Here is a 56,542-nt window from a genome sequence, read left to right on the forward strand (position 1 = left end):
GCCCGGGGCGCCGGGCGCGGGGCGCCGGGCGCGGGGCGCCGGGCGCCGGGCGCACGGCCCGTCCGATGACGGGGGCGGATTCATCAGTGGGGTCCGCGTCGTTGGCGAAGTCTGCCTCGTCGCCACAACTGATTCGTTTGTGACATCAGCTCCAAAGGCGTTCTGTGGCAGGTGCCGGGGCCGCACGGGCACCACTCCACGGGCCGTACGGACGCCTCGCGACGGGTCGGCCGGATGCACAGGGTCGGCCGGCTACCCACGGGTCGACCCGACGTCGACAGGCCGGCCGGGCGGGGGCATCACCGGCACTAGCCTGGGTGGCGACGGGCTTCAACGACCACGAAGGACCGAGGGGACGCATGGCGTACGTGCTGCTGGGGATCGCCATCCTCGCCGAGGTGGTGGCGACCAGCCTGATCAAGAGCACCGTCGGGTTCAGTCGGCTCTGGCCGACGGTGGCGTGCCTCGGCGGCTACGCGCTGGCGTTCCTTCTGCTGGCCCAGGCCGTCAAGGAGATCCCGGTGGGGGTGGCGTACGCCCTCTGGTCGGGTCTGGGCACCGCGGCCATCGTGGCGATCGGGGCGGTGTTCCTGGGTGAGTCGGTGGGGCTCGCCAAGCTCACCGGCATCGCACTGATCATCGCCGGGGTGGTCATCGTGAACCTGGCCGGGGAGCACTGACCAGGACGGTTTCCGGTGGCTGGGTCCGGCGCGGACCCGGCCACCGGTCCGACGGTCAGCTAGCCGTGCAGCTCACCACCGGCGGGCTGTTGGCGTCGGTCCAACTACCGAGGAAGCCGAAGCTGGCGCTGGCCCCGGCGGCCAGTCGTCCGTTGTAGTCCGTGTTGCGGGCGGTCACTGTGGTTCCGGTGCTGGTGAGGGCCACATTCCAGGACTGGGTGACGCGCTGGCCGTTGGCGAAGGTCCAGCTGGCGGTCCAGCCGGTGATCGCCCTCGCGCCGGCGGTCACCCGTATCTCACCCTGGAAGCCGCCCTGCCACTGGTTGGTCACCGTGTACGTCGCCGTGCAGCCACCGCTCGGCGGAGGCGTCGTCGGTGGCGGCGTGGTCGGCGGAGGCGTCGTCGGCGGAGGCGTGGTCGGCGGTGGGGTGCCGCCGAAGACGCTGGCCTCGCGGGCGGTCTGCCGGATGCCGTTGACCCCGTTGAAGAGGCGCTGTCCCCAGTCGGTCAGGCTCGCCGGATTGAAGTTGGTGGCCAGGTCGAGATACTCGACGCCGCCGCCGTTGCCGCTCCACGACCAGCCCAGCCAGCCGATCCCGTTGGCCTGGCTGTACGCGAGGATGGCGTCCTCGTCCGGGTTGCCGTCGGAGTGGTTGAAGCCGAACTCACCGACCACGATGGGCAGCCCGGCAGCGCGGAACCGGCCCAGGTAATCGCTGATCTCCGCGGCGGTGTCGAACACCCCGTACATGTGGATGGAGAACACGATGTTGCGGGCCGGGTCGGCGGCGAAGACCGACGCGGCGTTGTCGCGCATGGTGAACGACCAGTCCTGCCCCCAGTTCGGCGCGTCCACCATGATCGTGTGGGTCAACCCGCCGGCCCGCAGGCGCTTGATCGCATTGGCGTTGTCAGTGGCCCACGACGCGTAGTTCTGGTTGCCGTACGGCTCGTTGCCGATGTTGACGATGACGTACCTCTCCTGGCCGGCGAGGACGTCGGCGAGGCTGAGCCAGTAGTCGACGGCGCGGTCGAGGGTGATCGCGCCGCTCTGCTCGCCGTACCCTGTGGTGTCGTGCACCTCCAGCACGCAGATCAGCCGGTTGGCCTTGCAGAGCGAGATGACGTTGGCGACGTCGGAGTTGGTGTTGCGGGTCCACCGGTCGCCGCTGGAGAGCACCACCCGCACGGTGTTCGCGCCGAGCGCCTTCACGTCGGCGAACGAGCTGGTCTGCTGCGGGTACCAGGTGTGCGCGTGGTTGACGCCGCGCATGATGAATTCGGCGCCGTTGGCGTCGTACAACTTGCCGCTCGCGACGGAGAAACCAGCCGCGGCGTGCGCCGGCTGGCCGAACGCCAGCACTGTGACGAGCAACGCGAGCAGAGTCGCGCCGGCGGCGGAGAGTCGAGTCTTCATGGCCTTCCTCAGGGAGGACCCCCGGTGCCCGACAGGGGTGGGGACGTACAGGGGAAGGCGGCTGCAGCCCGGCAGCCGCGCCCGGCTCCCGGCGCAGGCATCAGCGTAGGACGATGGATTGGTCCGCGCAACCGGTTCAGTTGACGGGCCCGCAGCCCGGACAGCCGCAACGGCCCACGCGGACGCGGGCCGTCACGGGGCGGTCATCCCCACCACAGGATGTGCGCCATACCCGGCTCTTAACCGGTTAAGAGCGACGGTAGGCAGGAGGCTGGCATCCGTCAAGCACCACGGCAGCCGAACCGGACGGGAGGGTTGACCGCCGTGCACCGGGGTATCCCGGGAACGATCCGTCAGCGAGAGGGGAAACCAGGATGGTCAGCGTCGGCTACACCCTGATGAGCGAGCAGGCCGGGCCCAAGCAACTGGTGGACCATGCGGTACGCGCCGAGGCGGCTGGTTTCGACCAACTGGTGATGTCCGACCACTACTACCCCTGGCTGGACTCCCAGGGTCACTCCCCGTACGCCTGGTCGGTGCTCGGCGCGGTCGCCCACGCCACCTCCCGCGCGGAGCTGATGTCCTTCGTGACCTGCCCGATCCGGCGCTACCACCCGGCAGTGGTCGCGCAGAAGGCCAGCACCATCGGCGCGCTCTCGGACGGCCGTTTCACCCTCGGCCTGGGCGCCGGGGAGAACCTGAACGAGCACGTGGTCGGCGGCTGGCCGCACGTCCAGCAGCGGCACGAGATGTTCGAGGAGGCGTTGCAGATCATCCGGCCGTTGCTCAACGGGGAGACGCTGACCTTCTCCGGAAACCACTTCGACGTGCCCGACGCCTACGTCTGGGACCGCCCCGAACGGCCGGTGCCGATGGCCATCGCCGCGTCCGGTCGACAGTCCGCGACGCTGGCCGCCGAGTACGGCAACGGCCTCATCTCCACCGAACCCGACCGGCACATCATCGAGATGTACGACGACGCCGGGGGCGCCGGCCAGCCCCGCTACGGCCAGGTGGCCATCTGCTACGGCCCCGACGAGGCGGAGTGCCGCAAGATCGTGCACGACCAGTTCCGCTGGTTCGGAATGGGCTGGAAGGTCAACGCCGACCTGCCCGGCCCGGAGTCCTTCGCCGCCGCCACCCAGTTCGTCCGCGAGGAGGACGTCGCCGAAGGCATCTCCTGCGGTCCGGACGTGGACGCGCACGTCGAGGCGTTCCGCAAGTTCGTCGACGCCGGCTTCACCCACGTGGCGATCATCCAGGTGGGCGGAGAGAGCCAGCCGATGTTCCTGGACTGGGCGCAGGAGCAACTGCTGCCCCGACTGCGCGAGCTGTGAACGCGGAGAGGTGAACGTCATGCGCTTCGGCAACACGGAGATCCGCCCGCTCGGCGGGGGCCTCGGCTGCCTCCTGATGATCCTCTTCTCGATCGTGGCGTCGGTGGTCCTGACCGTCCTGCTGAATCTGGTGCTCTGAGCCCCGCACGTCTCAACGGCGCAGGCCCAGGGCCTTGAGCACCTCCCGGACGGCCAGCCGGGCCGGGTCGAGCATCGAACGGCGGGCCCAGCGGGCAGCGGGCGCGACGGTGGCCCGCCACACCGCCCTGAGGCCCCGCGCCACCGGCAGGACAGTTACCGACCAGACCCATCGGACTCCGGACAGCAGCGGGCGTACGGTGTGCCGCCACAGCCAGCGCATGCCTCGCCCGAGCGGGCGCAGCAGCAGTCGGTGGAGCAGTCGCAGCACCCGGCCGGCCGTCCGCCACGCGCCGACCACCGCGGCGACGACCAGCCGACCGACGGGCGTGAGCACCCTCCCCAACCAGTACAGCGGCCACAGGACCAGGTACGTGACCAGCCAGACCAGCACGCGCCCCAGGACCACGAGGGCCGGACGCAGCCCATGACGGGTCATCCAGACCAGCGCGGGCCAGATCACCGTGCGGGCGACCCACACCAGCGGCAGCCACAGCACATGCCGCACGCACCAGACCAGCGGAAGCCAGACCAGTCGGTGCAGCAGCCAGGTCAGTGGGGCCAACAGCCAGCGGCGCAGGAACCCGCCCGCCGGGCGGAGCAGATACCGGTGCAGCAGCCGGCCGGCAGCCACGATCAGCTCCCAGAGCAGGCGTACCGGCAGCACCACTACCAGCGCCACACCACGCGCGACGGCCGCGACGAGCGGAGGCGCGACGGCGGCCGGCTGCGCCGTGTCCGAGACCGGCGGGTCGGCGGCCGAGCGAGCCCTCGCGGGCGCGGCCCGGTGATCGTTCGGCGGACCGGGCAGCGGCGAGTGGAGGGTACGGCGGTCGGTCACTGTGGCACGGTAATCGGCCCGCGCCACGCCCTGGGTGGCACCGGCAGCGCGAGCCGACGGTGGCGTCAGCCGGGAGACAACTCCAGTGTGACGAGCAGCGGATAGTGGTCGGAGGCGGTGGCCGCCGCGCCGTCGCGGATCACGCGACAGTCGTGCGCCCGCTGCGCCACCGCCGGGCTGCCGAGCAGGTAGTCGAGCCGCATGCCGGCGAACTCGGCCCCGCCGAGCCGGGTGGGCACGGTGTGGCCGGCGGCCTCCGGTGCGTCGACGTTGCCCGTCGGCCAGAGGTCGACGAGGCCGGCGGCGAGCAGCCGGGCGATCGCGCGGGTGTCCACGGCGCCACCGGAGCGACGCAGGTGCCGCCGCTGGTAGAGGGTGGGCATGCCGGCCAGCCGGGCGGTGTGGTCGACGGTCGGGTCGAGCGAGTTGAGGTCACCGGTGACCAGTGTCAGCGGCCCCTGGTCGCGGCGCATCGCGGCGACCAGCCAGTCGACCTCCATTCGCCGCCGGCCCCCGGAGTACGGGTAGAGGTGGGTGCCCAGCACTGTGAACGGGCCGGCGGACGTGGCCACCACGACGCGGGCGGCGGCGTGGTGGAACGGGCGGCGCACCGACCCCGCGTCGACGACCCGGTACGGGGGCCGGACCAGCACCGCTACCGGCTGCCCGAAGCAGGACCGGGCCAGGTGGGGAATCATCCCCACCCGGCCCGCCACGCTGGCCATCAGCCCGTCCCGGTCGAAGCCGCGCAACTCCTGCAGGGCCAGCACGTCCGGTGCCTGCTCGTCGACTACCTGAACCACCTGATCCAGCCGGTCGAGGCCGCCGCGATCCCGTCCGCCGGTGCGGATGTTCCAGGTCATCACCCGCAGCACGACGGCGGCGTCTAGTCGGCTCGGCCGGCCCGCGCCAGCTCGTCGTCGAGGGTGTCCACGTCCTCCGACTCGATGGCCGGTCGGTTGCCTTCCTTCAGGTCCTCGTTGGGGCGGATCACCAGGTAGAGCAAGCCGATCCAGAGCGCGGAGAGCAGGATCGCGCCCATGAAGTCGGTCGGGTGGTGCATCCCCCGGTACATCCGGGAGGTGGCCACCCCGACCGGCATGAGCACTGCCAGCGCCACGAAGATCCAACGCCACCACCGGTCGGTACGCGGGAAGACGACGAGGGTGATCGCCAGCCAGACGCAGATCGTGGCCGCGATGTGCCCGGACGGGAACGACGAGGTGGGCATCTGCCCGTCCAGGTTCTCCACCAGCGGACGCGGCCGGTCGACAGCACGGGCCGACGCCAGGAAGAGCGTCAACTCCCCCACCATCGCCAGCACCACGAAGAGCACCGGGCGCCAGCGCCGCCACACCGCCAGCACCAGCGGGCAGAACACCAGCGAGATCAGCAGGATGGCATGGGTGTCGCCGAACTTGCTCCACCACCAGCTGACGTCGGTCATCACCTCGGTGTGCCGCTCCGCGAACCACTGCGGCACCTGAGTGTCGAGGGTGTCGAAGAAGGTGCCCTTGGCGTGGTAGCTGACGTACGTGCCGAAGCCGTACAGCGCGCCGAACACGATCACCCAGCCGACCAGCAGCTCGGCCACCGCCGAGCGGGGATGGGCCAGCACGTGTTCCTCGGCCGGGGCGGGGGCGATGTCGTGCCCCGCCTCCGGCTCCAGGCCCTCGGTCAGCGACGCCACCGGCCGCCCCCGCTCCCGCCGCCACAGTCGGAAGGCGTACGCCGTGACGCCCAGCCAGGCGGCCCCGAGCAGCCAGGCGGCCAGCACGTCGGAGACGAAGTGCACGCCCAGCGCGATCCGGGTCAGCCCGACCAGTGCCACCAGCACACCGACGCCGACGATGGCCGGCTTGCGCCAGCGGGGCGCCATCGCCGGCAGGAACACCAGCAGCAGCGCTCCGTACGCGACGAACGAGCCGAGCGCGTGCCCGCTCGGGAAGCTGTTGCCGGGCGCGCTGGCGATCGGCACGTCCACGACCGGACGGAGCCGGCCGACGAGCGTCTTCAGTGATGGGTCGAGGATCAGGCCACCGACCCCCGTGATGATCAGGTAGACGGCGAGTCGGGGCTGCCGCCGGATCAGCAGCCCGACCACGGCGATCGTGACCAGCCAGATGAGGATCGGCCGGCCGCCCAGGTCCGTGACCGCCTGGAGCACTGTGACCAGCGCGTGGTGCGGGGCGACGAGCCCGTTGAACCACTCGGCGAGCCCGTGGTCGACATCCTGCAACGGGCTCCACCGCACCCGGACGAGCAACAACAGCAGCCCGAAGGCCACCCCGGCACCGGTGACGGCCACCAGACCGGCAATGCTCCGTTCGGCGAAATGACCGATCGGACGGTGCGCCACCTCTTTGACCGCGGTCACCCCGCACCTCCCTTGTCGCCTCTGGCGAGGCGCTTTACCCGATCCGCGTCCGTCGTACACGCCGGTGCCGCTAGAGCGCCGACATGTCACCGGTGTCGTACAGCTCGGCGCGGTCCGGGTCGGGCTCCCACAGATCCGGTTGGGCGGGCTCCCGCGCACCGATGCGCAGCGCCTCCAGTTGGGCGGCGAAGGACAGCCCGCCGAAGAGCGCCATCCCGGTCAGATTGGCCCAGAGCAGCAGCGCCATCATGCCGGTCAGGGCACCGTAGGTCTGCCCGAAGCCGTCGCTGAACCGCACGTACGCGGCGAGCAGCAGGCTGGCCAGCCACCACAGCGCCGTGGCGATGCCGGCGCCGAACAGCAGCCAGGACAGGCCGGGCTGGTTGCGGCGCGGCGCGTGCCGGAACAGCACGGCGACGGCGACGACGGTCAGCACGAGACTCAGCGGAAAGCGGATCACGTCCCAGATGCCGTTGGCGACAGCGCCCCACTCGTAGTGTTCGCGGACCGAGTCGCCCATCGCGCCGCCGCCGACCAGGATCAGGAAGCCGGCGAGCGCGGGCAGGCCGGCGGTGACGGCCAGCACGGCGGCCCGTAGGTACTTGCGCAGTGCCGGGCGGTCCCGCTCGACGCCGTAGATGCGGTTGGCGCCCCGCTCGATCTGGGCCATCGTGGTGGTGAGCGCGAACAGGCCGGTGAGCAGACCGAGGGTGAGCGCCAGCTCCCCGGCGTCCTCGACGCGTTCGCCCTCGCCGAGCAGCTCGCCGACCATCTGCGCGCTCTGGCCGGGGGTGAGCGCAAGGACGGTGTCGGCCACGACCTGGCCGCCCTCCTCGACGCCCAGCTCGCTGATCAGGCCGGTGAGGGCGATCAGGAACGGCACCACGGCGAGGCAGAGTTGCAGCGCGAATGCCCGGGAGTGGCTGAACCCGTCGCCGTAGCGGAACCGGATGAACGCGTCCCGCAGCAGGTGCCAGCCGCCCTGCCCGCGCAGTGTGTGCCAGGCGTCGTCGGCGGACAGCTCCTCGTCGGCCATCAGCCGGGTCTCCGGCACGATCCGGGTACTACTCACGGCGGGCTTCCTCGATCAGCTGCTCGCCCCGCTCCCCGGCACCTTGCGCGTCGACGGCCAGGTCGGGAGCGTCCTCGGGCTGGGGCACACAGAGCCAGAGCGCCTGCGGTCGGACCTCGGCCCGCAACTGGCGGCCCGGGGAGATCAGGTCGCCGTCCAACTCCCGGGGCTGCGCCCGGTTGCTGGTGACCACCACCCGCCGGCCCCGGAAAATCTCCAGCTGCGGCACCTGGCCGCTGCGGCGGATCACCGCCCAGCCGAGCGCGAGCCAGTGCCGCAGGTTGCGCGGGGTGAGCACGGCGACGTCCAGCCAGCCGTCGTCCGGCTCGGCCTCGGTCAGCAGGGTCACGCCGCCCTGCAGCCGGCCGACGTTGGCGATCAGGACCGAACGGGCCCGGCGGCGCAGCGGCGGCCTGTCGTCGATGCGGATCTGCACCCGCATCGGCCGGTCCCGGAGGTGGCGGGCAGCACCCACCACGTACGCGGGCCAGCCGATGCGGGCCTTTGTGGTCTCGTTCGTGGCTTCGAGCATCTGGGCGTCGAAACCCATGCCTGCCATCACCGTGAAGTACTTGTCCTCGACGGCGCCGACGTCGAGCAGCCGTCGGCCGCGTTCGACGGCGACCTGCAACCCGGCGGCCAGGTCGGTGGAGAGCCCCAGGTTGGCGGCGAGCAGGTTGCCGGTGCCCTGCGGCAGCACGGCGAGGGCCACATCGGTGCCGACCAACCCGCTGACGCAGGACATCACGGTGCCGTCGCCCCCGCAGGCGAAGACCAGGTCGACGCCGTCCTTGACGGCCTGCTCGGTCTGGCCGCGACCCGGGTCGTCGACTGTCGTCTCGTACCACTGCGGCGCGGGCCAGCCGGCCGCGGTCAGGGCGTCGTCGACGGTCCGGCGCAACTCGTCGAGATCGTCGACCTTGACCGGGTTGACCACGACAGCGGAGCGCAACCCGCCGTCGCCGCCCGAGGGCCGCCTGTCCTGTCCAGCATCCACGGCGCCAGTGTGCAGCACCCGGACGGCTTCAGCGACCCGGCGACCGACGCGCGTCGGAAGTGCCACAGACAGGTTTCAACCCGGCCCCACCCGTCAGGCCGCCGCCCGCAGTGCGAGCTCCACCCGCCGGCGCAGATCGTCGAGGTCGACCCCGGACTCGGTGAGCACCAAGGCGCCGAGCCCGTTGCCCTCCCGGAGCACCCCGAGCAGGATGTGCTCGGTGCCGATGTGGCGGTGGCGCAGGCGCAGGGCCTCCCGCAGGGACAGCTCCAGCGCCTTCTTCGAGCGGGGCGAGAACGGCCCGCCGAGGTACCGCTTCCGCCCCCAGCGGCGGCGTGGCGCCGGCACCGCCTCCCGTAGCGCGTCCGGGCCGAAGGACTGCTCGATGCGGGCCACGATCGCGGCCAGGTCGATGCCGATCTCCCGCAGCGCCGCGGCGTCCGCGTCGCCGAGGCCCGCGCCGCCGGTGACGGTGTGCCGGCGTACGCGTTCGCGCAGGTCGTCGGCGCGTACGCCAGCGTCGGCGAGCACCCGGCTGGCCAGCCCGGCGTCGTCGGCGAGCAGGGCGAGCAGGAGGTGCTCGGTGCCGACCGGCCGCTGGCCCTCGACCCGCGCCTCCTCCAGTGCCCGTTTCACCACGTCGCGCGCCCGGTCGGTGAACCGTTCGAACATCACGCCTCCCAGGATGAGTTGACCGCCGGTCGCCCGGCGTGCTTCTTGTGCACTGCCTGCCGGCTGACCTCGAGCGTGTCGGCGATCTCCTGCCAGGACCAGCCCTGTCGTCGGGCGTTGTCGACCTGGACCACCTCGAGCCGCTCAAGGAGCCGGCGTAGCGCGCGGACGGCACGCAACCCGACCCGGGGGTCGGTGCTGCCGGCTGCCGCCGCGAGTTCTGTCGCCTGACTCATGTCGTCAACATACGTTGACAACTGGTGGCTTGTCAACCCTGGTTGACGAGCGCCGGACGCGGCGGATCGGACCCGCCACCGGGCACATCCGACTACCCTCGGTCAGGGACAGCTTGGTCGTGCCGGGCGCGACGCCCGGGAGGTGATATCGGATGGCCGCACCCGCCGACGCAGCGGTGCTGGTCGGCCTCGGGTCGGAACTCGACCTCCCGGTCGTCGAACAGGCCGCTCAGGAGGCCGCCGGACACGGCCGGCCACTGCACCTGCTGCACACCTTCGACTGGCGCGCGGCCTTCGCCGCGGACACCGTCGCCGCACCCCGGGACCAGGCCGAAAAACTGATCACCCGCGCCGCACAACTCGCCCACCAGACCGAGCCGGGGCTGACCGTACGCGGGGAGATCGTCGAGAGCGCGATGCTGCCCACCCTCATCCGCCGCTCGGAGGGCACCTTCCTGCTGGCCGTCGGCGACAGCGGCATGGCGGGCAGCGGCCAGTGCGTTCCGGCCGAGACGACCGCCGTGCAGTTGGCCGCACGCGCCGGCTGCCCCCTGTTGGTGGTCCGACGTGAACCGCCGCCGCAGGGCCCGGTGTTGGTGGGCGTGGACGGCTCGCCCAGCTCACACCTCGCCCTGCAATGGGCCGTGCGGTGCGCGGCCCGCCGGGGCGCCCGACTGCTGGCGCTGCGGGTCGTGGAGTACGACGAGGACACCGACGCGGTCGCCGAGCAGCTCACCGAAGCACTGGACCGGCACACCGGCCGCGACAACACGGTGCCGACCGAGTGCCGGGTGGTACGCGGTGACCCCGCCGACGTGCTGATCGACACGTCCCGCAACGCGCAGGTGGCGCTGGTCGCCGCCCGCGGCGACGAACCGGGCCGGGCCATGCTGGGGGCGGTCGCCCAGTCCCTGCTCTACCACTCCCCGGCCCCGGTGGTCGTCGTCCGCGGCCTGGCCGAGGCGCCGCTGACCGCGCCCGACGCCCGCCCGGAGCGGGACAAACAGCCCTGACCCGGGGCGTCCGCAGTGGCCAGGCTGGACGCCCCACTCCTACCCGCGAGAGGCAGCATGATGGAGACCGCTCTCGACGTGCACCACGCCCTCACCGACGACGAGCTGCGCCGGCTGGACGCCTACTGGCGCGCCGCGAACTACCTCACCGTCGGGCAGATCTACCTGCTGGACAATCCGCTGCTGCGCGAGCCGCTGACCCCCGACGACATCAAACCCCGGCTGCTCGGGCACTGGGGCACCAGTCCCGGTCTCAACCTGATCTACGCCCACCTCAACCGGGTGATCGTGGCGCGCGACCTCAACGCCATGCTGGTCACCGGCCCCGGTCACGGCGGACCGGCCATCGTGGCCAACACCTGGTTGGAGGGCACCTGGTCGGAGCGCTACCACGACGTGGCCCGCGACGAGGCCGGGATGTCCCGGCTCTTCCGCCAGTTCTCCTTCCCGGGCGGCATCCCCAGCCATGTCGCGGCGGACGTGCCGGGTTCGATCCACGAGGGCGGCGAACTCGGGTACGCGTTGAGCCACGCCTACGGCGCCGCGTTCGACCACCCGGACCTGCTGGTGGCCTGCGTGATCGGCGACGGCGAGGCGGAGACCGGGCCGCTGGCCGGCAGTTGGCTCTCCGACGTGTTCCTCAACCCGGCGCGCGACGGCGCGGTGCTGCCCATCCTGCACCTCAACGGCTACAAGATCGCCAACCCGACAGTGCTGTCCCGGATTCCCGAGGCCGACCTGCTCGACCTCATGCGCGGCTCGGGCTACCAGCCGTACGTGGTGGCCGGTGACGAGCCCGCCCGGGTGCACCGGGCCCTCGCCGCGACGCTGGACCGTGTGCTGGGCGAGATAGCCGAGATCCAGCGGCGGGCCCGCTCCGGAGGCGTCGTCGAACGTCCCCGCTGGCCGATGATCATTCTGCGGACGCCGAAGGGCTGGACCGGCCCGCGTGAGGTCGACGGCACCCAGGTGGAGGGCACCTACCGCGCCCACCAGGTGCCCCTGTCGGGCGTACGCGACAACCCGGCGCACCGAGCCGAGCTGGAGCGCTGGCTGCGCAGCTACCGGCCGGAGGAACTGTTCGACGCGACCGGCGCGCCGGTGGAGGAGCTGCTGACGCTTCCGCCGCGCGGTGACCGGCGGATGAGCGCCAACCCGGTCACCAACGGCGGCGTGGTGCTGCGCGACCTGACCCTGCCGGACTTTCGCGACTACGGCGTGGAGGTTCCCGAACCGGGTACGCCGATCGCCGGCGCGACAGGGGTGCTCGGCCCCTGGATCCGCGACGTCATCAGCGCCAACCCCCAGACGTTCCGGCTGTTCGGCCCGGACGAGGTCGCGTCCAACCGACTGGGTGCGGCGTTCGAGGTGACCGACCGGGCCTGGGTGGCCGCCACGGTGCCCGGCGACGACCACCTTTCCCCCGACGGGCGGGTCATGGAGGTGCTCTCCGAGCACCTGTGCCAGGGCTGGCTGGAGGGTTACCTGCTGACCGGTCGGCACGGCGTGTTCACCAGTTACGAGGCGTTCATCCACATCGTCGACTCGATGCTCAACCAGCACGCCAAGTGGCTGAAGGTGACCCGGGCCATCCCCTGGCGGCAGCCGATCGCCTCGCTGAACTACCTGCTCTCCAGCCACGTCTGGCGGCAGGACCACAACGGCTTCTCCCACCAGGACCCGGGCTTCATCGACCACGTCGTCAACAAGAAGGCCGAGGTGGTGCGGGTCTATCTGCCGCCGGACGCCAACACGCTGCTCGCCACGATGGACCACTGCCTGCGCAGCCGGCACTACATCAACGTGGTGGTGGCCGGTAAGCAGGCCGCCCCGAACTGGCTGACGATGACCGAGGCGATCCAGCACACCCGGCGTGGCCTGGGCATCTGGGAATGGGCCAGCAACGACGGCGGCACCGAACCGGACGTGGTGCTCGCCTGCTGCGGAGACGTGCCCACCCTGGAGACGCTGGCAGCCGTCGAGCTGCTGCGCCAGAACCTGCCGACGTTGAAGGTGCGCCTGGTCAACGTGGTCGACCTGATGCGGCTCCAGCCGGACACCGAGCACCCACACGGCCTGACCGACAACGAGTTCGACACCATCTTCACCGAGGACCGGCCGGTCATCTTCGCGTACCACGGTTATCCGTGGCTGATCCACCGACTCACCTACCGCCGCAGCAACCACGACAACCTGCACGTGCGCGGCTACAAGGAGGAGGGCACCACCACCACTCCGTTCGACATGGTGATGCTCAACGACCTGGACCGCTTCCACCTGGTCATCGACGTCATCGACCGGGTGCCCGGGCTGGCCGCCAGCGCCGCGCACCTGCGCCAACGGATGGTCGACGCCCGCCAGGCGGCCCGCGACTACACCCGCCAGTACGGCGAGGACGACCCCCAGGTCGCCGAATGGCGCTGGGTCCGCGAAACCGACCCGACCACCCCCTGAAGGAGAACGACGTGCGCGACGCGGAAATCCTGGTCGGCTACGACGGCTCCACCGACGCCTCGGTGGCCCTGAACTGGGCAGTGGAGGAGGCGCGGCACAGCGGCCAGCCGGTGCGGCTGGCGTACGTCTTCGAATGGCTGACAGTGGCCAGTTGGGTCGGCCCGGGCGTGGCCCCCGGCGTGTGGCCGGACGACACCGCCCGCCGGCAGGTCGAGGACCTGGTCCGCCGGGCCGCGGCGGACGCCACCGCGGCGAACCCCGGGCTGCGGATCACCGGCGAGGTGTACGACGGGCCGCCCGCGCTGGTGTTGCAGGAACGCTCGGCGGAGGCCGGGATGCTGGTGCTGGGCAGCCGGGGTCACGGCGGCTTCGGCGGCCTGCTGGCCGGGTCGACGGCGGTCTCGGTCGCCGCGCACGCCCACTGCCCGGTCGTGGTGGTCCGGGACGGGGCCGACAGCGCCGTGACCGACACGTCGGGCCGCCAGGTGGCGGTCGGGGTGGACGGCTCGGAACCGTCGCTGGTGGCGCTCGGCTTCGCTGCCGAACGGGCCGCGCAGCGGCAACTGCCGCTGCGCGTCCTGCACGCCTGGACACCGGGCCCCGGCGGGGCGGCCGGGGTGCCCGACGAGCGGGCCGCCGTGGAGCAGGCGCTGGAGCCGTGGCGGCGGACGTTCCCCGAGCTGGCGGTGACCGTCGACCTGGCGTCGACCAACCCGGCCGCGATGCTGATCGAGGCGAGCCGGGACGCGCGGCTGGTGGTGGTCGGCAGCCGCGGCCGGGGTGGGCTCGCGGGGATGCTGCTCGGCTCGGTCAGTCAGCAACTCATCCAGCACGCCCACTGCCCGGTCGCTGTGGTCCGCGAACGCTGATCACGACGTGCCCCTTCGGCCGACGGCGGCGTCGGTCAGGCGGCGAGCACGGCGGCCTCCACTGTCGGGTCCAGCCCGATCGAGCTGCGCTGCGGTCGTCCGGCGCGCGGGGGAACCGCACCGACCTCGCGCAGCCAGCGCCAGGTGTCGCCGACGGTCTCGGTCACCGGCCGGCAGGTCAACCCGGCGGCCAGTGCCCGGGTCACGTCCTGCTCCAACAACCCCCGGTACGGGTGCCCGCGCGGCAGCCAGATCGGCAGGTCGCTCCACGGCTGCACCCCGGCGGCGAGGATCGACGCCGGATCGGTCCACCGCAGCCGGGCGTCCGAGCCGGTGGCGACCACGCACGCGTCGAGCAGCTCGCCCATCGTGGTCTGCGCCGGAGGACCGACGGCGTTGAACGTGCCGCCCACCCGCCGGGCGCCCGCGTCGAGCATCCACCCCGCCAGGTCGCGGACGTCGACGTACTGCACCGGCAGGTCGGCCGGCGCGGGGGCGAGCACGTCCCCGCCCCGCTCGATGCGCCGTAGCCACCAGGGCAGCCGGCCGATGTCCTCGCCCGGGCCCAGGATCAGGCCGGCCCGGGCGACCAGCGCACGGCGACCGAACACCTCCCGCACGGCGCGCTCGGCACCGGCCTTGAGCTGCGGGTAGTCGCCGTCGACGGCACCCGGGTCGGCGTCCACCACCGGGGAGTCCTCATGCAACCCCGCCTCGGCATGGTCGGTGTAGACCGAGCCGCTGGACACGTACACGTAGTGGCCGACCGCGTCGACGAGGGCGCGGGCGGCGTCGCCGGCGGCCCGCGGCGCACCGTCCCAGGTGTCCACAGCGACGTCCCACTCGCCGCCGGCCAGCGCGGCCAGGCCGTCCGGCGCGGTGCGGTCACCCCGCAACCGGTGCACGCCGGACGGCACCGTGCCGTGGAGCCCTCGGTTGAACACCGTCACCGACCAGCCGCGGCGCACGGCCTCGGCGACAGCGGCCCCGCCCACGAAGCCCGTACCGCCCAGCACCAGCAGTCTCATGCGCCCCACAGTGCCGGCGTCGACCGGCGAAGGGCACCCCTGTTCACCGGCAGCGGATCTGCTCGTGGCAGAACCTCACGATCGTGCCGCCGTTCACCTGTTGCCCGTCGCCGGTCCGGCCAGCACGCTCCTGCGGCGCAGCAGCGCCGCTCGCGCCCGACGGGCCGCCCGCAGGTTCAGGGCCGCCACCGCGCCGAGCAGGAGCACAACGCCCAGCAGCGCCGGCTCCAGTTCGTGTCGCAGCAGGCTGATGATCAGCGCGCCACCGCTGAATGCCAGCCAGGCCGCGACGCCGAGCCAGCCGGCGACCACCCGGTCCCGGGCGAACAACGGAGTCCGTCGAGTCACGGCCCAACCACCGAACACCGCCCAGCACAAGCCGATCACCACCAGGACGGCGAAGGCCACGTTGGTACGCGTCGGCAACCCGGGCTCGGTCGCCCAGAGCAGCCCGATCAGGGCGCTCGCGGTGAGACCGGTGAAGGCCAGTGCCAGATAGCCGACCCGCCTGCGCAGCGACAACGGCGCGTCCAGTCGCGCCAGCACCTCTTCCGGAGTCATGCCTCGTACCCCTTCCGCACCAGCTCGTGGCGCAACAACCTGCGGGCCCGGTTGAGCCGCGACTTGACAGTGCCGACGGGTATGCCGCAGATCTGCGCGCAGGCGTCCAGCGGCTGATCCTCCAGGTGGAACAGCAGCAGCACCTCCCGTTCCCGGGCGGGAAGCGCCGCCAACGCCCCGGCCAGCGTCTCCCGATTGACGACCTCCTCCGCCTCGTCGGCGCCCGGCAGGTCGTCGATCGGTTCGGGCTCCGGGTGGGCGTACGCGTCCCGCAACCGGTTCATCACCGCCCGACGGGCGATGATGAACAGCCACGGGGTGAACCGGTCCGGCTGACGCAACTTAGGCAGCCCCTTGAAGACCGCCAACCAGATCTCCTGCACCACATCGTCGTCGGACCCACCGAGCATCCGCCCGACGTACCGCTCGACCGCCGGATGCCAGCCCTGCACCAACTCGGCGAACGCCTCCCGTTCACCCAACTGGCAGCGGACCACCAGCAACTCATCGCTCATCGGCCCTCCTTCGCCTGTTCAGTCGGCGTCAGAGCCCGGCAGGTTCACGACCCGCCACAGCGAAAACCGGCCCCCGGCGGGTGGAGATCGCGGCGGTAGACCCTCGTCCAGAATGCAGGAAAGCCACCCCGGGCATGGTCAACGGAGGCGCCGATTGCGAAACTGCTTCAATCTGCATCAGCACAACCCGGACGGAGCAGGGAATGCCCAGCACACCGCTCTCCCTGCCGCAGCCATCCGCGCGGGCACCCGAGTTCGGCCGGGACGCGCTGATCGTCTGCGAGAACCTGGTGCGGATCTACCAGACCGGTTCGATCGAGGTGCAGGCACTTCAGGGACTCGACCTGGCCGTGGAGAGCGGTGAGCTGGTCGCCGTCGTCGGTGCCTCCGGATCGGGCAAGTCGACACTGCTCTCCATCCTGGCCGGTATCGACGCCCCCACCGCCGGACGAGTCCGGGTCGACCGGTGGAATCTGCTGGCGATGTCCCGCGCGGACCGGGTGGACTACCGGCGGCACACCGTCGGATTCGTACGGCAGCAGACGGCGAGCAACCTGATCCCTTACCTGACCGCACGGGAGATGGTGGACCTGCCCATGACGGCTGCCCGTACCGCGAAGCGGGAGCGCCGGGAGCGCGCGGCCGAGCTGCTGGACAGCCTCGGTGTCGCCGACTGCGCCGATCGTCGCCCCGGGCAACTCTCCGGAGGGCAGCAGATGCGGGTCGCGATCGCCGTGGCGCTGGCCAACCAGCCGCGGGTCCTGCTCGCCGACGAGCCGACCGGTGAGCTGGACGCCGCCACGTCCGCGGAGGTCTTCGGCGTGCTGCGGGACGTCAACCGGCGCTACGGCGTCACAGTGGTCGTGGTGACCCACGATCCGGAGGTCAGCGGCCAGGTCGAACGGACCGTCGCGATCCGGGACGGGCGCACCAGCAGCGAGGTGCTGCGCCGCACCACCACCGACGCGGAGGGCGACACGCACACGATCGCCGAGGAGTACGCCGTGATGGACCGGGCCGGGCGGGTCCAGGTGCCCCGCGAGTTCCGCCAGGCGCTGGCGCTGACCCGACGGGTCCGGCTGGCCCTGGAACCCGACCACATCACGATCCACCCCGACTCGGGAAGCGGCGAATGAGCAGCGAGCCACTGCTGAGCGTGCGCGGCGTACACCGGCGCTTCGGCACCGGGCCGACCGTCGTCCACGCCCTGAACGGCGTGTCGTTCGACGTGGCCGCCGGTTCGATGGTGGCGCTCGTCGGCCGGTCCGGTTCGGGCAAGACCACACTGCTCAACGTCATCGGCGGCCTGGACCGCCCGGACGCCGGCACCGTGCACGTCGACGGCACCGACGTCACAGCGCTCGACGAGGATGGCCTGTCGCGGCTGCGGCGCGAGAAGGTGTCGTACGTCTTCCAGAGCTTCGGGTTGATCCCGGTGCTGTCGGCCGCGGAGAACGTCGCGGCCCCGCTGCGGATGGCCCGCGTCGCCCCGACCGAGCGCGAGCGGCGGGTCGAGTTGCTGCTGGAGCTGATCGGCCTGGCCGACCACGCCCGGCAGCGGCCGGCCGAGCTGTCCGGCGGCCAGCAGCAGCGGGTGGCGATCGCCCGCGCGCTGGCCGCCTCGCCCCAGCTTCTGCTCGCCGACGAGCCCACCGGGCAACTGGACGCCGAGACAGGTCTGTCGGTGATGGCCCTGCTGCGCGGGATAGTGGAATCGGAGGGCGTCACGGTACTGGTGTCGACGCACGACGCGGTGATGATGGCCCTGGCCGACAGGGTGATCCGCATCCACGACGGGCACCTCGACGAACAGGCGGCCGGGCAGCCGTACCCGCCGGTGCCGGACGCCCTGTGACGCGACGATGAGGCTGGTCAGCCGACGCGCTCGCGCGCAGTGGCCGTTGCTGGCAGCCCTCCTCGGGGTCGTCACGATCGGCGCGACGGTGCTGGGTACCTGCACCCTGCTGATCACCCGCACCGCCGAGCGGGCGCTGGAGGTCGCCATGGCCCGCGCCGCCCCCGCCGCCGTCGACGTGACCGTCTACACCGGCACCGTCGAGGGCCGGGACACTCCGTCCGTCGCCGCCGACACCCGCACCGTGGTGGCCTCCACGCTCGCACCGTTCCCGGTGACGACGACCGCGCGGGCGTCGACGGTGCTGCGGGCCCTGCCGCCCGCGCTCGCCACGGGCACCACAGTCGGAGCCCAGGCGTACCTGTCGGGACTGGACGACCTGCCGACCCGAGGCGAGCTGGTCACCGGGCGCTGGCCACAGCACCCTGGCGACGCGGTGCTGCTGGAGTCCACCGCACAACTGCTCGGCCTCACCCCCGGCAGCCGGGTACGCCTCGGCGCCGAACTGGCCCACGCGCCCGTCCCGGCCATCGACGTGGTGGTCGTCGGAGTGATACGCCCGCTGCCGGGGCGCGGCTGGGACCGCGACCCGCTGGCCGCGGCCGGTTCCGCCACCGGCTACCGGGACGGCCGCTTCCAGCAGCCGGTCAACGCCTACGGTCCATTCCTCGTCGACCTCGCCGACCTGTTCACCACCGGTGCCACAGTCGACCGGCTGGAGGTCACCGCCCGTCCGGACCTGTCCCACAGCAACCGCCACGACCTGGATACCGTGGCCGCGGCCGTCGACAGTGCCGACGGCCGGCTGGCGGGCACCCTCGGCGACCGCGTCCGGCTCGCACGTGTGGCCTCCGAACTGCCACTGACCCTGCGGGCCGCCGACGACCAACGGCACGTCACCGCCGCGGTCGTACTCGCCGTCGCCGTCCTCGGCGGTGTCCTGGCCGCGACGGCACTCGTCCTCGCCGGCCGTCTGACCACTGGCATACGCGCCGACGAGACCGCCCTGCGGTCCGCCCTGGGCGCCAGCCGTCGACAACTCGCCGCCACCGCGACACTCGAGGCCGGACTCGTCGCCGCCGTCGCCACCGCGCTCGCGATACCGGCCTCGTCGGCCCTGCACGCCGGCCTGACCCACCTGCCGCCGCTGGACGGCGCCGGCCTGACCGTCCGGCCGGCCGTCACCGGCGCCCAGGTCCTCGCGGTCGCCGTCGGCGCGGTGGTACTCGCCGCTGTGCTCATCGTCCTGGCGATCCGGCCCGTCCCGGCAGCCGGCGACCAGCGCACCCGCCGCGAACTGCTGGCCCGATCCGGCGCCGATCTGATGCTCGCGGTATTCGCCGCCGCCGGATGGTGGCAGCTGTACGCGCAGCCCACCGCCGCCAGCCCACGCGCCGACGCGGTCCGAGTGCTCGCGCCGGCGCTGCTGCTCACCGCAGGCGCCGCTCTGGCCCTCCGGGTGGTACTTCCCGCCCTTCGCGGCGCCGACCGGCTGGCGTACCGCGCCCGCGGGCTGGCGCTCCCGCTGGCGGTCTCCGAGGCCGCCCGCCGGCCACAAGCGGTCGCCGCCGGGCTGCTCGTCGGGCTGGCCTGCGCGGCCGGAACCTTCGGCCTCGCCTTCGACGACACGTGGCACCAGTCGCAGCGCGACCAGGCCGCGCTCGCCGTCGGCACTGACCTGGCCCTCACCCTCAGCACGGCGCCGGTGGCCGGAGACGGCGCGATCGTCAGCGCGGCCACCGCGGGGGCCGTGAGTCCGGCCCTCGACCGAGGTACCGCCGTCGGTCAGTGGCTCGGCAGCGCCGGCGACGCGCCGCGCCTGGTCGCCGTCGACACCACCCGGGCCGACGCGCTGCTGCGCGGGCGGCTGGACAACGACAGCGGATGGGCGGACGTGGGCACCACGCTGGCACCACGCACCCGGGTCACCGGCCTCGCCGTTCCGGCTGGCGCCTCGCTCGTCCTGAGTGGGACCGCCGCCGGTGACACCCCGCTCGCCGTGACGCCCCGGCTGATGCTGCAGGACGCCACCGGCCTACGCACGTCCTGCACCGGTCCCGCCGTACCGCTCGACGGCCAGGAGTTTCGGCTGCCCGCCTGCGCGACCGCTGACGGGCTGCGCCTCGTCGCGGTCGCCCTGCCGGTCACCACCGACGCGGTCGGCGGACCCGTCGCCGTAGCCGTCACACTCACAGTGCCGCCCGCCGCGTCGGCGGGAAGTCCCACCGACGGATCGGATTGGACCGCCACGTCCGCGCCGCCGGTCCCGAGCAGGTTGCGCGACCCGACCGTCACGGTGTCCGCCGCCACGCCGACGGGAACCACGTTGCGGATGGCCGCGACCGTCGACCTCGGTGGCGCCGAGGACGCCGCACGGACCCTCGTCGCCACCGCCTTCCCGGACCCCGGCCCGGTGCCCGTCGCCGTCTCCGCCCGCTTTGCCAGCGAGGTCGGTGCCGAGAGCGGCAGCCAGCTCAGCGTCACCGTCGGCATCACGCCCGTCCCGGTCGTGGTCACCGAGGTCGTGCCGACCGTTCCGTCCGCCCCCGGCGCCGTCGCCGTCCTGGCCGACCTGGACACGCTGTCGCGCGCACGTGCCGTCACCGGCGACCTGACGTTCCCGGTCGACGCCTGGTGGGTCGGCCACCCGGCCGACCCCGGTGCCGCCGAGCGGGCCACCGCATTGCACCTGGGTGCCGTCGCGACCCGCGAGGCGGAGACCGCCCGCCTCACCGGCGGCCCCCTGCTCGCCGGGCTGCCGGCCGCGCTCCGCCTCATCGTCCCGGCCGCGGCCCTGCTGCTGCTCGCCGGCGTCGTCCTGCACGTCACCTGTGATCTCCAGGTCCGCGCGGTCGAGGTGACGCGGCTGCGCGGCCTAGGAATGTCCCGGCGCGGCATCCGGGCCGTGCTGCTCGGCCAGCACGCCGGCGTTCTGCTGCCGCTACTCGCGGCGGGCGCGGCCGTCGGCGCGCTAGCCACCCGCGTCGTCGCTCCCCTGCTCGTGCGCTCCGAAACCGGTGCCGCGCCCGTCCCGGCCACCCAGCCACACTGGCCGTGGCCAGCCGAGGCCGCACTGCTCGCCGTACTGCTGGCCGGATGCATGCTCGTGGTCGCCGTCGTGGTCACCGTCCAGGTCCGCCGGGCCGACGCCGCGCACCTGCGGGTGGCCCCGTGAACCGGTGGCTGAGCCGCCGACGGCCGGCGCTTCACTGGCCCAGCATCCGTGGCCGTGGCCGTACCGACGCCGGACCGCTGCTGCTCACCGCCGCCGTCATCGCGGCCGTCGCGCTGCTCGCCGGGGCCGCGCCGCCGCTGCTCCGCGCCGCCGCCGACAACGCCGTCCAGGACACTGTCCGCCGCGCCGGCAGCGACTCGAACGTTCTCGTAAACGCCAACTGGGAACGCGACGACGGGCCGACCGGCGGGCGGGTCCGGATGCCCAGCCTCGCCGATGCCCTCGACAACTTCCGCGCCCGGGCGACATCCGCGCTCGGGCCCGATCTGGATGCCGCGCTGCTCCCGCCCCTCGCCACTGCCAACGGCCCGATCCTCGACATCACCGGCGGCAGCGCCCCACGTACCTTCCAGTTCACCTACCTGGCCGGCGACGGCGGTGGCCCGGACGTGACCTGGATCGCCGGCAGCCCACCCGGCCCCGCCGTCTCCGACCAGTACGTCGAAATCCCCTACGACGGACCGCCCTGGCCGGTGCAGGTCGGCCTCTCCGAGGCGGACGCCGCCGCACTCGACCTCGGACCGGGTGATCGAATTCCGGTCAAGGACGGCAAGGGTCGCGACAAGGACGTCCGGATCAGCGGGATCTACCGACCCACGGACAGCGCCGACCCGGCCTGGCGGCTCGCCCCGGCGCTACTGCGCCCCGTGCTCGGCGCCGACGGCGTGGGGACCACCCGGTTCGCCGGCCTGCTGTCGCGCGAGTCGCTACCGGACGCCCGGCTCGCCATCGACGAGGATCAGCTGCGGCGCACCATCTACTTCGCCCCCGTTCCCGACGCGCTCACCTGGGACGCCGCCGCGGCGCTCGCCAGCCAGGTGGTCAAGCTCAAGGCGACCTCCGGCTCGTCAAGCGACCGCGACCAGTCCCTGAAGTGGGAATCGCAGCTCGACACCGTCCTGCGCGACGCCCGTGCCCGAAACAGCGCCGCTTCCACACAGGCCGCCGTCCTGCTCGCCGGGGTACTGACCGCCACGGTGCTGGTCCTGCTGCTCGCCGCCGACCTGCTGGTCCGCCGCCGCAACCCGGTGCTCAGCGCCGCCCGGCAGCGTGGGGCGGCGCTACCCGACATCGGTGCGGAACTGATCATCGAGTCCACAGTGGTGTCGGTGTCGGCCGCCGCCGTCGGGCTCGCGCTCGCCCGCGCGGCCGCTCCGGGCCTCTCCTGGACCTGGGCCGTCCCCGTGGTTCTGGCCGGTGCCGTCGCCGGGCCGGCGTTCGGCACCCTCGCCGCCGCCCGCGCCAGCCGGGACCGGCGCCAACCCGCCAACCCGGCCGCTCGGCGCTGGATCCGGTCCACCGCCCAGTTGCGCCGCGCCGCACTGGAGGCTGCCGTCCTGATCGCCGCGGTCGCCGCCTTCGTCACACTGCACCAGCGCGGCCTCCTGCCCCTCGCCTCCGGCGGCGACACCGGCGAGCTGACCGGTGACCTCATCCTGCCGATCAGCGCCCTCGCTCTGGGCGCGCTCGTCGGCGCGCTCGTCCTGCTCCGGCTACTGCCCATCGGGGCACGGTTGGCGCTCCGACAGGCCCTGCGCTCGCGCCGCCCGCTGGCCGTGTTCAGTGCCGCCCAGGCGGCCACAACGGCCGGGCGCGCGCTACCGCTGCTGGTTCTGGTCAGCACCACGGCACTCGCGTCGTTCGCGCTCATCCTCGGCGCCACCGTCACCCGGGGCCTGACCGACGGCGCGTGGAGCACCGTCGGCGCCGACGCCCGCCTCGACGTCGGGGCCGACGCCGCCGCCGCCACGCCCGCACTCGCCGAGCGCATCGCCGCCGCACCCGGGGTGGGGCAGGTCGTCGTCGCGCAGGTGACCGACTCGGCACGCGTCTTCACCGAGTCGACACTGCTCACCCCACGCCTGGTCATCGTGGACACCGCCGCGTTCCAGCGCCTGCTGGCCAGCACTCCGCTGCCCGACGCGCCGGCGCTGGCCCGGCTCACGGCACCCGGTCCCGGCGCCGGGGACGTCCCCGCGCTGGTCCGATCGAGCGACGGCGAACTGCGCACCGGCACGCGGTTGCAGCTACCCCGGGACGACGCCCCGGCGATCCGTCTCGCCGCGGTCGGTACCGCTCCCTCCGTCGGCGGCGCCAACGACGTCGTCATCGTGGACGCCGCGGCCCTCGCCGACGCCGGGCTGCCCGCCGTTCCGAATACCGTCTGGGTCACCGGCCCCGGTGCGGCGCGGGCCGTGTCGAACACCGGAGTCGCCTCCGACGTCGTGCTGCGTGCGGACGTCCTGCGGGCCCAGCGGGTGGCTCCACTGACGGCAGGGCTGGTACGGCTGGCGTGGACGGCCGCCGCGGTGCTGCTGGCGCTGGGGTTGCTCGGCCTCGCGCTCGCCGCCGCCGCGGGTGCGTCGCAGCGGTGGCAGACCCTGACCCGGCTGCGGACCCTCGGCCTGCGGCCACGCGACGCCCGCTGGGTCGCCGCCGGAGAACTGCTGCCGCCGGTAGTGGTCACCGCGGTGTACGGCCCGCTACTAGGGGCCCTGCTCGCACGCCTGACGCTCGGCCCGCTCGACCTGCGGCTGCTCACCGGCCAGGCCGCCGACCCGACGGCGATCCTGCCGTGGTGGCTGCTGGGCCTGGTGAGCGTGGCGCTGCTGGCGACGGCCGCCACTGTCGTACCTGTCGAGTCGGCGCTGCGGCGACGCGACCGGCTGAGCGAGGTACTCGGCGCCGGCGAGTGACCGACGGTCTGCCGTGCGGGAAGCAGAAACGACGAGACCCGTTACCGGAGATCCGGTAACGGGTCATCTGATCCGCTCGTATGGATGGTGGGCGATACTGGGTTTGAACCAGTGACCTCTTCCGTGTCAAGGAAGCGCGCTCCCACTGCGCCAATCGCCCGTGGCGGCCCCGTGGGGCGCATCGCGAGCGGACGACGGGATTCGAACCCGCGACCCTCACCTTGGCAAGGTGATGCGCTACCAGCTGCGCTACGTCCGCACGTCCCCGGCAAGCGCCGGCGACAGGTGAACTCTACCCGATGCCAAGATCGCTTGGAACGGCACCCTGGCCGGTCGCGGTTGCGCTGGTCCCGCCCGGGGTACTGAAGGGCTCGACAGCGCACCACACCCCCTTAAGGAGGCTGTCGTGGGTATCGGCACCAGCATCTTCCTGATCGCGCTCGGCGCGATCCTCACCTTCGCACTGGACGCGAGCGTCGGCGGCATCAACCTCGACGTGGTCGGCTGGATCCTGATGGGCGCCGGCGTGCTCGGCCTGATCATGACCACGCTGATCTGGGGTCGCCGCCGCCAGGTCGTCACCACCACCGAGCAGCCGGTGGAGTACCGCCAGGTAGAGGAGCGGCGGGACATCGCCCCGCCGCTGTGACCCGGCCAGCTCCACAGTTGGCGGAGCCACCAGATCACGGTGATCCCGGGCCGGCCGCCTCGGCGAAGGCGGCCGGCCTCTCGCACCCGTGACCCCGCACCGCAGCAGACGACGGGTAGGCGTCGCCGCCGCCGGTGAGTGGACCATCGTGGTCCGCCGCTGCCGGCGGCGGAATCAGAACTCGATGACCAACCGGCCGCGCACCCCTCCGGCTTCCAGGAGCTGATGCGCGCGGGCCGCCTCCTGCGGCGGGAACCGGCCGGCGACCCGCAGCGTCAGCGCACCCTCCTCGGCGAGTCGCCGAAGCAGGTCGAGCTTGTCGCGGCGCCCGTCGTACTCGTGCACGTACGCGGAGACCATCTCGACCCTCCGCTGGTCGGCCTGTGCCCGCAGCACCGGATCGGGTCCGCCGCGCAGCAGCGCCACGGCACCACCCTCGCGGACCGCGGGCAGCAACGCACCACCAAGCAGCGCGGTGTCGACAGCGGCGTCCACCCCGCCCGGTGCATGCTTCCGGAAACGGTCGGCGACACCTGGGCCTCGGGTCACCGTCACGTCGGCACCGAGCGCGGCGACCAGGTCGACGTCACCCGGCGCCGCGTCGGCCAACACCCGGTGACCGTCGGCCTTGGCGAGCTGTACCGCGTACCCGCCGACGGCACCGGCCGCGCCGGTCACCGCGAGGGTGCTGCCGGGCGGCAGCCGCAACTGGTCCAGGGCATGCAGGGCGGTCAACCCGTTCAACGGCAGTGTGGCCGCCTCGGCGAGTGACACGCCCGCCGGAGCGGGCACCACCCATGCCTCCGGGAGCACTACCCATTCGGCGTACCCGCCGCCGGCCGCCCGGGTCGGGTTGACCATGGCCATCACCGGGTCACCCGGGGCGAGTGCGCCACTGGTGCCGGAACCCACCTCGTCGATGGTGCCGGCGATGTCCTGGCCGGGCAGCAGCGGGTCACTGCCGCGCAGTCGCACCGGCGTCATACCGGCCCGGATCAGGGTGTCCGCGGGGTTGACCGCCGCGGCCCGTACCCGGATGCGGACCTCGCCGGGGCCGGCGTGCGGCGTCGGAAGGTCCACCACCCGCAGCACCTCGGGCCCGCCGTAGCGCAGCAGTCCGACAGCTCTCATGCTCGACTCCTCATTCGGGTGACCGGCCGCCCCACCGTGTCCGGCGGTCAGTCAAGGCAGGTGAGCGCGACCTCGGCGTAACGCGTCAGCGCCGCCCGGTCCGGATTGATGGCACCCATCACCCGCAGGCCCTGGAGGCTGGTCACCAGGAAGCCGGCCAGGTCGGTGGCGCTGCGGTCGGTGGTGATCCGACCCCGCAGCTGCGCCTCGGCGAGCAGGTCGTAGAGCGCCAACTCCAGGGTCTGGGTGGTCGAGCGAAGCCGCTCGGCGACCCGCACGTCCTGGTGCGCCCGTTCCATCGACGCCCCGACGATGAGGCAGGAAAGGTGCCGGCCGTCGCCGGTGATGTCGTCCACCGTGCCGATGAACACCTCACGGATGACCGCCCGCGCGTCGTTGCCCGAGCGCAGCAGATCGACCATCGGTGTGGCGTAGCGCTGCCGGTACAGGTCGAGCACCGCCAGGTAGAGGCCGTCCTTGCTGCCGAACGCCGCGTAGATCGAGCCGCTGCCCAGGCCGGTCGCCTCGGAGAGGTCCCGCATGGAGGTGCCCTCGTAGCCCTTGCTCCGGAACACGTCCATGGCAGCGTCGACCGCGGCGTCGAGGTCGAACTCACGGGTGCGGGCCATGACTGAACGCTATCCGCTATCTGGAACGATCGACAAAGTACCGCCGGTCACAGCCACCGATCCGAGCCGTTTCCGCTGGCCGAAGGCATGCCGACCCCCCACGTTACGATCCAGATCATGGAGCCTCTCGACACGGTGCTGGCCGCGCACCGGGCGTACCTGCTCGGTTGGAACATCGGTGTCGCCGGGGGTCCGGACCTTCCGACCTACCGCAGTGACGTCCCGCACGCACCCCTCAACGGCGTGCTGCGGGTGGTCGGGCGCACACCGCCGGACGCGCTCGCCGAGGCTCGGAAGCGCCTGCACGGCGTACCCCGGATCTGGTGGGTCGGCCCGGACAGCGACGCCGGCACCGCGGACGGTCTGGTCTCCCTCGGCGCGGTGCAGGTCGCCCGCATGCCGATCATGACCGTGGAGATCGGGGCGGTGGCCGAGGTGCCGACCCCCGGCGGCGTGCAGATCACCGAGACCACCGACCTCGCCGCGTTCGTCCCGGCCTACGCCCGGGTGTCCGGAATCCCGGCGGACGGTGTGGCGGCGACGATCGAACGGGAAAAGGCGTTCGCCGGCGACGGCACTGTGCTCCGGCTGGCCGGTCGCCTCGACGACGGTCGGATCGTCGCGACGGCCGTCGCCTGGATCAGCCATGGTCTGGCCACCCTCTACTTCGTCGGCACCCAGCCGGAGCAGCGTCGCAGGGGCATCGGCGCGGCCATGACCAGGGCGGCGCTCGACCTGGCTGCCGAGCGGGGTGCCCGTGTCGCCGCCCTCACCTCGTCGGCCGTCGGCGAGTCGGTCTACCACGGCCTCGGCTTCCGACCGGTGGGCGAGTTCCGCCTGTTGACCTTCTGAAAGCAAACGAGCGACCCGGCGAGCCCGAGTGGATCACGGGGTGGCCGCCCGCCGGAAACCATTGACTACGGGGTTCAGACAGCGTTGTCTTTTACTGGCGCCTGGGGAGGTACGACAGTGATCGACGAAGTGTCCCTCGTGTTCTGCGTGACCGCCGACGTGTCGGTGCGCGAGCGGATGGTGCGGCGCCTGGACGGACTCGGCACCCTGGTGATCTGCACCGACCTCGCGGAGTTGCAGGCGATGATCGGCGGACCGGTCATCAGCGGGCCGGCGCGGCTCCCCGCCCCCACCACGTCGTCCGCCCCCGCTCCGGCCCCCGCTCCAACCGCTCCAGCGGCCGGCCAGATCAACCTCGGTGACCTCACCATCGACCCGCTCGACCATCGGGTGACGTGGCGCGGAGAACCGCTGGCCCTGACCCGACTCGAGCGCAACCTGCTCACCCAACTCGCCACCGCGCCGGTCGGAGTCTGGACGTACCAGCGGCTCTTCGAATCGGTCTGGGGCTGCGCGTTCCTCGGCGACACGTCGATCCTGCACTCGGCAGTAAAGCGGTTACGTCGCAAACTGCACGCCGTCGACGACGCTCTGCGCGTGCACACCGTGCGCGGCATCGGCTACCGGCTCAGCGTCGACTGATGACGTGGCGCCACAAGCGAAACGGCTCGTCACCGGGTCTTCCGGTGACGAGCCGTTCTCCTCTGGTGGGCGATACTGGGTTTGAACCAGTGACCTCTTCCGTGTCAAGGAAGCGCGCTCCCACTGCGCCAATCGCCCGTGCTTGTTGCCGAGGTGGGGACGGGATTTGAACCCGCGTACACGGCTTTGCAGGCCGTTGCCTCGCCTCTCGGCCACCCCACCGAGGTTGCCCCCGTCATACGTGGCGGCAGCTCCGAGCGGACGACGGGATTCGAACCCGCGACCCTCACCTTGGCAAGGTGATGCGCTACCAGCTGCGCTACGTCCGCACGCCCCCGGACGTTCCCGGGTGACGGATGAGAACTTTAGCCGAGTGGGTGTTTGACTGCCAACTCGGGGTCGCCTCGGCGCGTCAGGGGTGGCCGGGGCTGGAGCGGAGTCACTTTCGGCCGGCTTCCTAGGGGGCTGACCCGGCACCGGGATCCAGCACGGACTGTCACACTCCGACACGCCTCGGCAACGATCGTCATCATCGCGTCGCATGCCCGACCATCGACGTCTCCGTTACCCGACACCGGGCAGCGGACCTCGATGAACACTCTCCGTGGAACGACCGACGACACCCGAAAGAAGTGTCCGGCTTCCGACTGTCACCGCGCGGATCGGCGCGTGGTGGTAACTGTTCGTGTTCAGTCGGATGGGCTACGGTAACGGTCGTGACGAGACGTGCGGCCGAGATCCGCCTGGATGCCCTGCTGCGCACCGCCTGCGACGTGATCGTGGAGCGCGGTCTGGCCAACACCCGGACAGCGGACGTGGCGAATGCCGCGGGCGTGAGTCAGGCGTTGGTTTTCTACCACTTCGCCACCAAGGAGCGGCTGCTCGCGCAGGCCTTCGCGTACGCGGTCGAGCAGGATCTGGCCCGACTCGACGCGGTGACCCGCTCCTCGGCCGCACCGCTGACCAAGCTCCGCCGGATCCTCAAGCTCTACACCCCGGCCGGGCGGGCGACCTCCTGGTCCATGTGGATCGACGGCTGGTCCGAGTCGCTGCGTACCCCCGAGTTGGAGAAGGTCTCCCGGCGGCTCGACCTGCGCTGGCGGCAGGACCTGGCCGCGGTGATCACCGCCGGGGTGGCCGACGGCACCTTCCAGTGCGCCGACGCCGACGGGGCCGCCTGGCGGATCAGCGCGGTGATGGACGGCCTCGCCGTCCAACTCGCCGTGCACGACCGGGTGATCTCCCGCCGCCAGTTCGGCGAGTGGGTCCGGCTGGTCACCTCCCGAGAGCTCGGCCTGGACCCGGCCGACCTGGACTGAGCTGGGCAACCAGCACCGATCCACCACACCAGGCCCGGCAAAACGGGCTCAGTCCGCCCCATCGACCGGAACAATCGGCAGCATGGACCTCCTGGAGGCGTACCGCCGGAGCCTGGCCGAATTCATCGACCGGGTGGATCAGATCGAGCCCGGCCAGTGGTCCGACCCGACACCCTGCTCGGACTGGGACGTCCGGACGCTTGTCAACCACGTGGTGACCGAGGACCGGTGGAGCGTTCCGCTGCTCGCCGGCCGGACCATCGACGAGGTCGGCGACCGGCTCGACGGCGACCAACTCGGCGCCGACCCGATCGCGACGGCCCGGGAGGCCGCCGCGCAGGCCGAGATCGCCGCCACCCACCCCGGCGCCGTCGATCGCACAGTGCACCTCTCCGCCGGCGACACCCCGGCCACCGAGTACCTCCAGCAACTCCTCGCCGAGCACCTCGTGCACGGCTGGGACGTGGCGGTGGCGATCGGCGCACAGCCACGGCTCGACCCGGACGCGGTGCACGCCGCCGCCCAGTGGTTCGCCGGTCAGATCGACGCCTACCGGCGCAACAACCTGGTCCACACCGGCGTACGGGTGCCCGACGACGCCGACGAGCAGGACCACCTGCTGGCCGCGTTCGGGCGCGACCCCGACTGGGCGCCGAGCGACTGAGCGAATTTCGATCTGTTGATGCGACAGCGGCTCGGGACCTTGCCGTGACCTCGGGAGACTGATATCCACAGATGCGCATGCGTCACCGCGCATCTGTGGTCGGCGACTGGCCGACCATCTCGCTCCCACGAGGAGGTCCCGTGCCACAACCGGAGTGGTCACCCCCGATGAGCCGGCGTCGACGCCGGCTCATCGCCATCCTGGCGACGACGGCGACGGTCGCCGCGCTGCTCCCCACCGGCGTGAGCACCGCGGCCCCCACCGGCAGCCCGGCGTCCGCCGAACGCCGGTCCGGGCCGTTCGCCGAGGGACACGCGCCCGCCGACGCCGACAACCGCACCGGTACGGCGGCACCCGACGCCCGCCAACGCGGCCTGGCTCGCGCCGTCGACCCCGACGTCCGGTGGAACCGGCTCGGCACCCCGCAGGCGCTCGGCCCCGGCCGTACCCCGCTGGCCAGCGGGTTGCCCGCCGACCCGGAGGCCGCCGCCCGCGCCTACCTGGCCGCCAACCACCACCTGTTCGGCATGGACGCCGCCACGGTGGCCAGCATGGAACGGGTGCTGGTCCGGCCGATCGGCAGCGGCACAGTGGTCACCCTCCGGCAACGCTTCGGCGACCTGCCCGCCGGGCCGGACGGTCTCGTCACCCTCGCGGTCGCCGACGGCGCGGTGCTCTCGGTCAGCTCCTCGCTGGCCCGCAACACCGGCACGCCGGCGGCGGCCACCCGCACCGCCGAGCAGGCGTACGCCGCCGCGCTCGCCGACGCCAAGCTGACCGCCGACGCGGTGGCCAGCCACACCATCCGGTCGGTGGCCGTGCCCACCCCGCTGGACGGGCCACGGGCCGCCTACGAGGTGACCATGATCGGCGCGGACACCGAGCACCCGGCCGCGTTCACCAGCTACGTGGACGGCAGCACCGGGCAGGTGCTGGTCCGCGAGGATCTCGTCGACTTCGACTCCGACAACCCGAGCTGGGCGGTCTTCCCGGCCACCCCGCCCCGCGACCTCGGCCCCGGGCAGGACCCCCGGGTGCGCTGGTGCGGCGACCCGACCCCCGGCTGCCAGGCCGCCTTCCGCGATCCGGCCACCGGCCAACCGTGGGACGTCGACGCGGCCACCGGCACGCCGACCTTCACCTCGCGCGGCAACTCGGCCAACACCGTGTTGTCCTGGGGTGCGAGCACCCCGGTCGTGCCGGCGCCCACCAGCCCGGAACGGCGCTACGAGTACCAGTTCACCGACCAGTGGCACCAGGCCCGGTGCAACCCGGGGGTGTTCACCTCCGCGCAGCGCAACGACGCGGACGCGTCGATCGCCAACCTCTTCGCCATGCACAACCGGATGCACGACTGGTCGTACCAGCTGGGCTTCACCGAGTCGGCGTGGAACCTCCAGGCGGTCAACCTCACCCCGTCGGGCCTGGGCGGTGACGCCGAGCAGGGCCGCGCCCAGCAGGGCGCGTTGACCGGCAACCGGAACAACGCCAACCAGGGCACGCCGCGCGACGGGCTGCCGCCGACCACCAACATGTACCTCTGGCAGCCGCAGGCCGGCGGGCCGTACCCGCCGTGCGTGGACGGCGACTACGACATGACGGTGATCGGTCACGAGTACACCCACGCGATCACCAACCGGATGATCGCCGGCCCGGACAGCGGGATCAGCGGCCACCAGGGTGGCGCGATGGGTGAGTCCTGGGGCGACCTGCTCGCCGCCGAGTACCTCTTCCAGCACGGGCTGCGCGCACCCGGCGAGACGCCCTTCATCACCGGCGGCTACGTCACCGGCAACCTGGTCAGCGGCATCCGCAACTACGACCTGAGCCGCAGCCCGCTCAACTACTCCGACATCGGCTACAACACCGCCGGCCCGGCAGTGCACGCCGACGGGGAGATCTGGGGCGCCACCAACTTCCGGGTCCGCTCCGCCCTGGTGAAGCGGTACGGCCTCGGCACCCCGCAACGGCAGCTCGACTGCGCGCTGGGCACTGTCGCGGCAGATCAATGCCCGGGTAACCGGCGCTGGTCCCAGTTGGTCTTCGACTCGTTCCTGCTCCAGGCCGCCAGCCAGGTCAGCATGCTCGACATGCGCGACAACATGCTCACCGCCGACCTGCTCCGCTTCGGCGGCGCGAACCAGGACCTGATCTGGGCCGAGTTCGCGCGCTCCGGGATGGGCCGGGACGCGGCCACCAACGGCGCCGGCGACACCGACCCGACACCGAGTTTCGCCTCGCCGCGCGGTGGCAACGCGACGCTCACCCTGCGTCCGCGCGGGGACAGCGCCGAAGCGCCGATCCGGGTGTACGTGGGGGCGTACGAGGCGCGGGCCGTGCCGGTGGCCGACACCGACCCGGCGACGCCGATCCCGGACACCGTGGAGATGGTGGCCGGCACGTACGACCTGCTCGCCGTGGCCCCCGGGTTCGGGCACCAGCGGCTCAGCGTGGTGGCCAAGCCCGGTCAGGACGGGTACGTCGACCTGCGGTTGAGCCGCAACCTCGCCTCCGCCGCGTCCGGTGCCACAGTCACCGGCGACGGGGTCAACCTGGACCGGGTCGTCGACGACACCGAGGCGACGAACTGGGCGTCCCTGGACGGGGTCGCCGGCCGGCAGCTCACAGTGGCGCTGCCGGGCGACGCCCCACAGACGGTCAAGCGGGTGAACGTCAGCGCGATGCTGCGCCCGGCGATCACCGGCGACGCCGACACCGGCGCCCAGAACGCGCTCAGTGCCCTGCGCTCGTTCGCGGTGTCCGCCTGCAACGCGACGACCACCGACTGCGCGGACCCGACGCGTTGGCAGCGTATCTACACCAGCGCGGGGGACGCGTTCCCCGGCGGGGCGTACCGGGCGTACAGCCGCGACATCAACCTACGGACGTTCGCGGTACCCACCACCCGCGCCACCCACCTGCGCCTCGAGGTGCTGGCGAGCCAGTGCAGCGGCGGCCCGCACTACGCGGGAGAGCAGGACGACGACCCGGCCACGACGACGGACTGCGCGACCGCCAGCCCGGCCCGGAGCCAGGTAAGGATCGCCGAGTTCCAGGCGTTCTCGAAGTGACACAGTGGGGCCGGCGGGTGTCCGCCGGCCCCACTGCTCTCGATCAGCGGTGCGCTCGGCGCCAGGGGTCGGCGGCGGCCGGGCGCTCCCAGCGCCGGTCCACCGGGGGGTCGTCGGCTCCGTCGGCGTCCCCGGCCACGGCCCGGGTCAGGTGCCGCAGCCGCAGCAGCAGCCCCACCCCAAGGAAGAGCAGCAGCCCGCCGAGCAGGAAGGCGACCTGCACCACGCCGAACGCGCCTGACTGCGAGACCGGGCGGTCGGCAGCCGGTGGCGCGGCGTCGGCCGGCTGCTCCGCGACAGTCTCCTCAGTCGCCGTACTCTCGCCCTCGGCCGGAGCGCTCGCGGATTCGGTGGGCTCCGGCGGAGTCGGTGTCGGCTTCGGCTTGCTGGTCGGGGCGCCGCCCACCCCCACCACCGAGCGGGTGGCGGTCTGCCGGGCCAGCAGGCGCAGGTTGGCGTCGTACGCCTCGGCGGCGAGGGTGACCCGCCCCTGGGTGACGTCCTCGTCGAAGGCCACCCGGTAGCGGGCCGTGACAGTGCGGCCCGGGCAGAGCGTGCCCGGGTCGAGCTGCCTGTCGGTCAGCCGGGCCACGTCCCCCTCGGTACGGATCTCCAGCGGAAAGTCGCCGGTCTCCTCCACCCGGTCCATCTTCACCTGGTCGAGCCGGAGGCCCCCCTGCACGCTGAGCACCATCGACCAGCGCACCTTCGCGCACCTGGCGCGCCGATCCGTCTGGGAGACCACAGCGGAGATCGTCCGCACCTGCTCACCGGCGGTGAACCGACCCGGCAGGCCGCTCATCTCGGTGGTGAAGGCCGCCTGTGCCGGGGCGGCCACCGCCAGCTCCACCCCGCTCAGACAGGCCAGCACCACCCCTGCCCTCAGCGCATACCGCCACACCGTCACCACCGCCGTCCTCCGTTCGGTCGCCTCCACCCCGCAACGCTAGAAGCGGGGGACCGCGTCGACCAGACGGGTGTGTTCGCACCGGACGGCAAGGACGGGGTGGGTTTTCACCGACCGTGGTGAACCGGTCACCACTCCCCCGCGACACGCCGTGAGGCGGGCACTTGGGAGAATCACGCCGTGTCCGAGCTCTCCAGCACGTTCGTCCGGCTGCACGCCCGGCTGGCCCCGGTCCCCTTCGTTCCCGAGGTGCTGCTGCACCAGGCGGACGAGCCGATCGGCCTGTGGGAGCTGACCGAGGGCGAGTTCTCCACCGACCGGCCGCCGCCGTTCTGGGCGTTCGCCTGGGCCGGCGGGCAGGCCCTCGCCCGTCACGTCACCGACCACCCGGAGCTGGTCGCCGGCCGGCGGGTGCTCGACCTCGCCTCCGGCTCCGGCCTGGTGGCCATCGCCGCCGCCCGCGCCGGTGCGGCGTCCGTGCGGGCCGTCGAGGTGGACGAGCTGGCGGTGGCGGCGGTCGCCCTCAACGCCGAGGCCAACGGGGTACGCGTCGACGCCGAGTTCGGCGACATCCTCGACGGCGACGCCGGGGACGCCGAGGTGGTGCTCGCCGGAGACGTCTTCTACAGCGACGCGATGGCCCGCCGGGTCCTGCGGTTCCTGTTGCGCGCCGCTCGGGCCGGCGCGCCGGCGCTGGTCGGTGACCCCGGCCGGGCGTTCCTGCCCCGGGACCGTTTCGACGAGGTGGCCGGGTACGACGTGCCGGTGCCGGAGGCGCTGGAGAGCGTGCGGGTGAAGCGCACCACCGTCTGGCGGCTGCGAGCCGGGCTGCCGGGGGCCTCCGGCTAGCGTGTCCGGGTGCTGTTCCGCAGCTGGGCGCAGGTGGCCGACCCCGCATGGCCGGACGTGGCCCGGGTGCCGGACCACGTCGGCGGCACCCACCTGGTCGTGACCCGGCACGCGCTGGTCCGCCAGGTCCTCGCCGACCCGGTCACCTACCGGCCGGACAACGCGCTGGACGCTGTGACACCGATGCCGGTGACCGCCCTGCGGGTGCTCGCCGGGCACCGGTTCCGGCTGCCGCCGACCCTGGCGAACAACTCGGGCGTCAGCCACCCGCAGATCCGGGCGATCGTCGCGGAGGCGTTGCACCCGGCCCGGGTGGCCGCCCAGCGGCAGTGGCTCACCGCACTGGTCCGGGACCGGGTGACCCGGATCGGCGTCGCGCTCGACGCCGGTGAACCGGTCGACCTGTACGCGGACCTCGCCGCCGACCTGCCGCTGCTGGTGCTGGCCCGACTTGTCGAGTTGCCGGACGCTCCGGTCGGCGCGGTCAAGGAGTTCGCGCGCGCCGCGCTGGAGTTGTTCTGGGCGCCACTGGACGCCGACCGGCAGGTGGCGCTCGCCGCCGAGGTGGGCCGGTTCCACCGGGTACTGCGGGACTTCGCGGCCGTCGGTGGCGGTCTGGCCGCCGAGCTGCGCGCGGCCGGGCACCCGCCGGACGTGGTGGTCGGCGCGCTCTTCTTCCTGTTGGTCGCCGGGCAGGAGACCACCTCGCAGTTCCTCACCCTGCTACTGCACCGGCTGGCCGACGAGCCATCGGTCCGGGCCGGCCTGCGCAGCGGCGAGGTCGCGGTGGCCGACGTGGTGGAGGAGGGGTTGCGGCTGGAACCACCGATCGTCACCTGGCGGCGGGTGGCGACGACGGAGAGCACGCTGGGCGGGACGGAGGTGCCGGCGGGCAGCAGCCTCGTGCTGTGGCTGGGCCGCGCCGGGCGGGACCCGGCGGTGGTGGAGTCCCCCGACGAGTTCCGTCCGGGTCAGCGTGGATCACGCCGACACCTGGCGTTCGGGGCGGGCGCGCACCGCTGCGTCGGGGACGTGCTGGCCCGGATGGAGGCGGCCGTCGTGGTGGCCGAGGCCGCGCCGCTGCTGGACGGGGTGACAGTGCTCCGTCCGCCCTGGTGCCCGGACAATCTCACCTTCCGGATGCCGGACGCTTTCGTGGTCCGCCGCGCCCCCGGGGTCACCGGGCTGACCGGATCCTGACATCCGCTCGGTATGTTTCCGGGCGTGTCAGCCATCCCCACCCGTCGGATCCCTGCCGTCGTAACGCTTCTGGCCCTGCTGGCGTTGACTGCCTGCACAGTCGGTCCCAGTCACCCGGCGCACGCTCGGCAGGTCACCGTGGCCCAGCCGACGCCGCCCGCTTCGACGCCGACCCCCTCGGCCTCGCCGTCCCCGACCGCGAAACCCGCGTTCAAGAGCCTGGCCTGGTACGTGTCCCAGGTGCCGACGTTTCCCGAGGCACCGAAGCCGCAACCGGTGGAGCTGCCCACCACCGGTTCGGCGGCGTTCTGGCATCGCCTGCCGACCGACCAGAAGGTCGCCTTCATCACCATCGACGACGGTGGGCTGGCCCGCCCGCCGGGAGTGATCGACTTCATCTGGGAGGCGCGTATCCCGGTGACGATCTTCCTCAACTCGCCAGCGGCGGCGGAGCACACCGACTACTTCCGGCAGATCGAGGCGGTGGGCGGAGTTGTGGAGAACCACACCATCTCGCACAACTCGCTGGCCGGCCGGTCGTACGACTATCAGAAGCAGGAGATCTGCGGCGCCGCCGACAAGCTGGAGGGGCTGTTCGGCAAGCGGCCCACCCTGTTCCGGCCGCCGTTCGGCGAGCATGACAGCACCACGCTGAAGGCCGCGCACGACTGCGGCGCGAAGGCGGTCTTCCACTGGACCGAGACCGTCCACGAGGGGAAGGTGCGCTACCAGACCCCGGAGAAGGTGGTCCAGCCCGGCGACGTGCTGCTGATGCACTTCCGACCGGCGCTGATGGACGACCTGCTCGCGGCGTTGAAGGCGATCCACCGGGCCGGGCTCACCCCGGCGCTGCTGGAGCAGTACGTACGGTGATCGGCCCGTCGCCGACCTGACGAAAGTCAGGGGTGGGTGGTGCCGTTCGGGCGCAGTGGGACGACAGGCCGCTCGCCTAGCGTCAGCGCATGATCACATTACGTGGGTTGACGAAACGGTTCGGGTCGACAGTCGCTGTCGACGCGTTGACAGTCGACATCGCGCCCGGCCGGGTCACCGGCTTTCTCGGCCCGAACGGCGCCGGCAAGTCCACAACCATGCGGATGATCCTCGGGCTGGACCGTCCCACCGCCGGGCAGGCCCTGGTGGGCGGGCGCGCGTACCGGGAGTTACGCCGACCGCTGCACGAGGTGGGCGCGCTGCTCGACGCCCGGGCCATCCACCCGGCCCGCTCCGGCCGGGCGCACCTGCGGGCCATGGCGCACAGCAACGGCATCCCCAGCCGTCGAGTCGACGAGGTGTTGGACACCGTCGGGCTGGACGGACGGGCCGCGGCCAAGCCGGGGCGAACGCTCTCGCTCGGCATGGGCCAACGGCTCGGCATCGCCGGCGCGCTGCTCGGCGATCCGCCGGTGCTGATGTTCGACGAACCGGTGAACGGACTCGACCCGGACGGGGTGCGCTGGGTGCGGCAGCTGATGCGCTCGCTGGCCGACGAGGGGCGGACGATCTTCGTCTCCAGCCATCTGATGAGCGAGATGCAGCTCACCGCCGACCAACTCGTGGTGATCGGCCGGGGGCAACTGCTCGCCGACGAGCCGATCGGCGAGGTGATCGCCCGCAGCACTGTCGCGGTCCGGGTCCGCAGCCCGCACCCGGACGGGCTGACCGCGCTCGCCGCGCGCCTCACCGCCACCGGGGCGAGCGTCGAGGCTGCCGACCGGAACGAGCTGACCGTCACCGGCGCCACCGCCAACCAGGTCGGCGACCTGGCGCACGAACTGGGAGTACGCCTGCACGAGCTGAGCGCGCACGCCGCGTCGCTGGAGCAGGCGTTCATGGAGCTGACCGCCGACAGCGTCGAGTACGCCGGTGGCCCGACCGAGGGTGGGCAACGATGAGCACGCGGACCGACACGGGCACCCGCCCCGCCAGCACGCCGGCCGCCGGTGCGTCGGCCACCTTCCGGGGGGCGGTGGCCGCCGAGTGGACCAAGCTCTCCTCGGTGCGGAGCACCTGGTGGACGGCACTGGCCGGGCTGCTGGTGATGTTCGCGAGCGCCGGCCAACTGGCCATCTACGTCGCCAACGACAACACCAACGACGACCCGACCGACGACCTGGGGATCGTCACCGTCGGCAGCGTGCTGATCGACTCGGTCGAAATGACCCAGTACGTGGTGCTGGCGCTGGGCCTGCTCGCGATCACCGCCGAGTTCACCAGTGGCACCATCCGGACGACGTTGCAGTGCACCCCGTCCCGTGGTCGCGTACTGCTGGCCAAGGCCGCGGTCGCCGGTGCTGTCACCTTCGGCCTCGGGCTGGTGCTCGGCGGCGTCGGCGCCCTGGTCGCCCGACCGGTGCTCGGCGAGTGGGGCAGCGCCCCGGCCGCCGGCACGATCGGCGACATCGTGGCGGTGGCGACCTACCTGGCGCTGATCGGCGTGCTCGCCCTGGGCCTCGGCGCCGCGCTACGCAGTGCGGTGCTCACCCTCACCGTGCTCCTCGCCACCCTGATGATCGTGCCGCTGTCCCTCCAGGAGCCGGACATCGACGTGCTGAACCGGATCGCCGACGTGTTCCCCGGCGTGGCCGGCGGGCACTTCCTGGCCGGCGACACCGAGGCGTACCCGCCAGTGGTCGGGCTGCTCCTGCTCGCCGGATGGGCGGGCGCCGCGCTGTTGCTGGGCCGGGCCGCCCTGCGCCGCCGCGACGCGTAGCGCGCGCGCTGAGCGGGGGCCCGTCGCGGCCCCCGCTCAGCCGTCGACCAACCCCGCCTCGTACGCCAGGATCGCCGCCTGCACCCGGTTGCGTACGTCCAGCCGGGTGAAGATGCTGGTCAGGTAGCTCTTCACTGTGCCCTCCACGAGGTGCAGCCGGCGGGCGATCTCGGCGTTGGAAAGGCCCGCACCCACCAGGGCCAGCACCTCCCGTTCCCGCTCGGTCAGCCCTGCCGCGCGATCCCGGGCGGCGGGTCGGCGGGCCAACCGGTCGGCCCCCAGCTCGATCACCCGGCGGGCCACCCTCGGCGAGAGGTACGCCCCGCCGTCGGCGACGGCGTGCACACCGGCGATCAGCTCACGCGGGTCGCCGGCCTTGAGCAGGAACCCGCTGGCACCGTGCCCGAGCGCCCGGGCCACGTGGTCGTCCTCGCCGAACGTGGTCAGCATGATCGTCGCGGTGTCCGGCACGACCCGGCGGATCTCGGCGGCGGCGGCCAACCCGTCCAGCCGCGGCATCCGGATGTCCAGCAGTGCGACCCGGGGTCGGTGGGCACGGACCAACTCCACCGCCGCGTGCCCGTCGCCGGCCTCGGCGACCACCTCGATGCCGGGATCGCTGGCGAGGATGGCCCGGACACCGGCCCGGATCATCGCCTCGTCGTCGGCCAGCACCACCCGGATCGGCGGTGTCCCCGTCGTGTCGGTGTCCACTAGACGATCCACTCCTTGCTGACCAGCCGGCCATCGGTGAAACAGAGCCGCCAGGTCGGCGCGGCGAGGGGAAAGTTGCCGTCGGTGTAGTACTCGCATCCGGCCCGGTCGACAGGTGTTGGGCGTTCCAACTGCCGCCGGGGCAGCCCGACCAGCTCCGACCGCGCGGTACCGACGCGCATCTGGTCGAAGGTGGCACGGTTCAGCACCGTCCCGGCGGTCGCCACCGGGTAGTAGATGAACGAGAGCACCAGGGCGAAGCCGACAGGTGCCACGAGCGCCACCAGCAGGCTGCGCCGAACCCGCCGGCGGGCGTCGTGCAGCCGCCGCTCGGCATCCACCGGCCGCTCCACAGCGCCGGGCCGCTCGTCGGACCATGACGTCAGCCCGACCTCGGCCGCCGACCCGATCGCCTCGGGCGGCGGTGCGGTGGCCGGCAACACCGCCCGTACCGCGAACCCGCCGTCGGCCCGGTGGCCGGCGTCGAGCGTCCCGCCGGCGAGGCGGACCCGCTCGGCGAGGGCCAGCAGCCCGCTGCCCTGCGACGGCGGGGCGGGCAGCGGCCCGGCCGGCGGAGCGTCGTTGACGACTGTCACCTCGACCCGGTCACCGTCGCGGGTGAGGCGCACGTCGACCGGGGCGCCCGGCGCGTACCGTGCCGCGTTGGTCAGCGCCTCCCGGACGATCCGGTGCGCCGCGTGACCGGTCATCGCCGGTAGGTCCGAGACCGCCGGGGCGGCGTCCAGGCGTACCGCCATGCCGGCCTCCCGGGCCCCGTCGACGAGGTCCGCCACTGTCTCCCCGCTCGGACGCAGCGACGCGCCAGCCTCCTCGCGGAGCACCCCGATGATCTCGTGCAGTCGCTCGGTGGCGGCGGAGACACTGGCCCGCAACTCCCCCGCCGCGGCCCGGTGACTGTCGTCCAGGTCGGCGGCGACCTCCAGGGCGGCGGCGCGCAACGCGATCAGGCTGAGGTCGTGACCGAGCGAATCGTGCATCTCCCCGGCGATCCGGGCCCGCTCCCGCAGTCGGATTCGCTCGGCGGCACCCCGCTGCTCGCGGGTCAGCGCGTCGACGTGCCGGCGACCGGCGTCGGTCAACTCCTGCTGCTGGCGCCGGTACCGGCCGACCAACCAGGGGAACACGGCGGCGAAGAGCAGCACCGAGGCGAGCAGGAACCAGGTTGCCGCGCCGGCGCCGAGCAACCCCAGGTTGAGCGCCGTGCCACCGGCTGTGATCAGCACGAATACCATGATCGCCGGACCCACTGTGGCGCTGCGCCGCCCGGCGAGATAGCTGAAGACCGGGATGGCGAACACGAAGTTGCCATCGATCAGCGACCCGAGCACCGCCAGCACCAGGGCGACCAACGGCTGACGTCGACTCGCCGCCACCGCCACACCGAGCAGCAGCAGCTTGCCGACCAACAGCGGCAACGTGTACCGCGTATAGGGCGGGCTGGCCTCGGCGTAGCCGGCCGGGGCGGCCACCACCGCCCAGAGCAGCACGTCCAGCAGCAGGCGACGCCGCCGGTGCAGCCAAGCCGGCGGCGGGGAGTCGAGGATCCGCACGGCGGTCAGGCTACCCACGCCCGACCTGCGCGGACACCGACGAAAGTCAGGTGTTCAGCCGCTCTCCTCGGCCCAGACCCGCCAGTCGTCCAGCACCCCGTGCAGGGCCGGTGTGAGCCAACCCGGCGCGGACCGCCGGAACACACCCGGGTCCATCGCGCCGGCGCCGTCGGGCAACGCGCCGAGCAGGTTCGGCACCAGGTCGGTGAGGTTCGTCCAGTGCACCAGCTCCGGCCGGGTCGGCCAGGCGCCGATCACCACACCGGCCGGCACCGCCCTACGGTCCAGCGCCTCCAGGGTCAACGCGGTGTGGTTGAGCGTGCCCAACCCGGCGCGGGCGACGACCACCGCTGGCGCGCCGAGCGACACCGCCAGGTCGGCCATCGTCCACGGCTCCCCCGACGGCCGCAGCCCCATCGGCACCAGCAACCCGCCCGCGCCCTCGATCAGCACGAGGTCGTGCTTGTCGGCCTCCGCGCGGACGGCGTCCACCGCGGCGTACAACTCCAGCGGCGGCAGGTCGGCGACCCGCGCGGCGGCCAACGGGGCGAGTGGATCCGGGTAGCTGGCCAGGGTCCGGCCGGTCAGCGGCGCGGCCAGCCGGTTGACAGCGTCCACGTCGCCGGGCTCACCGCCGGCCGTACCGGTCTGACCCGGTTTGACCACCGCCACTCGCAGCCCGGCCGCCTGCGCGGCGGCCGCGATCGCCGCGGTCACCACCGTCTTGCCGACCTCGGTGTCCGTCCCGGTGACCAGCACCGACCCCGCCCACCCGGTCATGGGGCAGAGTCCACTATGACGTCCAGCGCCCGCTCGAACGCTGCCCGGGGCACCCCCGCGTTGACAGTGAGGCGCAGGCGGGAGCGGCTGTCCGGGGTGGATGGTGGCCGGAAACAACCCACCGCGACGCCCCGGTCACGGCATTCCGCGGCCCACGCGGTCGCGGCCTCCGGCCCCGGGGCGGTCACCGAGATCACCGCCGCGTCCGGGGCGGAGACGGTCAGCCCGGCCGCCCGCAGTCGACCGACAGCCAGCCCCACCCGGTCGGCGAGTTCGGCGCGCAGGTCGTCGCCGGCCTGGGCGAGCCGCAGCGCGGCGTGCACACCGGCGGCGACCGCCGGCGGAAGTGCCGTGTCGAAGATGAACGTGCGCCCGGTCTCGACCAGATGCCTGACGAACTCGGCCGGGCCGGCGACAACGCCACCCGCGCCACCGAGCGCCTTGGACAGGGTGGCGGTGACCACCACGTCCGGCTCGCCGGCCAGCCCGGTGGCCGCCACCGCGCCCGCGCCGGCCGGGCCGGTCAGGCCCAGCGCGTGCGCGTCGTCGACCAGCAGCAGGGCGCCGTGCCGGCGGGCCACCGCGTGCAGCCGAGCCAGCGGGGCGAGATCACCGTCGACCGAGAAGACCGACTCCGTCACCACCACCGCCGGGCGGCCGGGAGCGGCCGCGAGCGCGGCGGCCACCGCGTCGACGTCGGCGTGCGGCGTGACCACCGTCTCCGCACCGGAGATGCGGCAGCCGTCGATCAGCGACGCGTGGTTGTGCGCGTCGGAGACGAGCAGCGTGCGAGGTTGGACGAGCGCCCGCAGCGCGCCGAGGTTGGCCAGGTAGCCGGAGGAGAAGACCAGGGCGCCGTCGGTGCCCAGCCAGCGGGCCAGGCCCTCCTCCAGCGCCCGGTGCGCGTCGGTGGAGCCCCGGACCAGTCGCGAGCCGGTAGCCCCCAGGCCGTACGCCGACAGGGCCGCCGTGGCCGCGGCGATGACGTCCGGGTGGGTGGCCAGACCGAGGTAGTCGTTGCCGGCCAGATCGGTCATCTGATCGTCGGCCGGACGCGGATGCAGTCGCCTGGTGAGCCCGGCCTTCGCCCGCAGCTCCGCACGGCGGTCGAGCGCCGCCAGCCAGTCCGCCACCGCCACCCTCCCCCGCTGTGCGTGCCGGTCAGCCCGACACCCGCCGGGCGAAATTACCACCCGCCGCCACCAGCCCGACCATTCCACTCGGTGCGAGCTGTCCACCAACTGCCAGGACATTCCGGCTGATCGGGGGCTCTCGCACAGGCCTAGTAGGGTACGAGCCATGCCAGAGATCCTCGACCAGGCCCGGACCCAGGTCCTGGGTGACGGTGTCGGCCTCGATCAGGCCGGCATCCTCGCCGTGCTGAACCTGCCCGACGAGCACCTGCCCGCCGCCCTCCAGCTCGCTCACGACGTGCGGATGCGCTGGTGCGGCCCGGAGGTCGAGGTCGAGGGAATCGTCTCGCTCAAGACCGGCGGCTGTCCGGAAGACTGCCACTTCTGCTCGCAGTCGGGCCTGTTCACCTCGCCGGTGCGCTCGGTCTGGCTGGACATCCCGTCGCTGGTCGAGGCGGCGAAGCAGACCGCAGCGACCGGGGCGACCGAGTTCTGCATCGTCGCCGCGGTCCGCGGTCCGGACGCCCGACTGATGAAGCAGATGCGCGAGGGCGTCGCCGCCATCAAGGCGGCTGTCGACATCCAGGTCGCCGCGTCGCTGGGCATGCTCAGCAAGGAGCAGGTCGACGACCTTGTCGACATGGGTGTGCACCGCTACAACCACAATCTGGAAACCTGCAAGTCGTACTTCCCCAACGTGGTCACCACGCACTCGTGGGAGGAGCGCTGGGAGACGCTGCGGATGGTGCGCGACTCCGGCATGGAGGTGTGCTGCGGCGGCATCCTCGGCCTCGGTGAGACCGTCGAGCAGCGGGCCGAGTTCGCCGCGCAGCTCGCCGAGCTGAACCCGCACGAGGTGCCGCTCAACTTCCTCAACCCGCGTCCCGGCACCCCGCTGGGTGACCGTCCGGTGGTGGAGGGCAAGGACGCGCTACGGGCCATCGCCGCGTTCCGGCTGGCCATGCCGCGCACCATCCTGCGGTACGCCGGTGGTCGCGAGATCACCCTCGGCGACCTCGGCACCCGTGATGGTCTGCTCGGCGGCATCAACGCGGTGATCGTCGGCAACTACCTGACCACGCTGGGTCGACCGGCGACGGCCGACCTGGAGCTGCTGGACGAGCTGAAGATGCCGGTCAAGGCGCTCTCCGCCACGCTGTGACGACAATGACGACGACTGAGCTGTGGTGCGACCGGTGCGGTGAGTCGGCTACGGCCGCCCACCCGGACTGCGCGTCGGCCCGCCAGTTGGAGCCGCCCCGGTTCTGCCCCCGCTGCCGTCGCCGGATGAAGGTGCAGGTGCTGCCGGTGGGCTGGTCGGCGGTCTGCGTCGAGCACGGCGAGATCCGGGGCTGAGCCGGTGCTGCGAGGGCGGGCGGTGACACTACGACCGGCGACGGTCGCTGACGTGCCGGCCCTCGCCGCGATCCGGGCCGACCCGGAGGTACGCCGGTGGTGGCGGGGCGGCGACGACCTGGCCGACTCCGTGCGCGCCGACCTCGCCGACGACGACCTGCACGTGTACGCGATCGAGCACGAGGGTCGGGTGATCGGCGCGATCCAGTGGTACGCCGAGGCGGACCCGGACTACCGGCACGCCAGCCTTGACGTCTTCCTCGACCCGGCGGAGCGCGGCGCCGGTCTCGGTGGTGACGCCATCCGCACCCTGGCCCGACACCTGATCGACGAGTACGGCCACCACCGCTTCACCATCGACCCGGCAGCGGCGAACAGCGCCGCCATCCGGGCGTACGCGAAGGTTGGTTTCCGCCCGGTCGGGGTGCTGCGCCGCTACGAGCGTGGCGCGGACGGCCGCTGGCACGACGGCCTGCTGATGGACCTGCTCGCCGACGATCTGGTGGAGTGACTCAGGCGTCCCACAGCAGGTGGCCGTCGGGCAGTCGGCGGGCGCCCTCGGCCGGCCGGTGCGGGCTGAGGCGGCCGTCGGGCATCAGGTGCGCCACTGGGGCTCCGCTGCCCAGCGTCGCGACGTCGGCGATCAACCGCCGGTGGCAGCGCCACCACACGCTCTCGCTGCACATGACCGCGGTGGTCCGACGATCCGCAGCGGCGAGCACCTCGGCGAGCGCGTCGTCGAACTCGGCCGTCCGCGTGTGGGCGGCGTACGCCCGGAACGCCGCGACCGTCCACCAGGTGTCCGGCTCCGGCTCCCCGGCGGGGACGTGCCGTCGTCCGCCGAGCCGCGGCTCCCAGCGGTAGTCGACGCCCCTCTCGGGCAGCCATCGTTCGAGTTCCTCGCGGCGGACGTCCGGGTTGGTGCGGCTGGCCGGGTATCGCCGCACGTCCACCACCTGGGCGATCCCGGCCCCGGTCAGCAACTCTCCCAGCCGGCCCCGATCGGCAGCGCCGTGCCCGACGGTCAGCAGCTCCCGCACGATCGTGTCTTGCCCGGAATCCCGCCGACCTATCCATTCGAGTTCGTCGGCGCGGCCCGAGCGCTGCGGTGCAGCCCGATATCGCTCCATTTGCCGCATTTATCGCATAAAGACTGTATCGGGCTTATCGTGCCTGGGGTGAGAGTGGAGACGAGGGGACCAGACACGAGCGCCGCCCCGATCCTCGCGGGCCGGTTCCGTGGCGACATCGAGGGGCTGCGAGGGCTCGCGCTGGTGCTGGTGCTGGTCGGGCATGCGGGCATCTCCGCGCTCCCCGCCGCGTTCGTCGCCGTTGATGTGTTCTTCGTGATCTCCGGGTTCCTGATCACCGGACTCCTCGTCGACGAGATCCGCCGAACCGGCGGAATCCGCATCGTCGACTTCTACGCCAGACGCGCCAAGCGGTTGCTGCCGGCCGCCAGCGTCGTCCTCGTGGCGAGCCTCCTGCTCACCTACCTCTTCCTGCCCCCGATCCGCTGGCCCGAGACCGCCCGGGACGCCCTGGCCAGCGCCGTCTACGCGATGAACTGGCGTCTCGTGGAGCAGTCGACCGACTATCTGCGCTCCGAGGAGGCCCCCAGCATCCTCCAGCACTTCTGGTCGCTCGCCGTGGATGAGCAGTTCTACCTGGTGTGGCCGCTGCTCCTGCTCGTCGTCGCCCTCCAGGTTTCGCGCCGCACGTCCCGGCACACCGACGCGCGGCGTCCGATCTCGGCCGGTCGGCCGGGCCGACACCGCAGGCCGTTCCTCGGCGACCGGATGTCCCAGTGGCTGCTCGCCGCCTTCGCCCTGGTCGGCATCCCGTCGCTGGCCTGGTCGATCCATCTGAGCCAGACCGAACCCGCGCGGGCGTACCTCGTCACCACCACCCGGATGTGGGAACTGGCGTTGGGCGGTGGTCTGGCGATCCTGGGTGGACACCTGTCCCGGCTGCCGCGCCCCGCCGCGATAGCGCTCGGCTGGGCGGGTATGGCCACTGTCGCCCTCGCCGCGACGCTGATCCGACCGGAGACGGCGGCCTATCCGGGCTATCTGGCGTTGCTGCCCACCCTCGGCGCGGTCGCGATCATCGCGGCCGGGCCCGGCGCCGGACGATACGGGCCGGCCCTCCTGCTCAACAGGCGGCCGACGCGCGCGGTCGGTGCCGTGTCGTACTCGTGGTACCTGTGGCACTGGCCGCTGCTGGTGGTGGCGGAAGCCCGGTGGGGGCCGCTGGGAACCACTGCCGGCCTCGCGATGATCCTTTGTTCGGCCGTCCCGGCGGTGCTGACCTACCACCTGGTGGAGAATCCGTTCCGGTACGCACAGTTCTCCAAGGCCCGCGTGCTGCGTATGGGACTGGCCGCCACCAGCGTCACCGTCCTCAGCGGAATCGGTCTCCAACTGGCGGTCCGTCCACCGGTCTCGGCCCAGGCACCGCTCGCCGGGGCCGCCTCGCAAAGCGCGTCACCCGGGGGCGGGCGGGCAGCGGCACCGGTGGACCGGTTCGCCCGCATCGTCCCCGACCCGCTCGAGGCCCGCGACGACCTGCCCGACGTCTACCGGGACGACTGCGTCACGCAGGCGCAGGAGGCAAGCCTGCGCAGCTGCACCTACGGCGACAGTGACTCGGCGGTCGAGGTGGCACTGGCCGGCGACTCCCACGCGGCGCACTGGGTGCCGGCCCTACAGGCCATCGCGGCCGAGCGCGGCTGGCGACTGGTCACCTACATCAAGACGACCTGTTCCTTCCTGACCGCGCCGATCAGCATCGCCGGGCGGCCGGACCCCAGCTGCACGGAGTGGAACCGCAATCTGCGAACCGCGCTCACCGGCGAGCGGCGACCCCGGCTGCTCATCGTCTCCAGCGTGACCCAGATTCCGCTGGTGGACGGCAGCCCGCCACCACCGGGCCCGGCGACGACGGACGCGCAGACGGCCGCGCTGTCGGAGACCTGGTCGGAGATGACCAGGGCCGGGCTGCCGCTGGTGGTCATCCGGGACACCCCGTCGTTCACCGTGGACATCGCCGAGTGCGTCTCGGCCCATCGCGAACGGCTCACCGCCTGCGCGCAGCCCCGGGAGCGCGCGCTCACCTGGGGCATACCGCAGGAGCGCGCCGCGGCCGCGGTGCCCGGCGTGCGCCTCGCCGACCTCAACGACGCCATCTGCCCCACCGAACCGTGCCCCGCGGTGATCGACGGGTTGCTCGTCTACCGGGACGCGCATCACCTGACCGCCACGTACGCCCGCAGCCTCGCCCCTCGGCTGCACGACCGGTTGCGTCAACTCGTGTCGTCACACCTGCCGTAGGCGGCATTGCCGCAGATCGTGGACAGTTACCGTCCGCGCGGCGGAGCGGTAACTGCCCACGATCTCGTCGCGGTACCGGTCAGGCGATGGTGCACTGGGTGTTGTTGACGGTGAAGGCTGTCGGTTTCGGGTTGGCGCCGCTGTACGTGCCGTTGAAGCCGAAGCTCACCGACGCGCCCGGGGCGATCGTGCCGTTGTAGGACAGGTGCGTGGCGGTGACCGCCGCGCCGCTCTGGCTGATCGTCGCCGACCAGCCCTGGCTGATGTTCTGCCCACCGGGGAAGCTGAACCGAAGGGTCCAGCCGTTGATCGCTGTGGTGCCGGTGTTGGTGATCGACACGTTGGCGGTGAAGCCGCTGCCCCAGTCGGTGGTGGCGTACCCCACCGTGCAGGTGCCGCCGACCGGCGGGGCCGCGGTGGTCACCGCGACCGGCGTGGACGCCGCGGAGGTGTTGCCCGCCGCGTCCACTGCCACCACGTAGAACTGGTACGCCGTCGAGGCGGTCAACCCGGACACCGCCTGGGTGGTGCCGGTCGGCGAGCCGACCACCACGTCGGCGGCGCCCGCCTCGCGGTAGACCCGGTAACCGGTGACGCCCACGTTGTCGGTCGACGGGGTCCAGGCCAGGGTCAGCCCGGTGGCGGTGACGGCCGAAGCGACCGGCGTGCCGGGGGTGCTCGGCGCTGCGGTGTCGGCGGTGCCGGCCGGTGGCGTGGTCACCGTGAGCTTCGGTGAGGCGGCCGACGTGTTGCCCGCGCCGTCGCGGGCCACGACGGTGAACTCGTAAGACGTCGCTGGCAGCAGCGTTGTGATGGTCAACGTCGTGCCGGTGACCGGCCGGACCAAGACCGTGTCACTGTTGACCTGGACCTCGCGGACGTCGTACCCGGCGAGGCCACTGCCGCCGCTGTCAGTGGACGGCGCCCAGGTCAGGGTGACGCTGCGGGGGCCGAGGTTCGACGCCACCGGGGTACCGGGGACGGTCGGCTTCGTGGTGTCCGGTACGACAGGGCCCGGCTCCTCGCCCCAGACGCGGGTGGCGCCGGAGTAGAGCGGCACCTTCCGGTTGGGCCCGGCGGTGGCCTGGTACGACGGGTCGTTCGTCGGGTCCCAGGTGCCGCCCTCCGGCACGCCGATCTTGAACTGGACCTCCATCCGGTGCTGCGACTGACCCGCCGGGGCGATGGTGTGCCCGGCGCAGTCCACCTCGACGTACCAGATGTCGCCGCTGAACTGCTTGGCGGTGGTCGGGGACGGGCAGCCCTGGGTGTAGCCGGCGGTAACCTGCACCGGGCCGGTGCCGTCGGGCCGGAAGTAGTACCGGAACCGGCCGTCGGTCAGCGCGCGGGCCGGGAACGCGGACTTGTTGTAGACCATCACCTTGAGCCCGGTGGCCCGAGGTTCGGCCTGCGTCACTGTGGTCTCCACTGTCAGCTCGTCGATGTCCGGCGTCTCGGCGACCGGGAAGTTCGCCAGCGGCGTGCCGCCGTACTCGGAGGTCAACCGAACCAGCGCGGACGTGAAGCCGGCGTTGTAGTCGGTGGCCACCTCGTTCATGACGTAGTCCGAGCGGCTGTCGCTGTACGCGTCGTTGGCCGAGGACGGGCCGCCGACCAGCGCGCCGTAGAGGGTGTGCCGGGTCTCCACAGGCACGGTCTGGCTGTCCCACCAGGAGCCGTGCGCGGTGCGGTGGTGCGGGTTCTTCGGTGCGTTGGCGCCGAAACCGATGACGTAGCTGGAGTTGCGGGGGTTGTCGCCGAGCGCGTAGTTGATCTGCCGGACGGCGAAGTCGTGGTAGCGCGCCTTGCGGGTGGTGTCGGTGGTCTTGTCGCTGTAGACCAGCGCGGCGAAGGAGGTGTTCGCGGCGTAGCGCAGCGCGCCCCAGGAGTCGAGCACCGCCATCCCGCCCGGCGAATACGGAACGCGCTGCCCGTTCACCCCGACGGTCCAGTAGTCCAGCCACCGGTTGGCGTCGTCGACGTACTTCTGCTTGCCGGTCAGGTTGGCCAGCAGCACGTACGCGCCGAACTGCTTGTTGTCCCAGGCGATGGTCCACTTGTAGGAGCGGGTGGTGGACTGGTTCTCCGTACCGAGCTTGTCGTACTCACTCTCGGCCTTGGCCAGGTAGCTGGCCTCGCCGGTGGCCCGGTGCAGCCAGATCGCGGCCCAGACCAGCTCGTCCTGCCAGCCGCTCCACGAGCGGTAGAAGCTCGTGGCGTCGGTGATGCACTCGTGGTAGGCCTTCCGCACCGTGTCGGCGAAGGTGTAGAGCTGCCGGGCGTGCCCCAGCAGCTTGTCCGCGTAGGCGGCGTCGGTGGGCCGGAACACCATCGAGGAGGCGGCCATCGCGGCCGCCGTCTCCCCCGCCAGGTCCGCGCCGCCACAGCTCGCATCGATCTTGTACGCGGGCCGTGCCATCGGCATCACCTCGGCCGGACCCCACCACTTGTGGTCGTCGTCGCCCTTGCCGACCTGTCCGTAGAGGACGTTTGCCGACGGGTGCGCCTTGATGAAGTAGTCGTTGACGAAGCGCAGGTTGTTGAGCAGGTGCGGCAGTTGCCCGGACGAGGTGTAACCGCTGCGGTACTCGACAGCGCCCCAGGCGAGCATCGTGGCGCTGAACGCCATCGGGAAACCGAACTTGACGTGGTCGCCGGCGTCGTACCAGCCGCCGGTGAGGTCCACGCCCGCGCTGTCGCCGTCGGTGAGCGCGCTGTCGCCGCGCCAGGAGACCCGGTTCCAGTCGGGCAGCGGACCGGACTGCTGCGCCTCGTAGAAGAGCAGCGACTTCTGCAACGCCTCGGCGTAGTTGTAGGTCGCCGCCGGCGCGGCGGAGGCGGGCCCGGACGGTGGCGCGGTCACCGCGAGGGACGCGCCGGTGAGCAGCGCGACGCCGAGGGCCAGCAGCCGCCGCGGCCAGGGCTGGTCGGCGGCCGGCGACCGGCCGGGCTGGCCGCTGAACGGCCGGGTCAGGTGGCGCATGGCGGACTCCTGTCGGAGGCGCCGCCGGCGGTCGCACCGACGCGGGACGGCGTACGGGCGGCACGGCCACCGGCGACAGCGGGGTGGCGGTGTGAACAACGGGTCATGGAAGCGCTCCCATGGATAACCGACAATGTAATGGGCGGGTCGGCGGTTGGGAAGCCTGCCGATCGGGGTGGACGCGCGCGGCGCCGCTCCCGTACTAGCGAGTAACATTGCGGAGCATCTCACACCATCGACGCAGGTCGATTTGTTTTCAACGTCTGCGCACGTCACGACGGAAGCCTCCGGAAAGATCCTCGCGCCGTTCGAGCGCTCCGGCGGCCAGCCAGACGAACGTACTGTTGCTGACCCACTACGAAGCGCGAGACAGTACCGCTCACCAGCGGTGCCGTCGACGCCGCCGCTCCCTGGTCAACCCTGAGGAGAAGCGATGGCACTACGACTCGCCGACGACACCGCCTGGGCCGACATCCTGGCCCGCGCGGTGGCCGCCACCCCGGAGGCGTTCGGCGCCGAGGTCGACGGCGTCACCACACCGCACAACCTTGTCGAGGGCGAATGGCGGGCGGTCGGCCAGCCCGCCCCGGTCCGCACCCCGGTGGACAACACAGTCCTCATCAACCTGCCCCGGGTCGACGCGACCACCGCGCGCGCCGCTGTCGCCCACGCCGCCGACGCGCACCGGGCCTGGGCCCAGACCCCGCTGGCCGACCGCAAAGCCCGGGTCGCCGAGGCAGTGGACTCGCTCACCGCCCACCGCGACCTGCTCGCCCTGCTGCTGGTGTGGGAGATCGGCAAGCCGTGGCGGCTGGCCTGCGCCGACGTGGACCGGGCGCTCGACGGCGTCCGCTGGTACGCGCGCGAGATCGACCGGATGCTCGCCGACGGCCGCGAGCCGCTGCCCGGCCCGGTCAGCAACATCGCATCGTGGAACTACCCGATGAGCGTGCTGGTGCACGCCGAACTGGTGCAGCTCCTGGCCGGCAACGCGGTCATCGCCAAGACCCCGTCCCAGGGCGGCGCTGTGTGCCTGACCGTCGCGCACGCGCTGATGCGCCGGGCCGGGCTGCCCGTCACGCTCGTCTCCGGCAGTGGTGGGGAACTGTCCGAGGTGCTGGTCCGGGCACCCGAGATCGGTGCTGTGGCGTTCGTCGGCGGCCGGTCCAACGGCGGCAAGGTGGCCGCCGCGCTGCTCGACAGCGACAAGCGGCACTTCATCGAGCAGGAGGGGCTCAACGCCTGGGGCATCTGGAACTTCTCCCAGTGGGACCTGCTCGCCACGCACCTCAGGAAGGGCTTCGAGTACGGCAAGCAGCGCTGCACCGCGTACCCCCGGTTCGTGGTGCAGCGCGACCTGGTCGACGAGTTCCTCGACATGTACCTGCCGGTCGTCCGCTCGGTCCGCTTCGGTCACCCGCTCGCCGTCGACGACGACTGGGCCGTTGGCGACCCGCTGCCGGAGCTGGACTTCGGGCCGCTGATCAGCGCCGCCAAGGCCGACGAGCTACGCCGCACTGTCGACGAGGCGGTCCGCGGCGGCGCGATCCCGCTGCACCGGGGCAAGCTCACCGGCGCTCCGTTCCTTACCGGGCAGGACACCTCGGCGTACGTCGCACCGTCGGTGCTGCTCGCCCCGCCCGGACGGTCCCGACTGATGCACGCCGAGCCGTTCGGGCCGGTCGACACGATCGTCGTGGTAGACACCACCGACGAGCTGCTGGCCGCCATGAACGCCTCCAACGGCGCACTGGTGGCCTCACTGGCCTGCGACGACACCGACGAGGCCGGCAAGCTCGCAGTGGACCTTCAGGCGTTCAAGGTGGGCGTCAACAAACCGCGCTCACGCGGTGACCGGGACGAACCGTTCGGCGGCCGGGGGGCCTCCTGGAAGGGCGCGTTCGTCGGCGGCGACCTGCTGGTGCAGGCCGTCACAGTCGGCGGAGACGGCAGGCTCTACGGCAATTTCCCCGACTACAACAGCTACCCCACCACCTGACAACCGCATCGGGAGTGGCCCCCTTGTGGACGCTCGCCGCGCACAAGGGGCCCACCTCGGGCCCTAGACGCCAGGCGTGGAGAACACGTCCTCTCGGTCCGCTCTGGCGGCGACAGCGAGCGGGACGGTGAGGGTGAGCAGCGCGCCGTCGCGCTCCACAGCTGCGGGCCGCCCCAGCCGGTGCAGCGTCCGCAGCATCGGGTCGTTTGTGGCCTGCACGTGCAGCACCAGTGCCGCGTACCCGGACCGGTCTGCGTGCTGAACCACCCGGCGTAGCAACGCCGAGCCGAGCCCACGCCGCTGCCAGTCGTCCCGCACCAGAAGCGCCGCCTCGGCCTCGTCGCCCTCGCCGAGCAGGTTCGCCATGGCGACCACCGACTCGGCAGTGCCGTCGGAGCCGGTGGTGCTGGCGATCAGCGTCAGCCCTCGGCTCGGCTCCAGCAGTCGACGCACGCGGGCCGACTGCGGCAGCGCCGCCCCGCCCAGGTAACGCCGCTGCCGGCTGCGCGGTGAGCACCCCTCGTGCAGCTCCACCACGCCGGACAGATCGTGGACGCCGGCCGGTCGGACGGCCACCTCAGCGCCGTCGGGAAGCACCAGTGTGACCTGTTCGGCGGCTCGGCGCGCCACTGTGGCGGCCAGCTCGACAAGGGCCTGCGCCCGCGCGTACTCCGCCGGGGTGAAGTCGGGCGCGGCCCGACGCAGCGCGAACGAACCGCCCGCCGGGTCCGCCAACAGCATGCTGGCGCCGGTGATCCCCCGTTCGCCGCCGACCGGCGCCGGTCGCCAGCTGACGACGTCGGCGGCGAGCAGGGTCCGTAACGCCTCGCCCGTCGCGTCCGGGTCACGCACCAGCCGGTTGGCCAGCCCGAGCACCCGGGTGGGCTGGTCGGCCAGACCACGCGCCTCGCTGCGCGCCACCCAGCAGTCTCGGCCCCGACCACGCTCGACGGCGGCGATCAGCTCGGCCTCGTCGAGCGCGTCCGGCGCGTCGACCAGGAAGTCGTCCACCGCGCCCTGCTCGGTGGGCTGCACCTGCACGGTGAGGATGTTGACCCCACGCAGCGCGAGGCTCGCCGTGAGCACCGACAGGTAACCCGGTCGGTCGTCCACAGTCGCTCGGATCCGCCACAACGTCATGGTTGGCTCCCTTCCCCGGTAAGAGCCTCACCCCCGCCTGTTGCCGCCCGGTTGCCCGGCGGTGTCGGCCCGGGAACTCCTCGGGCCGCTCAGGGACCGGCGACCACCGGCGGCGCGCCGACGAGATCGAGTCGGTCACCGAGGATCACCGCGCAGGCGCGGACGAGCTGGGTGAGCCGATCCACCTCGGTGCTGTGGAACGCCGCGGCCGAGAGGGTCTCGCTGCGCTCACGGGCCACCACCAGCACCAGGCCCGCCCGGCCGAACGGCGCGATCGCGTGGTGGGTGCCGTCGGGCGTGGTCATCGACCGTCCACGCAGCGGGGTCACCTCCGGCAACCGCGGGGGTACGGGGGCACGCCAGCTCGCGTGCCCCACAGTCGCCCCGCCGCCCCCGCTTCGCGAGGCCCAGTCGACCGGCACCACCGCGGCCACTGCCCAGTCGGCGGCCAGCAGCCCCGGCACCGCGTCGACCAGGGTGGCCAACCCGTCCGCCGGGTTGGCCGCGACCTGGGCCAACAGCTCCGCGTCCTGGCCGGTGGTGGTGGGCGCGCCGATCGCCCGCCACACACCGTCCACCCGCACCCCCGGTATCGCGGCGAGGCCAGCCAGCAGCCGCTCCACCCGCGCCGCGCCCGGCCAGACGACAGTGAAGTCGTCCACCGCGCGCCCGCCGAGCCGTTCGAGGACCACCACCTGGACGATGTCCGCCCCGGAGACGCCCAACGTACGGGCGACCTGACCGAGGGTGCCCGGACGGTCCGGCAGGGTGACCCGAACTCGCAGCAACATGTCTGTCCCTCCGCTCGGCGGGCCGGCGAAAGAGCGGCCGGCAGGCTGACCCCAGCCTGGTAGTTGACCATTTCGTCCCTGTTGCAGGGGCATGTCCCGAGCGGAAATTCTGACCTTGACAACGTGAGCGGGCTGCCATCAACTAGTCGGATGAGCGATCCGGCCGTCGACGCGTCACGGCCGGGGGCCGATTCCGTCTCCCCGGCGGGGCTGGCCCTGGACCGTCTCGCCGATCATCTGGCAACGCACCGACCCGAGCTGGCCGTCGGGCCGCTGCGTGCCACGCTGATCGCGGGCGGCAAGTCCAACCTCACCTACCTGCTGCGCCTCGGCGACCGCGAGGTGGTGCTGCGGCGTCCCCCGCTGGGCCACGTGCTGGCGACCGCGCACGACATGGCGCGCGAGTTCCGGGTCATCTCGGCACTGGCGCCGACCGATGTGCCGGTCCCGGGCGCGCTGCTGCTCTGCACCGACCCCGAGGTGATCGGCGCGCCGTTCTACCTCATGGAGCGGATGCCCGGCGAGGTGTTCCGCACCCGTGCGCAGACCGACCCGCTGGGCGACGAGCGCCGCCGCGCCCTCGCCATGGCGATGATGGACACGCTCGCCGCGCTGCACGGCGTCGACCCGTCCAGCGTCGGGTTGGCTGACTTCGGCCGCCCCGAGGGCTACCTCGCCCGGCAGGTCCGCCGCTGGGCCGGGCAGCTCGACCGTTCCCGCAGCCGCCCACTGCCCGGCATCGACGAGCTGCGTGACCTGCTCGCGGCGACCGCCCCGGAGGGCGCGAACGCCGGCCGGATCGTGCACGGCGACTACCGGCTGGACAACCTCCTCGCCTCGGCGGACCCGGTCGCCGTGCACGCGGTGCTCGACTGGGAGATGGCCACCCTCGGCGACCCCCTCGCCGACCTGGGGCTGCTACTGACGTACTGGGACGTGCTCGGCGGCAGCGACACCGCCGCGGGCAACCCCGTCGCCGACGGGCTCGGCCCGCGCGCCGGCTTCCCCACCGGCAGCGAGCTGATCGACAGGTACGCCGGCCGCAGCGATGTCGACGTCGGGCCGCTGCACTGGCACGTGGCGCTGGGCTGTTTCAAGCTCGCTGTCATCTGCGAGGGCATCCACTACCGCCACACGCTCGGGCAGACGCTCGGCGAGGGCTTCGACCGGATCGGCGAGATGGTGGCACCGCTGGTCGCGCACGGGCTGACCGCCGCCAGGGAGCGGTGATGGACTTCTCATACGACAGCCGGACCGAGGAACTGCGCGCCGAGCTGACCCGGTTCCTGACCGAGCACGTCTACCCGGCCGAGGCCGTGCACGCCGAGCAGGTGGCCGCCGGGGACCCGTGGTCGCGTACCCCGGTGTTGGGCGAGCTGAAGGCGGAGGCCCGCAAACGCGGCCTGTGGAACCTCTTCCTGCCCGACCCGCGCTACGGCGCCGGCCTCACCAACCTCCAGTACGCCCCCCTGGCCGAGCTGACCGGGCGCAGCCCGCACCTCGCGCCGGAGGCTGTCAACTGCGCGGCACCGGACACCGGCAACATGGAACTGCTGGCCGAGTTCGGTTCGGAGGCGCAGCAGCAGCGCTGGCTGATGCCGCTGCTGGAGGGTGAGATCCGCTCGGCGTTCTGCATGACCGAGCCCGACGTCGCGTCCTCCGACGCCACAAACATCGCCACCCGGATCACCCGCGACGGCGACGAGTACGTGATCAACGGACGCAAGTGGTGGTCGTCCGGGGCCATGGACCCGCGCTGCGAGATCTTCATCGTGATGGGCAAGACCGACCCCACCGCCGACCGGCACCGCCAGCAGAGCATGGTGCTGGTCCCCCGGGACACCCCAGGGGTGACAGTACGCCGGGGCATGACCGTCTTCGGTTACACCGACGGTTCACACGGCGGGCACGCCGAGATCGACTTCACCGACGTCCGGGTGCCCGCGGAGAACCTGATCGGCGCCGAGGGCACCGGCTTCGCCATCGCCCAGGCTCGGCTGGGGCCGGGCCGGATCCACCACTGCATGCGATTGATCGGAATGGCTGAGCGGGCATTGGAGCTGCTCTGCCGCCGCGCCAACGAACGGATCGCGTTCGGCCGACCGCTGGCCGAGCAGGGCGTCG

The 56,542-nt window shown here is 72.5% G+C and carries 49 protein-coding genes and 5 tRNA genes (1 of these 54 cut by a window edge); 27 read left to right on the forward strand and 27 right to left on the reverse strand.

The features are described 5' to 3' along the window. Window positions 1–359 precede the first annotated feature (359 nt). A complete protein-coding gene (locus AB0C19_RS10305) occupies window positions 360–680 on the forward strand; it encodes a multidrug efflux SMR transporter (protein ID WP_357182427.1) in 321 nt (106 codons plus the stop codon). A gap of 55 nt (window positions 681–735) precedes the next feature. On the opposite strand, the gene AB0C19_RS10310 is transcribed toward AB0C19_RS10305, so the two are convergent. After that, a complete protein-coding gene (locus AB0C19_RS10310; RefSeq protein WP_357182431.1) occupies window positions 736–2,097 on the reverse strand; it encodes a cellulase family glycosylhydrolase in 1,362 nt (453 codons plus the stop codon). A 374-nt stretch (window positions 2,098–2,471) separates the two neighbouring features. Here AB0C19_RS10310 and AB0C19_RS10315 point away from each other — a divergent pair, with 374 nt between their 5' ends. Next, window positions 2,472–3,434 carry a TIGR03557 family F420-dependent LLM class oxidoreductase gene (locus AB0C19_RS10315; protein ID WP_357182434.1) on the forward strand — a complete coding sequence of 321 codons (963 nt, stop codon included), beginning with the start codon at window positions 2,472–2,474 and terminating at the stop codon, window positions 3,432–3,434. A 151-nt stretch (window positions 3,435–3,585) separates the two neighbouring features. On the opposite strand, the gene AB0C19_RS10320 is transcribed toward AB0C19_RS10315, so the two are convergent. The 7 genes from AB0C19_RS10320 to AB0C19_RS10350 form a co-directional block, all read right to left on the reverse strand. Beyond that, window positions 3,586–4,413, reverse strand: coding sequence for a hypothetical protein (locus AB0C19_RS10320; RefSeq protein WP_357182437.1), 828 nt, complete (start codon window positions 4,411–4,413; stop codon window positions 3,586–3,588). Between the two features lie 65 nt (window positions 4,414–4,478). After that, window positions 4,479–5,288, reverse strand: a complete 810-nt coding sequence (locus AB0C19_RS10325; RefSeq protein ID WP_357182440.1) for an endonuclease/exonuclease/phosphatase family protein — start codon at window positions 5,286–5,288, stop codon at window positions 4,479–4,481. Between the two features lie 11 nt (window positions 5,289–5,299). After that, on the reverse strand, window positions 5,300–6,790 hold the full coding sequence (locus AB0C19_RS10330) for a phosphatase PAP2 family protein (protein WP_357182443.1): 1,491 nt from the start codon (window positions 6,788–6,790) through the stop codon (window positions 5,300–5,302). Window positions 6,791–6,860: 70 nt separating this feature from the next. Further along, window positions 6,861–7,862 carry a YihY/virulence factor BrkB family protein gene (locus AB0C19_RS10335; RefSeq protein WP_357182445.1) on the reverse strand — a complete coding sequence of 334 codons (1,002 nt, stop codon included), beginning with the start codon at window positions 7,860–7,862 and terminating at the stop codon, window positions 6,861–6,863. Next, on the reverse strand, window positions 7,855–8,859 hold the full coding sequence (locus tag AB0C19_RS10340; RefSeq protein ID WP_357182448.1) for a diacylglycerol kinase family protein: 1,005 nt from the start codon (window positions 8,857–8,859) through the stop codon (window positions 7,855–7,857). Before AB0C19_RS10340 ends, AB0C19_RS10335 begins: the two co-directional genes overlap by 8 nt. A 93-nt stretch (window positions 8,860–8,952) precedes the next feature. After that, the gene (locus AB0C19_RS10345) at window positions 8,953–9,531 is read right to left on the reverse strand and encodes a Clp protease N-terminal domain-containing protein (RefSeq protein ID WP_238683386.1); all 579 of its coding nucleotides are present in this window, start codon (window positions 9,529–9,531) and stop codon (window positions 8,953–8,955) included. After that, entirely contained in the window at window positions 9,531–9,767 is a 237-nt protein-coding gene (locus tag AB0C19_RS10350; RefSeq protein ID WP_030336062.1) for an HTH domain-containing protein, read from the reverse strand. Before AB0C19_RS10350 ends, AB0C19_RS10345 begins: the two co-directional genes overlap by 1 nt. Before the next feature lie 152 nt (window positions 9,768–9,919). Here AB0C19_RS10350 and AB0C19_RS10355 point away from each other — a divergent pair, with 152 nt between their 5' ends. The 3 genes from AB0C19_RS10355 to AB0C19_RS10365 are packed head-to-tail and all read left to right on the forward strand — an operon-like array spanning window position 9,920 to window position 14,103. After that, window positions 9,920–10,780: a universal stress protein gene (locus tag AB0C19_RS10355; protein ID WP_357182453.1), complete on the forward strand. Its 861-nt coding sequence runs from the start codon at window positions 9,920–9,922 to the stop codon at window positions 10,778–10,780. Window positions 10,781–10,840: 60 nt separating this feature from the next. Next, window positions 10,841–13,234, forward strand: coding sequence for a phosphoketolase family protein (locus AB0C19_RS10360; RefSeq protein ID WP_357183125.1), 2,394 nt, complete (start codon window positions 10,841–10,843; stop codon window positions 13,232–13,234). Between the two features lie 11 nt (window positions 13,235–13,245). Next, window positions 13,246–14,103: a universal stress protein gene (locus tag AB0C19_RS10365; protein ID WP_357182456.1), complete on the forward strand. Its 858-nt coding sequence runs from the start codon at window positions 13,246–13,248 to the stop codon at window positions 14,101–14,103. 35 nt (window positions 14,104–14,138) lie between these two features. On the opposite strand, the gene AB0C19_RS10370 is transcribed toward AB0C19_RS10365, so the two are convergent. The 3 genes from AB0C19_RS10370 to AB0C19_RS10380 all read right to left on the reverse strand — a co-directional run bounded on the left by AB0C19_RS10370 (window position 14,139) and on the right by AB0C19_RS10380 (window position 16,207). Then, window positions 14,139–15,131 carry an NAD-dependent epimerase/dehydratase family protein gene (locus AB0C19_RS10370; RefSeq protein WP_357182459.1) on the reverse strand — a complete coding sequence of 331 codons (993 nt, stop codon included), beginning with the start codon at window positions 15,129–15,131 and terminating at the stop codon, window positions 14,139–14,141. A 93-nt stretch (window positions 15,132–15,224) separates the two neighbouring features. After that, on the reverse strand, window positions 15,225–15,692 hold the full coding sequence (locus AB0C19_RS10375; protein WP_357182462.1) for a hypothetical protein: 468 nt from the start codon (window positions 15,690–15,692) through the stop codon (window positions 15,225–15,227). After that, window positions 15,689–16,207 carry a sigma-70 family RNA polymerase sigma factor gene (locus tag AB0C19_RS10380; RefSeq protein WP_330440355.1) on the reverse strand — a complete coding sequence of 173 codons (519 nt, stop codon included), beginning with the start codon at window positions 16,205–16,207 and terminating at the stop codon, window positions 15,689–15,691. The genes AB0C19_RS10375 and AB0C19_RS10380 overlap by 4 nt, the downstream gene beginning before the upstream one ends. 203 nt (window positions 16,208–16,410) lie before the next feature. Between AB0C19_RS10380 and AB0C19_RS10385 the strand changes: the two genes are divergently transcribed. Genes AB0C19_RS10385 through AB0C19_RS10400 form a run of 4 tightly spaced genes read left to right on the forward strand, consistent with a single transcriptional unit; the run spans window position 16,411 to window position 23,993 of the window. Further along, window positions 16,411–17,343 carry an ABC transporter ATP-binding protein gene (locus tag AB0C19_RS10385; protein ID WP_357182466.1) on the forward strand — a complete coding sequence of 311 codons (933 nt, stop codon included), beginning with the start codon at window positions 16,411–16,413 and terminating at the stop codon, window positions 17,341–17,343. Then, window positions 17,340–18,062 carry an ABC transporter ATP-binding protein gene (locus AB0C19_RS10390; RefSeq protein WP_357182470.1) on the forward strand — a complete coding sequence of 241 codons (723 nt, stop codon included), beginning with the start codon at window positions 17,340–17,342 and terminating at the stop codon, window positions 18,060–18,062. Before AB0C19_RS10385 ends, AB0C19_RS10390 begins: the two co-directional genes overlap by 4 nt. A gap of 7 nt (window positions 18,063–18,069) precedes the next feature. Next, the gene (locus AB0C19_RS10395) at window positions 18,070–21,237 is read left to right on the forward strand and encodes a permease (RefSeq protein WP_357182473.1); all 3,168 of its coding nucleotides are present in this window, start codon (window positions 18,070–18,072) and stop codon (window positions 21,235–21,237) included. Beyond that, window positions 21,234–23,993 (forward strand): FtsX-like permease family protein, encoded by a 2,760-nt coding sequence (locus AB0C19_RS10400; RefSeq protein WP_357182476.1) that lies wholly within the window; start codon window positions 21,234–21,236, stop codon window positions 23,991–23,993. Before AB0C19_RS10395 ends, AB0C19_RS10400 begins: the two co-directional genes overlap by 4 nt. A gap of 85 nt (window positions 23,994–24,078) precedes the next feature. Here AB0C19_RS10400 and AB0C19_RS10405 read toward each other — a convergent pair. Next, window positions 24,079–24,153 (reverse strand) — tRNA-Val (locus tag AB0C19_RS10405). Window positions 24,154–24,179: 26 nt separating this feature from the next. Continuing rightward, window positions 24,180–24,252, reverse strand: a tRNA-Gly gene (locus tag AB0C19_RS10410). Between the two features lie 147 nt (window positions 24,253–24,399). On the opposite strand from AB0C19_RS10410, the gene AB0C19_RS10415 reads away from it, so the two are divergent. Beyond that, complete coding sequence (locus tag AB0C19_RS10415) at window positions 24,400–24,642, forward strand: DUF6458 family protein (RefSeq protein ID WP_091400768.1); 243 nt, start codon at window positions 24,400–24,402, stop codon at window positions 24,640–24,642. A 174-nt stretch (window positions 24,643–24,816) separates the two neighbouring features. Here AB0C19_RS10415 and AB0C19_RS10420 read toward each other — a convergent pair whose 3' ends face one another. Then, window positions 24,817–25,773 carry an NADP-dependent oxidoreductase gene (locus AB0C19_RS10420; RefSeq protein ID WP_357182480.1) on the reverse strand — a complete coding sequence of 319 codons (957 nt, stop codon included), beginning with the start codon at window positions 25,771–25,773 and terminating at the stop codon, window positions 24,817–24,819. 47 nt (window positions 25,774–25,820) lie between these two features. Beyond that, window positions 25,821–26,402 carry a helix-turn-helix domain-containing protein gene (locus AB0C19_RS10425; protein ID WP_357182483.1) on the reverse strand — a complete coding sequence of 194 codons (582 nt, stop codon included), beginning with the start codon at window positions 26,400–26,402 and terminating at the stop codon, window positions 25,821–25,823. Window positions 26,403–26,519: 117 nt separating this feature from the next. On the opposite strand from AB0C19_RS10425, the gene AB0C19_RS10430 reads away from it, so the two are divergent. Then, window positions 26,520–27,254, forward strand: a complete 735-nt coding sequence (locus AB0C19_RS10430; protein ID WP_357182486.1) for a GNAT family N-acetyltransferase — start codon at window positions 26,520–26,522, stop codon at window positions 27,252–27,254. A gap of 159 nt (window positions 27,255–27,413) precedes the next feature. Continuing rightward, entirely contained in the window at window positions 27,414–27,896 is a 483-nt protein-coding gene (locus AB0C19_RS10435; RefSeq protein ID WP_357183128.1) for a winged helix-turn-helix domain-containing protein, read from the forward strand. Window positions 27,897–27,959: 63 nt separating this feature from the next. Here the strand turns inward: AB0C19_RS10435 and AB0C19_RS10440 are convergent. The 3 genes from AB0C19_RS10440 to AB0C19_RS10450 all read right to left on the reverse strand — a co-directional run bounded on the left by AB0C19_RS10440 (window position 27,960) and on the right by AB0C19_RS10450 (window position 28,225). After that, window positions 27,960–28,034, reverse strand: a tRNA-Val gene (locus AB0C19_RS10440). A 13-nt stretch (window positions 28,035–28,047) separates the two neighbouring features. Further along, a tRNA-Cys gene (locus AB0C19_RS10445) sits at window positions 28,048–28,118 on the reverse strand. A 34-nt stretch (window positions 28,119–28,152) separates the two neighbouring features. Continuing rightward, window positions 28,153–28,225 (reverse strand) — tRNA-Gly (locus AB0C19_RS10450). Window positions 28,226–28,612: 387 nt separating this feature from the next. Here AB0C19_RS10450 and AB0C19_RS10455 point away from each other — a divergent pair. The 3 genes from AB0C19_RS10455 to AB0C19_RS10465 all read left to right on the forward strand — a co-directional run bounded on the left by AB0C19_RS10455 (window position 28,613) and on the right by AB0C19_RS10465 (window position 32,950). Beyond that, entirely contained in the window at window positions 28,613–29,215 is a 603-nt protein-coding gene (locus AB0C19_RS10455; RefSeq protein ID WP_357182490.1) for a TetR/AcrR family transcriptional regulator, read from the forward strand. Window positions 29,216–29,297: 82 nt separating this feature from the next. Next, on the forward strand, window positions 29,298–29,879 hold the full coding sequence (locus AB0C19_RS10460) for a TIGR03086 family metal-binding protein (protein ID WP_357182493.1): 582 nt from the start codon (window positions 29,298–29,300) through the stop codon (window positions 29,877–29,879). A gap of 140 nt (window positions 29,880–30,019) precedes the next feature. Then, complete coding sequence (locus tag AB0C19_RS10465; protein WP_357182496.1) at window positions 30,020–32,950, forward strand: M36 family metallopeptidase; 2,931 nt, start codon at window positions 30,020–30,022, stop codon at window positions 32,948–32,950. Between the two features lie 43 nt (window positions 32,951–32,993). On the opposite strand, the gene AB0C19_RS10470 is transcribed toward AB0C19_RS10465, so the two are convergent. Then, the gene (locus tag AB0C19_RS10470) at window positions 32,994–33,887 is read right to left on the reverse strand and encodes a hypothetical protein (RefSeq protein ID WP_357182499.1); all 894 of its coding nucleotides are present in this window, start codon (window positions 33,885–33,887) and stop codon (window positions 32,994–32,996) included. Window positions 33,888–34,037: 150 nt separating this feature from the next. On the opposite strand from AB0C19_RS10470, the gene AB0C19_RS10475 reads away from it, so the two are divergent. From AB0C19_RS10475 to AB0C19_RS10495, 5 genes are all read left to right on the forward strand, one after another. Continuing rightward, a complete protein-coding gene (locus AB0C19_RS10475; protein ID WP_357182502.1) occupies window positions 34,038–34,706 on the forward strand; it encodes a 50S ribosomal protein L11 methyltransferase in 669 nt (222 codons plus the stop codon). Between the two features lie 9 nt (window positions 34,707–34,715). After that, window positions 34,716–35,906 carry a cytochrome P450 gene (locus tag AB0C19_RS10480; RefSeq protein WP_357182505.1) on the forward strand — a complete coding sequence of 397 codons (1,191 nt, stop codon included), beginning with the start codon at window positions 34,716–34,718 and terminating at the stop codon, window positions 35,904–35,906. A 24-nt stretch (window positions 35,907–35,930) separates the two neighbouring features. Beyond that, window positions 35,931–36,779 carry a polysaccharide deacetylase family protein gene (locus AB0C19_RS10485; RefSeq protein ID WP_357182508.1) on the forward strand — a complete coding sequence of 283 codons (849 nt, stop codon included), beginning with the start codon at window positions 35,931–35,933 and terminating at the stop codon, window positions 36,777–36,779. An 89-nt stretch (window positions 36,780–36,868) separates the two neighbouring features. Continuing rightward, window positions 36,869–37,801 (forward strand): ATP-binding cassette domain-containing protein, encoded by a 933-nt coding sequence (locus tag AB0C19_RS10490; RefSeq protein ID WP_357182511.1) that lies wholly within the window; start codon window positions 36,869–36,871, stop codon window positions 37,799–37,801. Then, window positions 37,798–38,619 (forward strand): ABC transporter permease subunit, encoded by an 822-nt coding sequence (locus tag AB0C19_RS10495; protein WP_357182514.1) that lies wholly within the window; start codon window positions 37,798–37,800, stop codon window positions 38,617–38,619. Before AB0C19_RS10490 ends, AB0C19_RS10495 begins: the two co-directional genes overlap by 4 nt. A 36-nt stretch (window positions 38,620–38,655) precedes the next feature. Here AB0C19_RS10495 and AB0C19_RS10500 read toward each other — a convergent pair whose 3' ends face one another. From AB0C19_RS10500 to AB0C19_RS10515, 4 genes are read right to left on the reverse strand one after another with little or no spacing between them, the layout of a single operon-like run. Beyond that, window positions 38,656–39,333 carry a response regulator transcription factor gene (locus AB0C19_RS10500; protein WP_357182517.1) on the reverse strand — a complete coding sequence of 226 codons (678 nt, stop codon included), beginning with the start codon at window positions 39,331–39,333 and terminating at the stop codon, window positions 38,656–38,658. Further along, window positions 39,333–40,904, reverse strand: coding sequence for a histidine kinase (locus AB0C19_RS10505; protein WP_357182520.1), 1,572 nt, complete (start codon window positions 40,902–40,904; stop codon window positions 39,333–39,335). Before AB0C19_RS10505 ends, AB0C19_RS10500 begins: the two co-directional genes overlap by 1 nt. Window positions 40,905–40,958: 54 nt before the next feature. Then, the gene (bioD, locus tag AB0C19_RS10510; protein WP_357182522.1) at window positions 40,959–41,684 is read right to left on the reverse strand and encodes a dethiobiotin synthase; all 726 of its coding nucleotides are present in this window, start codon (window positions 41,682–41,684) and stop codon (window positions 40,959–40,961) included. Continuing rightward, complete coding sequence (locus tag AB0C19_RS10515) at window positions 41,681–42,817, reverse strand: 8-amino-7-oxononanoate synthase (RefSeq protein WP_357182525.1); 1,137 nt, start codon at window positions 42,815–42,817, stop codon at window positions 41,681–41,683. The genes bioD and AB0C19_RS10515 overlap by 4 nt, the downstream gene beginning before the upstream one ends. A 166-nt stretch (window positions 42,818–42,983) precedes the next feature. Between AB0C19_RS10515 and bioB the strand changes: the two genes are divergently transcribed. Genes bioB through AB0C19_RS10530 form a run of 3 tightly spaced genes read left to right on the forward strand, consistent with a single transcriptional unit; the run spans window position 42,984 to window position 44,684 of the window. Then, entirely contained in the window at window positions 42,984–43,979 is a 996-nt protein-coding gene (bioB, locus tag AB0C19_RS10520; protein ID WP_357182528.1) for a biotin synthase BioB, read from the forward strand. Window positions 43,980–43,984: 5 nt separating this feature from the next. Further along, entirely contained in the window at window positions 43,985–44,173 is a 189-nt protein-coding gene (locus AB0C19_RS10525; RefSeq protein WP_357182531.1) for a hypothetical protein, read from the forward strand. Between the two features lie 4 nt (window positions 44,174–44,177). Continuing rightward, window positions 44,178–44,684 carry a GNAT family protein gene (locus AB0C19_RS10530; RefSeq protein WP_357182534.1) on the forward strand — a complete coding sequence of 169 codons (507 nt, stop codon included), beginning with the start codon at window positions 44,178–44,180 and terminating at the stop codon, window positions 44,682–44,684. Between the two features lies 1 nt (window position 44,685). Here AB0C19_RS10530 and AB0C19_RS10535 read toward each other — a convergent pair whose 3' ends face one another. Next, a complete protein-coding gene (locus AB0C19_RS10535; protein WP_357182537.1) occupies window positions 44,686–45,213 on the reverse strand; it encodes a DUF488 domain-containing protein in 528 nt (175 codons plus the stop codon). A gap of 138 nt (window positions 45,214–45,351) precedes the next feature. Between AB0C19_RS10535 and AB0C19_RS10540 the strand changes: the two genes are divergently transcribed. Continuing rightward, a complete protein-coding gene (locus AB0C19_RS10540) occupies window positions 45,352–47,505 on the forward strand; it encodes an acyltransferase family protein (protein ID WP_357182540.1) in 2,154 nt (717 codons plus the stop codon). 79 nt (window positions 47,506–47,584) lie between these two features. Here AB0C19_RS10540 and AB0C19_RS10545 read toward each other — a convergent pair whose 3' ends face one another. Next, on the reverse strand, window positions 47,585–50,488 hold the full coding sequence (locus AB0C19_RS10545; protein WP_357182543.1) for a glycoside hydrolase family 9 protein: 2,904 nt from the start codon (window positions 50,486–50,488) through the stop codon (window positions 47,585–47,587). A gap of 433 nt (window positions 50,489–50,921) precedes the next feature. On the opposite strand from AB0C19_RS10545, the gene AB0C19_RS10550 reads away from it, so the two are divergent. After that, entirely contained in the window at window positions 50,922–52,487 is a 1,566-nt protein-coding gene (locus tag AB0C19_RS10550) for an aldehyde dehydrogenase family protein (RefSeq protein WP_357182548.1), read from the forward strand. A gap of 63 nt (window positions 52,488–52,550) precedes the next feature. On the opposite strand, the gene AB0C19_RS10555 is transcribed toward AB0C19_RS10550, so the two are convergent. Together AB0C19_RS10555 and AB0C19_RS10560 are read right to left on the reverse strand one after the other, a co-directional pair. Beyond that, a complete protein-coding gene (locus AB0C19_RS10555) occupies window positions 52,551–53,627 on the reverse strand; it encodes a GNAT family N-acetyltransferase (RefSeq protein WP_357182551.1) in 1,077 nt (358 codons plus the stop codon). Between the two features lie 89 nt (window positions 53,628–53,716). After that, complete coding sequence (locus tag AB0C19_RS10560; protein WP_238678849.1) at window positions 53,717–54,418, reverse strand: amino acid-binding protein; 702 nt, start codon at window positions 54,416–54,418, stop codon at window positions 53,717–53,719. A 150-nt stretch (window positions 54,419–54,568) separates the two neighbouring features. Here AB0C19_RS10560 and AB0C19_RS10565 point away from each other — a divergent pair, with 150 nt between their 5' ends. Further along, entirely contained in the window at window positions 54,569–55,648 is a 1,080-nt protein-coding gene (locus AB0C19_RS10565) for a phosphotransferase family protein (RefSeq protein WP_357182555.1), read from the forward strand. Continuing rightward, on the forward strand, window positions 55,648–56,542 hold the 5' portion of the coding sequence (locus AB0C19_RS10570; RefSeq protein WP_357182558.1) for an acyl-CoA dehydrogenase family protein. The gene runs 317 nt beyond the window's last position; the window shows 895 of its 1,212 coding nt (coding positions 1–895); its start codon is at window positions 55,648–55,650; its stop codon lies beyond the right edge, outside the window. The genes AB0C19_RS10565 and AB0C19_RS10570 overlap by 1 nt, the downstream gene beginning before the upstream one ends.

Source organism: Micromonospora sp. NPDC048842, assembly GCF_040649935.1.
GTDB lineage: Bacteria > Actinomycetota > Actinomycetes > Mycobacteriales > Micromonosporaceae > Micromonospora > Micromonospora hortensis.

Bases quoted from the DNA above. Each gene is read 5' to 3' on its own strand.
- AB0C19_RS10355 (WP_357182453.1), top strand. From the start codon at position 9,920: ATGGCCGCACCCGCCGACGCAGCGGTGCTGGTCGGCCTCGGGTCGGAA.
- AB0C19_RS10375 (WP_357182462.1), bottom strand. From the start codon at position 15,692: ATGACTCCGGAAGAGGTGCTGGCGCGACTGGACGCGCCGTTGTCGCTG.
- AB0C19_RS10525 (WP_357182531.1), top strand. From the start codon at position 43,985: ATGACGACGACTGAGCTGTGGTGCGACCGGTGCGGTGAGTCGGCTACG.
- AB0C19_RS10390 (WP_357182470.1), top strand. From the start codon at position 17,340: ATGAGCAGCGAGCCACTGCTGAGCGTGCGCGGCGTACACCGGCGCTTC.
- AB0C19_RS10370 (WP_357182459.1), bottom strand. From the start codon at position 15,131: ATGAGACTGCTGGTGCTGGGCGGTACGGGCTTCGTGGGCGGGGCCGCT.
- AB0C19_RS10350 (WP_030336062.1), bottom strand. From the start codon at position 9,767: ATGAGTCAGGCGACAGAACTCGCGGCGGCAGCCGGCAGCACCGACCCC.
- AB0C19_RS10315 (WP_357182434.1), top strand. From the start codon at position 2,472: ATGGTCAGCGTCGGCTACACCCTGATGAGCGAGCAGGCCGGGCCCAAG.
- AB0C19_RS10565 (WP_357182555.1), top strand. From the start codon at position 54,569: ATGAGCGATCCGGCCGTCGACGCGTCACGGCCGGGGGCCGATTCCGTC.
- bioB (WP_357182528.1), top strand. From the start codon at position 42,984: ATGCCAGAGATCCTCGACCAGGCCCGGACCCAGGTCCTGGGTGACGGT.
- bioD (WP_357182522.1), bottom strand. From the start codon at position 41,684: ATGACCGGGTGGGCGGGGTCGGTGCTGGTCACCGGGACGGACACCGAG.
- AB0C19_RS10460 (WP_357182493.1), top strand. From the start codon at position 29,298: ATGGACCTCCTGGAGGCGTACCGCCGGAGCCTGGCCGAATTCATCGAC.
- AB0C19_RS10425 (WP_357182483.1), bottom strand. From the start codon at position 26,402: ATGGCCCGCACCCGTGAGTTCGACCTCGACGCCGCGGTCGACGCTGCC.
- AB0C19_RS10495 (WP_357182514.1), top strand. From the start codon at position 37,798: ATGAGCACGCGGACCGACACGGGCACCCGCCCCGCCAGCACGCCGGCC.
- AB0C19_RS10430 (WP_357182486.1), top strand. From the start codon at position 26,520: ATGGAGCCTCTCGACACGGTGCTGGCCGCGCACCGGGCGTACCTGCTC.
- AB0C19_RS10385 (WP_357182466.1), top strand. From the start codon at position 16,411: ATGCCCAGCACACCGCTCTCCCTGCCGCAGCCATCCGCGCGGGCACCC.
- AB0C19_RS10380 (WP_330440355.1), bottom strand. From the start codon at position 16,207: ATGAGCGATGAGTTGCTGGTGGTCCGCTGCCAGTTGGGTGAACGGGAG.
- AB0C19_RS10395 (WP_357182473.1), top strand. From the start codon at position 18,070: ATGAGGCTGGTCAGCCGACGCGCTCGCGCGCAGTGGCCGTTGCTGGCA.
- AB0C19_RS10490 (WP_357182511.1), top strand. From the start codon at position 36,869: ATGATCACATTACGTGGGTTGACGAAACGGTTCGGGTCGACAGTCGCT.
- AB0C19_RS10555 (WP_357182551.1), bottom strand. From the start codon at position 53,627: ATGACGTTGTGGCGGATCCGAGCGACTGTGGACGACCGACCGGGTTAC.
- AB0C19_RS10345 (WP_238683386.1), bottom strand. From the start codon at position 9,531: ATGTTCGAACGGTTCACCGACCGGGCGCGCGACGTGGTGAAACGGGCA.
- AB0C19_RS10310 (WP_357182431.1), bottom strand. From the start codon at position 2,097: ATGAAGACTCGACTCTCCGCCGCCGGCGCGACTCTGCTCGCGTTGCTC.
- AB0C19_RS10360 (WP_357183125.1), top strand. From the start codon at position 10,841: ATGGAGACCGCTCTCGACGTGCACCACGCCCTCACCGACGACGAGCTG.
- AB0C19_RS10420 (WP_357182480.1), bottom strand. From the start codon at position 25,773: ATGAGAGCTGTCGGACTGCTGCGCTACGGCGGGCCCGAGGTGCTGCGG.
- AB0C19_RS10560 (WP_238678849.1), bottom strand. From the start codon at position 54,418: ATGTTGCTGCGAGTTCGGGTCACCCTGCCGGACCGTCCGGGCACCCTC.
- AB0C19_RS10305 (WP_357182427.1), top strand. From the start codon at position 360: ATGGCGTACGTGCTGCTGGGGATCGCCATCCTCGCCGAGGTGGTGGCG.
- AB0C19_RS10550 (WP_357182548.1), top strand. From the start codon at position 50,922: ATGGCACTACGACTCGCCGACGACACCGCCTGGGCCGACATCCTGGCC.
- AB0C19_RS10545 (WP_357182543.1), bottom strand. From the start codon at position 50,488: ATGCGCCACCTGACCCGGCCGTTCAGCGGCCAGCCCGGCCGGTCGCCG.